Origin of the sequence: Olivibacter jilunii (genome assembly GCF_900607235.1) — a bacterium.
Lineage (GTDB): Bacteria > Bacteroidota > Bacteroidia > Sphingobacteriales > Sphingobacteriaceae > Olivibacter > Olivibacter oleidegradans.
In genome coordinates, this window is the sequence record NZ_LR027863.1 from 1 (window position 1) to 53581 (window position 53581).

The window sequence follows — 53581 nt, forward strand, 5'->3', positions numbered from 1 at the left end:
CCCCAACCCCATCCGCCATACATTGGCGCATAGATAGTTCTACTGGTGTTGTTTACGATCGCTTTATATCTAAAGAGCAAATCAGGATTGCTTTTATCATAAGTCAAACCCCTCGCTTTCAGCGCAGCATCCGCTGCTTCGTAAATATTCTCCTCAGCTATTGAGTTATTGTAGTACGATTTAGAAAGCGAATCTAATCCCGGTAACCAAGCATAGGTTTTATACTGAGAAAAAGCCCCGTTTTTACTCTGTGTTGTATAGTATTTATATGGTGAGCAGGCAGCTATCATCACGACTGCCACAACCAACAGGAACCACTTTGTTTTCATTTTACTTACCTCCCAATTGTGTTATAAAAATAACGAATTTAATGCCAAGTTGCTACAGATTAGAAAAATTTAATGCATTGTAACAATATTTTACATTAAAAAGGATGTTTAGCTACCAAAGGCATCGCCCGACCTACGCCAAATGCTTTTCGTGTAACACGTAAAATGGGAGGCGACTGAAATCGCTTAAATTCTGAACCTACTACTAACTTAATAACACGTTGTACCAAAACTTCATCGAAACCATCAGCTATAATTTCTTTACTGCTCATCTCAAGTTCTACATAACGATGCAGTATCGCGTCGAGCACGTTATACTCAGGCAACGAATCCGAATCCTTTTGATCGGGTCGTAATTCAGCCGACGGTGCTTTAGTAATAGTATTTTCCGGAATAACAATGCCGTTACGGTTAATATAATGGGCAAGCTGATAGACTTTCGTTTTGAGTACATCGCCGATAACACCCAAGGAACCGGCCATATCTCCATAGAGGGTTCCATAACCAACGGCTGCCTCGCTTTTATTAGAAGTGTTCAATAAAATATAGCCATGCTTATTAGACATAGCCATCAAAACGATTGCACGTACACGTGCTTGTATGTTTTCTTCGGTAATATCGTTTTCCTTTCCTTTGAAGGCCTTCGCCATCATATTATCGAAAGCTTCCGTCGCCTCTTTAATCGGAATCACTTCATGTAAACACCCTAGATTCCCTACTAAATCCATGGCATCGTCTACGGAATGCCCGGTTGAATAAATGGAAGGCATCAACACTCCCATAACATTCGTAGATCCCAATGCCTCACAGGCTAAAGCCGCAACCACTGCAGAATCGATGCCTCCAGACAATCCTAATATGGCTTTTTTAAAGCCCGATTTTGCAAAAAAATCTTTGATTCCGAGAACCAAAGCTTCATGAATATTAACAATTGACTCAGGTTCTTTATAAACAGTGGTCAACTGTCGTGCAACAAGCTCTTTCCCGTTGAGTTGGTAATAACGAAGATCCTCGGCGAAAGGATTCAGCACATCTATCAATTTAGCTTTCTCATCAAACACTAACGAACGTCCATCAAAGATAATGTCTGCATGAGCACCTATGGTATTGACATACAGCGCAGGCAATGCATGCCGCTTGCTATGGGCGGTTACAACGGCGCAGCGAGCTTCAAAATGGCTTTCAGAAAATGGAGAAGCGGCGACATTGATCATAATGTTCGGCTGTTGCTTTGCCAGTTCGATCATGGGATCTTGCGGATAGAGGGAAGGGAAATGCTCATTCCATAGATCTTCGCATATAGTAAGTGCAATGCGGTTCCCTTTATAATCGACACACTTAAAGGTATTATTTGGTTCAAAATACCGGTATTCGTCAAATACATCATAATCCGGCAAAAGGGTTTTGTGAACCGTGTCCTTTACCGCTCCGTCTACGATAAAAAGCGCAGCATTATATAGCTGCTTTCCTTTGGTCAGTTTACTCCTTACAGGAGCACCAATAATACAGGCGATCCCAACACAAGATGCCGCAATCTGTTCAATACTTGTCTCGCAGGCATCCAGAAAAGAACGATATCGAAATAAATCTTTAGCTAAATAGCCGCCTATTGTGATTTCCGGAAACACCACCAGATCAGCGCCTTTCCTTTTAGCCTCAGCTATTGTTGCTATAATTTTTTCTGTGTTTCTCTCAAAATTACCAATATGGTAGTTTGTCTGCGCAATCGCTATAATCATATGTTACTGAACCTATCCGTTTATTAAAAAAGTATACCAAGATTAAAGGCAAAATAAGAATTATTAGCCCCTCCGTGTTTAATGACACGTGTAAATCCGTTATTAAAGCTTAGTCCCGTCATAAGCCGCAAATTATGATCTAACAGCCATTCGACCCCTCCTCCTATTTGGAGACCTAATCTGAAAATATCGGCGCCACCTTTCATATTATTGGATTCTTGGACTACGACCCTGTTACTGTTTAATATTTCTTGCTTCGCACTTAATTTAACGCCTAAAGTAAAGCCGAACTGGCCATAATAACTTCTATAATATTTTTGGGTGCTTTTTAGTTTTACGCCTAAGGGAATTTGGGCATATTGTAATCGATAGTTATTGATCACAAAATCGTTCCCTTCAGGTCCATTCTGATAGGTTTCTGATTGAGCGCGCAAGTTATCAATCAACAAACCACTTGAAAAATAATAATTCTCTGAAAACGCAAAATCGGCGACTAAGCCGTAATTGTAACCTATTTTAGCTGTATTTGACTTCACATCAAAGTCGCCGTACCGCAACCAGTTAATGTTGGGCGACAACATAATTCCTAAACTGATACGCTTATTATCATACTTTGATGCATAGTAATCCTGGCTATTAGCACTTGATAACATGAAAAAAAATATGCTTGTAATAAGCGCCAATTTTTTAAATGGTATGTTTATTTTCATTGATCTTTTGTTATTCGTTGAAGTTATTAAAAAACGTTAGTCGTTAAAATGTTGAATGGTCAAGACGTTAAGTGGTTGAGACGTTGAGTGTCGAGTGCTTTGACGTATTACAGTTACTGTACTAAGGCTCTAAGCCATAAGCAGTATGCTTTAAGCCCGCATAAGCCCATTATCACATTGGCTAACCGGCTAATTAACTACTCAACCATTTTATCAGCTCTAAGCCATAAACAATATGCTTTAAGCCTGCATAAGCCCATCATCACATTGGCTAATCGGCTCATTAACTACTCAACTATTCCTCTACTCAACCATTTCCCTATTCCACGTACTTCGAAATAAACTTTCCTTTCCACTTTTTACTTTTTATATTATTAATTTAGCGGCCTATCATCACAAGCATGAAGGCACTTAATTTGAAAGGCGCACAAATCTACCTCTTTTTTTTGACTATTACTTTGATGGCATGTAAGCATAGGCAAGAGCCTGATGTAAGCAACATCCAACTTGACATTAAAATCGAACGTTTCGACCAATCCTTGGATAGCCTTACCGCGTATAACCTATCTGAAAAGCATTCGCAATGGCAAAAAAAATACGATCAATTTTATAGCGACTTTATAACGCATATGCTCCAAGCAGGAAATCTACAAGACACCTCGGAGCTTTTCAACAATTATAGAAAAATATTACAGAGTCGTGATTTTATAGCGCTGAAAAAAAGTATTTCACAAACTTATCCAACTTTAAACGCACAAGAAGAGCAGCTAACGATTGCCTTTAAACATCTAAAGTATTATTTTCCAAACATAGAGATTCCAAAATTCATCGCCTTTTTCTCAGGCTTCACCGTCCAATCCCCCATTAACGAGCATTATATTGGTATTGGACTAGACATGTTCCTAGGTGCCAACTCGCCGTTTTATCCAGCTTTAGTTAAAAGCATCCCACTCTATATATCGCGAAGATTTACGCAGGAGAATATCGTGCCTCGTACGGTTGAAACTTACCTGCGGGAAGAGCTATTTCCGGAACCGGATAAAGGAAATCCAAGTATGCTGGATCTAATGCTGTACAATGGAAAAATCATGTACCTCATGGACAGGTCGATGCCTCTCCTAGCTGATAGTTTAAAAATCGGCTATACCACCGCGCAGATAAATTGGGCTAACACTTACGAAAAAGATATATGGGCCTGGTTTTTAGAGGAAAATTTGCTGTACGAAACTGACTACTATAAAATTCAGAAACACTTTGGCGAAGCTCCTTTTACACCCGAACTCGGCAGTCACAATGAGTCAGCGCCGAAGTTAGGTATTTATTTAGGCTGGCAAATAGTAAAAAAATATATGGAAGCGCATCCTCAAACGTCTTTAATGGACTTACTCCGTATTGAAGATGCTCAACAACTACTGCGAGATGCTCGCTATAAAGGCATTAACTAATCGCTATCCGATTTCAGTTAGAAGCTTTCTACAGTAACTTTACCATCCTTACCCGGGGATCCGGAATAGATTTGTCCTTGAGGCACACCGCCTAACCGGCCGCCGCCAGCCCGAATTCCCATTCCGATCTGTGTGTAAATATTGTATAGATCGGATTGGGGATTTACTCGATAACCACCGGCCCGCGTATCTATTCGTAAGTAAGCAGTTTGCTCTTTATCTTCCTGCTGGGGGTTAATGCCCGACTTATCGTAGCGGAATGTAACATTTCCGCCGTTCCCGTTAGGGTAAGTACGTGTCCCATTGTTGGCATCACGTCCTCCTGCTAATACGTAAAGTGCTCCAAGTTTTGCAAAATGGATTTGAATATCCATATCCGACCCATCGTTCTTACTATCGGTACCAATAATATAAGCTTGCTTTGGAATTTCCGCATAGTGAATTTTTAGCTTCACCTTTTTCTTTCCGAAGAATTCAAGGGAAGATTTGTCTTGCATAATCAATGTATCGATAGTTAGCACCAAAGTAGAATCTTGACGTTTTGTAGTGAAGCTCCTTTTCTTCTTATGCCCAATCTCTAGTTTTTGAATATGTTGCACCGAATCCTGAGAACCGGCAAATCCCCATGTACTACCTACCAAAAGTAATAGGAGTGTCAAAATCATTTTACCCTTCATAACCATATCTAATTTGATATAGATGATAACCTCGTTTTTTGTCAATTGTTCGCCAAAAACGCATAGCTATTTCTATCACTTAACTTGTTCAGCTGCTAATTAGACAGAAAATCCGGTAATAGGTTTAAGCAAAACAGCGACCTTTAATAGCCTTTTATTTTTTTCAATCGAATAGTTGCCTTCTCTGCTTCTGTTAAATTCCCTTTTGGATATAAAGATTGTTCCCAATCCCCATACATGGGGTTTGGAAGCATAATAAACGTGGTTCCGAACTTCCCCGCATGTTGATCCACCACTTTCTTTGTATCCTTATCTTCTTGATAGAAAATGGTAGAAAAATCACTTAAATTGTCACCGACCAACATGACTATATGATGCGTTTTAGCCACTTGGTTTCTTCTTGATTGTTTATTAGAGGTACTATCTCTAAACAATAGGTGGTCCGTATCGACATAAGGAAATCCAAATTGCTTCAAATTCTGCATGGTGGCGGGAATTTCGCTTTGATCCCGATTACTGATATAAAAAACTGCGACTTTTTTTGAAGCGGCATATTGGAGAAATGAGCACGCTCCAGGAACCGTGTCAGCAATGGCCATTCCGGTCCAACGCTTCCATTCAGCCAAATCAAAGGCTTTCTTCGATAGAATAGCCTGACCGCTTTGCGGAGAATTATCCAATAACGTTTCATCGATGTCTACAATAACACATTTAGGTAACTTCGAGTACTTTTTTAAGGCCTTATCAAGGCTACTATGCGCGTAATTATAGGCCTGAAAACATAAAGCCCGATATTCTCCCGATTGTTGTTGCCATAAAACCGCATTGGTATAATCCCGATGGAACTCCTGCCCATGGGCGCTTGCTATAGCAAAGAGAACACTCACTGTAAATAGATATTTGCTAACCATTTGTTTATAAGATTTTTTTGAAATTACCGGCAATAAAAAAGGCGCGAAAAACTTTCACGCCTTCTTATATTTTAAGATTCGGTTGCTTTATTTCATTATTCTGAAAACCGTACGGAAAGCTATAAAACTACCGATAATCAATAGAATATTAGAAATGGAAGTGAACAAAAAAGAATCCTGTATGAAACGGAAAAAGGTACCGGCTAAGCCAAAGGCTATAGCCACAACTAAGGTTACGTAATAATGAGTCTGATTTGCATTATTATCGGTACTGACGTGAGGTCTCTGCTCTGCTGAATTTGCCATAATAATTTCTTTGTATGCAAAAATAAACTTTTTTTGATGGAATAAAAATATTTGGTGCTTTGTTACGTAGTTAAGTAGAAAAATAGCAAGGACGCTTGTTAGCTAGTCAATACGGTGTTATTCATAAACGTTCTCTTTAATAGACTTTCATGGCTTCCTACGGTCGCATAACCATTGTTAACGGATAATAAGACTGGTCTGTCCTTCAAATAAAAAAAGGCCTCCACAGTGTATTGCTGAGGCCTTTTTTAAATAGTCGTAGCTTACTAGCCGTTGGACAAAGCCGCTGCGCCACTGACAATTTCAGTAAGCTCAGTAGTAATAGCCGCCTGACGTGCTTGGTTATAAGAAAGCTTAAGTGATTTAAGCAATTCCCCCGCATTGTCGGTAGCTTTATCCATTGCAGTCATCCGGGCCCCATGCTCAGAAGCATGCGAATCCAGAACCGCCTTATATAACTGTATTTTTATGGACTTTGGTATTAACTCCTGAATAATCTCTTCTTTCGACGGCTCCAAAATATAATCGACTACATTCTGAGAAGTCTTTGCTTCATCCTTTTCAGCAGGAAGCAAAGGTAAAAGTTGCTCGGTCTTTAAGAATTGGACAGCAGCATTTTTAAACTGATTATAGATAAGTTCAACTCGATCGAATTCACCGTTTATAAAACCATCCATGATTTCTTCGGTGATCTTTGAGGTATTCTCAAAATTCAGTTTCGAAAACAGCTCAGTATGGTTACCTAAAACCTCATATTTATTCTTTCGGTAATAATCCTGTCCCTTCTTTCCAATAGCAATAATCTTTACGTTTCCTTTGCGATGTTGCTCTTGATATTTCTCGGTAATCAACAGATTGGTTGCCTTTATCACATTTGCGTTAAAAGCGCCCGCTAAACCACGGTTAGAAGTTACTACAACCAGTAAAATCTTTTTTGGTTTCCGAACAGCCATAAACGGAGAAGAAGTACCTTCCACTGAAGCTGATAAATTAGCTAAAATGTCTTTCAACTTTTCAGCGTAAGGTCGTAATTGTACAATCGCATTGGTAGCGCGCTTTAACTTCGCAGCTGACACCATTTTCATGGCTCTTGTAATCTGCTGTGTAGAGCTTACAGATGCAATTCGATTTCTAACTTCTTTTAAATTAGCCATATTTTATTAGTAGCGAGTATCAGGTAATAAGTATCAAGACTACACCTTCCATCTGCCTGCATTTAGTCTTATGTCCTGATATCTGCGTCTTGATACCAAAAAATTAATAACTAGCAGCTATCTCTTTAGCTACCTTATCTAAAACAGCGGTAATATCATCCGTGAATTTACCAGCCTTCAAGTCCTTAAGCACTTCAGGATGACGTAACTCCAACTGTTGCAGATAGTTAGCCTCAAACTCCTTCACCTTATTTACAGGAACACTACGGAACAAGCCCTTGACACCTGCGTAGATAATAGCAACTTGTTTTTCCACAGGCACCGGTGCAAACTGACCTTGCTTCAAAATCTCAACGTTTCTCACACCTTTGTCAAGCACGCCCTTTGTTGCAGCATCCAGATCCGATCCGAACTTGGCAAAAGCTTCCAATTCGCGATATTGTGCCTGATCTAATTTGAGAGTTCCGGCAACTTTCTTCATCGACTTTATTTGCGCATTACCTCCAACACGAGACACCGAAATACCAACGTTAATAGCAGGTCTTACACCAGCATTGAACAAGTTAGACTCTAGGAATATCTGACCATCAGTAATTGAAATTACATTTGTTGGAATATAAGCAGATACATCGCCTGCCTGTGTTTCTATAATAGGCAACGCTGTCAACGATCCTCCTCCCTTAACAATGCCTTTCAATGATTCCGGAAGGTCGTTCATGTTGCGTGCAATTTCATCAGACGCATTGATCTTTGCAGCGCGCTCTAAAAGGCGGCTGTGAAGGTAAAATACATCCCCAGGATAAGCCTCACGTCCGGGAGGGCGACGAAGTAACAAAGATACTTCGCGATAAGCCACAGCCTGTTTAGACAAGTCATCATATACAATCAGGGCCGGGCGACCTGTATCGCGGAAAAATTCACCAATTGCAGCACCTGCCATGGGCGCATAGAATTGCATAGGTGCCGGTTCGGAAGCAGAAGCTGAAACTACGATCGTATAAGCCAATGCTCCCCTTTCTTCTAAAGTACGAACGATATTGGCAACGGTTGAATTCTTTTGTCCCACAGCCACATAAATACAATATACGGGTTCACCTGCATCGTAAAATTCCTTTTGATTAAGAATGGTATCGATACAAACTGCCGTTTTACCCACCTGACGATCGCCGATCACCAACTCCCGTTGTCCACGACCGATCGGAATCATTGCGTCGATAGCTTTAATTCCCGTTTGAAGCGGTTCATTTACTGGTTGACGATAGATAACGCCTGGAGCTTTTCGCTCAATAGGCATCTCATAAGTTTTACCGGTAATCGGACCTTTTCCGTCTATCGGCTGTCCCAACGTATTTACAACACGTCCAAGCATTCCTTCACCAACGTTGATGGAAGCAATTTTATTGGTCCGTTTAATGGTATCACCTTCCTTGATTTCATCTGAAGGTCCTAGCAACACCACCCCTACATTATCTTCTTCAAGATTAAGTACAATTCCTTGTAATCCGTTTTCAAATTCAACCAATTCACCTGATTGGACTTTGGTTAGGCCGTAAACCCGAGCAATACCATCTCCCACCTGGAGTACGGTACCAACTTCTTCTAGTTCGGCTTCTGATTTAAAGTTCGACAATTGTTCTCTTAAGATTGCCGATACTTCATCTGGTCTTACCTCTACCATTTTATCTTTATTTTATATATTTCTCTTTTAAACCTTTACAATAATTAGGCATGAAAAGCCCTATCTAACTTATTCAGACGACCTGCTAAACTCGCATCAACTTGCCTGTCGCCTACAGTTACCACAAAACCGCCTATTAAATCGGCATCAACCGAGTTCTCAAGGATTACTTCCTTGCCTGTTGAAGAGGCAATAAGCTGCTTCAATTGAGCCACATTCTCAGCTGATAATGGAGCAGCCGAGCTTACCTTGGCGGTAACAATGCCTTTGTATTCATTGTATTCGCGGACAAACTCCTGTGCAGTTGCATACAGAATATCTCCTCGTCCTTTGTTGATCATAATTTTAAAAAATCCGATCACAACCGAGCTAAACTTCGCTCCAAAAAGTGCAGTAAGTATGTTGATTTTCTTATCGTGTTTGATAATCGGATTCTTCAATACCGCCTGCAATTCCACGTGGTCTTTAACTACGGCGATTAGCTGCCCTATTTCCGCTCGTACCTGATCAAGCGCACCTTGCTCGATGGATAAATCCAACAGTGCTTTAGCGTATCTAGATGAAACCTTAAATTCTGACATATCTTTAATAGGATTTAGCTGATTAGTTTAATTTCACCTCTTTCAACAACTCACCGACTAAAGCTTCTTGCTTGTTCTTATCCGCTAACTCTTGTTGTAAAACTTTACGGGCAATTTCCAATGAAAGCTTAGACACTTGGTTTTTAACATCAGCCATTGCGATGGCCTTTTGATTGTTAATTTCAATACGTGCCTTTTCAATCATTCTGTTTCCTTCCAACTGCGCTTGTTCTTTTGCATCTTTCAATAGCTGCTCTTTTATTTCGCGAGCCTCTTTTAAAATAAGATCGCGCTCGGCTCTGGCGTCTTTTAACAATTGTTCATTTTCATTTGTTAAGCGTGCCATTTCCTGTTTCGCTTTTTCCGCTGCATCTAACGCATTTTCAATTGAGCGTTCGCGATCTCCAATCGCTTTCATCACCGGCTTCCATGCAAATTTTGCCAGTAAAAACAACAATAGCAAAAACGAAAGGGTATGCCAAAAAATTAAGCCAATCTCAGGGATGAGTAAATCCATATTGTGTATTAATTAAGTGCTTTTATATATAAACGGTGCTTTAATGTCTGTGAAAAGAGCCTATAAACGGCAATCCCGAGGATAGGCTCCCTTTTTTCATTCGGGGTTTCCTTATTTTGCAATTAAAGAAACAACCACAGCGAATAACGCAACAGCCTCAATGAAGGCAGCAGCGATCAACATCGCAGTTTGAATTTTTGAAGCAGCCTCAGGTTGGCGAGCGATGCTTTCCATTGCAGAACCACCGATTTTACCAATACCTAATCCAGCGCCTATCGCAGCTAGACCTGCTCCAATTGCAGCTAATGTTCCAGTCATTTTGATTTAATTTATATATTTAGTTTAACAATAATGTTTAATAATTTTCTAGTGGTCAGCATGCTCTTCTATAGCCATTCCAATAAAAAGCGCAGATAAAATGGTAAAGATAAAAGCTTGAATAAAGGCTACTAACAATTCAATGGCACCGATAAATACAACAAAAAACACGGATACCGGTGCTACAGCTAGCGATTTAAAAATGAATACCAAACATAGTAGAGACAGCACAAGTATGTGACCTGCGGTGATATTCGCAAACAAACGGATCATCAAAGCAAAAGGCTTTGTAAAGATTCCGAAAATTTCAACAGGGATCATCAACGGTTTCAACCACCATGGAACGGGGGGGTTAAAAATATGGCCCCAATAATACTTATTACCACTGAACAAGATGATAATCAATGTAAATAAAGCCAATATCATAGTAATAGCAATATTCCCGGTAACATTGGCACCTCCCGGGAAGAAAGGTACCAAACCCAGCATATTATTCAACCAAATAAAAAAGAAAACCGTTAAAAGATACGGCATATATCTCTCGTATTTATGTCCTAAATTAGGTTTTGCAATATCGTCCCTAACAAATATAATGATCGGTTCCAATACAGACTGTAACCCCTTCGGAGCCCTACCTTCGCGTTTCCTGTAACCTTTCGCTACCGTTAGAAATACAATAAGCAAAATAGCAACCGATAAGAAAATCGTAAATACGTTCTTGGTGATCGATAAGTCAATCGGACGGGAATTCGTCACCACCTCTTGTCCATCAGTGTTCTGCTCATGATGTACATAACTTCCATGCACTGCCTCCTCTGCGGCGTAATAGATTTTTCCGTGCGAGCGAGCAAAACGCATACCCGCCTTTTCCACTACTACACTGCCATCATCATTCAAATGAAATTCTTTTGCACTAAAAGTAACCAACCCATTATGTGTATAAAGAATAACCGGAAGATACAAACCTGTCCAACTTTCGCCATGTCCCCAAAAGTGAAATTCATGCGAATCACCTATATGATGAAAGATAAAACTCGTAATATCAAACTCTTTTTCTTCATGGTTTTCATGATGGCCTGCTTCCACCTGTTCTACTGCGGTCGAATCTGCATGTTGACCATGATCATGATTTTGGGCATTGGCGTTCAAAAAAGCGAAGAAAACGGCAAAAAACGCTAGTATTCCTGATTTTTTTGAAGTCAAAAAGTGGCTAAATTTCATTTATTCCGTGATTTTTACTTATTATTTTGGTGGCGCAAGTTACGCAACAAAGACATAACTTCAAAGAGTGTAAATAATAAATATAAAGAAAAATAATTCAACGCAAAAACTAGCTGGTTTTCAGCTGTTTTCATCAAGATCACCAAAGCAAAGGATAGGGCAAAGAGTAGCTTCAAAATTATCCCTCCCATTATGGCCAAAACCCCTGTTTGAGGTGTTTTTTGAATCCCGAAGTAAGAAACCAGATAGGCAATGTAGGTAAGAAAAAAAAGAAAAAGAAAAATGAGCCAATAATTGGACGCCAGCAACGCATGCCCTTGAAAAAGCACAGAAAGCAAATAAGATAATAAGGCTAATACCAACCCGAAAATTCCGTAAAAGAGGGTAAATCTTAGTAATGTCATGCGCCTTCTTAATATATGCTATTTTTTATTCAAAACCGATCGAATGGTAGAATATAGGCTTACACAAACGCCTACTAGCGAAAACAGGCCCGTGTAAATACCCACATCCCCCTTTTTTGCCATATCGATCTTATAACCAATAAAAGCAAATACACCAATGGTCGCAATCATTTGAAATCCTAATCCCGTATAATAGACATATGCTTTTCCTTCCTTCTGAAAGTCTGATCGATCTCTTTTAGGTTTCATGTTGTATCCTTGAAGATGCAAACTTAGCTAAAATGCTTATTATTCGAGCAATCCAAAATAAAATAGGCGTCTTTTAACAGTGCTTGCGTCCGGATGATGACTGACAATTAGGCATTGAATATTTTTTAAAAAAGGTCATCTAAAACTACAACGTATCTGGAAGAATCCTTTGTTAGCAATAACAAAAACTGTATCTTTATAATTAGTGTTGAAAGCGGATCAGCGGAGTTATAATAAGATTTTCAGATTAGCAAAAGAGATTTAACTTTGTATATATTTTTAAATTGATGACTCATCGACGCAGAAGCATAAATCCGCATTATATCTTTCCAGAAACCATTTTATCCACCAATTATCCATTGAAAAAGCCTAAAATTACATTCCATATCCTGTTTATCAGCGTACTATTCTTATCGAGCTGCTTCCTTAATAAAAAAGAAAAGGGGGTAAAAACAGACTTGATGCAAAACATTACCACCAAGTTCAATATTCTATATAATTCAAAAAAAATATTGCATGATGCGGAACAAAACCGGATTAGCTTGGCAAAGCCCAATTATCAACATCCATTGCCGGTTTTTATTGAACCGAATGAAGCGAGTATTCCCTCAAATGCCAAACTGATGGACTCTGTTATACAGAAAGCAGTTACTATTATCAATGATAAGAGCGACAGCAAGTATATAGATGATGCTTATTTTATCATGGCAAGAGCTAACTACGAAAAGGGCAACTATTACAACGCCGCCGAATTTTTTTCCTATGTAATCAATACCGTAACTCCAGGTAAAACCGAGCTACTAGAAGCGTCTTTGGCCTGGAAATGTCGGGCACTTCTCCAAATTGGCTATGTAAAGCAAGCCGCAAAAGTACTGGATTCTACTTTTAGTGTCGCCGCCGGAAATAAACACACTTCGGCCTTGGCTTACGCAACAAGAGCTAAATATGACATTGAAACTGGCGACCTTGACCATGCGATACAGTCGCTTAATCTAGCTATTGACGAAAGTAAGGACGCGAAAGAGAAATTACGCTGGCATTACCTGCTAGGTCAATTATTGCAAAAGCAAAAAGACTACGTTGGAGCTTCGGCTCATTTTAAGCGGGTTATCAAAAGCAACGCTTCTTTTGAAATGGCTTTCAACGCACAATTGAATGAGGTCTTTATGCAAAAAAATGAGGGGGACTCCTCGTATGTTAATACCATATCCAAGCTTAAAAGGATGCTCAAAGACGATAAAAACAGGGGGTTCACTGACCAAATCCACTATATCATAGGCGAGACCTATCTGCAGGCAGAAAAGAAAGAAGAAGCCTTGAAAAGTTTCAATTCATCATTAAAAGAGCAGAGTACCAATAATTTTCAGCGAGCCCTCACCTATTTGAAGATGGCCGATCTTTATTTTGAACAGGGTGCCTATGAAAAATCGAAACTTTATTATGACAGTACCTCAACGCTTATAGACACCAATTTTCCGAACTATGAACTGATTCGATCAAAAGTCAGCCACTTAGATGAGCTAGTGCTTCATTTAAATACCATTTCCACACAAGACACCCTTCAAATGCTGGCAAAATTACCGGATGAGGCCAGAGTAAAAAAAATAGACAGTATCTTTGAGCACCGAAAACTTCAAGAAAAATCCGTTGCTCAGACAAATGTATCAGCCAATCAAACGCAAAACCTAAACTTTAACGATGTACCCCTTCGTGATGCAGCGAATAAGGGGGCGACTTCAACAAGCTTCTATTTCAATAATCCGGCAGCCGTAAGCAGTGGGCTCAGTGCCTTTCGAAGACGGTGGGGCAATCGTTCATTGGAAGATAATTGGCGTTTTAAAAATAAGGGTACGGATGCGTCATATGCCAACGAGACAGAGCTCTTGGAGATCAAGAAAGATTCGATGACGAACGAGTTGGCCGCATTAGCGGAAAAGGAAAACTTTATTCAGGCGATTCCCTTGACAGAAGAGTCTTTAAAAGAGTCTAACCGGAAAATAATTTACGCTTATGTTAAGCTGGGCGAAATTTACCGCGATAACCTACAAGATAAAGAAGCTGCCGCCAAAGTTTACACCACGTTATTAGCTCGCTTTCCACAGTTGACAGAAAAAGATCTGATTAACTATAATCTTTACAGGTTGTATAGCGAGCTAGGCGAGCTCGAGAAAAGCTCGCGCTATAAAAACCAGCTCCTGTCTTCTTCTCCACAGTCAATTTATGCCAAAGTTATTCAAGATCCTGATTACCTCAATAAGTTGAATCAGGAATCACAAACATTGAACAACCTTTATGGCGAAGTATATACACTTTATGGGGAAAAACAGTTCGACCAAGTGATTGCATTAACCGATAGCATTAACACCCTTATAGACGGAGATGATAGACCCGCTATTGCAGCTCAATTGGCCTATCTAAAGGCATTGGCAATTGGCAGAACGAGCCCATTAGACACTTTTGAACAAGAATTAAAACAAATTAAATCCGATTATCCTAATAATGAATTGATTACACCTCTAATAGAACAACATCTAAGCTATATTGATTCGAATAGACTATCTTTGCAGGAGAGGAAAGTCGCAATAATGGACATTGAAGCAGGCAGAGAGCAATTTGTAGATGAACCTATTCTCACTAAGTGGCCCGAATTGGCCTTTAATCGGGAAATGGCTGCGCCTACTCCTACTCCTCGTCGAAATTTGGCAGGAAATTTGTCTAAAAATCAACCAGGCATTCAGGTAACTCCTTTCAATAAAAAAGTGAATCTTCAAGGAAGCATTCAAGTGGCGGAATATAAGCCTGGTGAACATGTCAATAGTTATAGGGATTTGGCCCTTTTACCGGATTCGGCAGTGTACTATTTCGTTATCAACGTACAACATCCAAACGTAAATCTAAGTCCCTCTCGATATGGAATTGGTCAATTTAACCGAGGGCAGTATCCTTCAAAAAACCTAATCCATCAACTAAAAAAGATTGATGATGAATTACAGCTGTTGTATATTGGCAAATTTTTCACCTATGACGAGGCAAACGCTTATGCCGAGAAAATGGTAACACAATTAAAAAATATTATGAAAATACCATCAGCGAGTTATAATACGTTCCTTATAACAGAGCAATTTCTGCAAGGACTCGATGATTTCGATAAAGTGAATGATTATTTCATCAAATATCAGGAACAACGCTAAAGGCATATAGAAAAATGCAAAGAAACACAAAAAAGCAAAACAATAAATTAACAAACAACGACATTAGACGCTACACCTTTTCTTTTTGGAAATTGGTTGTAGGACTCATTATATTAGGTTTCTTGTTTCTTACAAGTGTAGGCCTTGGCTTATTTGGTGAGTTACCTTCCTTTAGGGACCTCGAAAACCCTAAAAGCAACTTATCTTCCGAAATTATCTCAGCCGACGGCGTCGTTCTCGGCACTTATTATGTCCAAAATAGATCGAATGTTACTTATAAAGAATTATCACCGGCTCTCATTCAAGCACTGATTGCGACGGAAGATATTCGCTTTAATACTCACTCCGGTATTGATTTCAAGCGTACTTTCACGATACTCTTTTATAACCTTATTGGCAAGAAACAAGGCGCAAGCACCATTACGCAACAATTGGCCTTAAATCTGTTTCAAGAGGAAGGAAGAGCACGTTCCTTTTCCAAACGATTTATTCAAAAACTCCAGGAGTGGATCATAGCAGTACGTTTAGAACGTAATTACACCAAAGAGGAGATATTAACCATGTATTTGAATACGGTCGACTTCGGAGCCTATAACACCTATGGCATTAAATCCGCAGCGCGTACGTATTTCAATACAACTCCTTCGAAGTTGACCGCACCACAAGCGGCCGTTTTAGTCGGAATGTTAAAAGGACCAGGTATTTATTCACCTATCCGCTATCCCAAAAATTCATTGAATAGACGAAATACTGTTTTGGAAAATATGCGAAAAGCAGGTTTTCTTACAGCCGAACAAACTGCAAACTATAAAGAACAACCGCTGGGACTCGCATTCCGACCAAATGTATATGGTGACGGTGTTGCGCCTTATTTAAGGGCTGTATTAAAAAGCGACATAAAGAATATATTTAATAAGCTATCGATCACTAAAGCGGATGGTACCCCATACGACCTGGATCGTGATGGTTTGAAAATTTACACCACCATCGATTCGAGAATGCAAGTCTATGCCGAAGAGGCCCAAAAGGAAATGATGCGCGAGTTGCAAGTAACTTTCAACAACCAATATAAGGGTCGAGACCCATTTAAAGGCCTGGAAACCCTGATCGATAGAGCGGTAAAACAATCGGATCGCTACAGATGGTTAAAACAAGGTGACCTTTCTGAAGATGAAGTTAAGAAGAATTTCAATACACCGGTTAAAATGACCGTGTTCAGTTGGAAGGGCGATTTGGACACCACCATGACGCCGCTTGATTCTATCAAATACAACAAACTGATTTTGCGGAATGCCATGATGTCGATGGAGCCGCAAACCGGGCATGTAAAAGCTTGGGTTGGAGGCATTAACTTCTCGCATTATAAATACGACCAAGTCAAAATGGGAACACGTCAAGTTGGGTCTACGGCAAAACCTTTTACTTATGCAGTTGCTATTGACAATGGCTATTCACCTTGCTTTAAAGTGCCCAATACGCCCATTAATGTCGACGGCTGGGCACCGAAAAGTGAGGGTACAATTGCCGGTCCTATTACCCTTAAAACGGCATTAGCGCATTCGCAAAACTGGGCTACAGCCGATGTTATCCAACGTGTTGGTGCGCAGAATGTAGCTAACTTGATAAAAAATATGGGCATCACTTCGGAGGTACCAGCCTACCCCTCCATCGCCCTGGGAACTTTTGATGCCTCTGTTTATGATATGGTAGGCGCCTATTCTACCTTTGTAAATCACGGGGTTTGGACAGAACCTATCTATCTCTTACGCATCGAGGACAAGAATGGTGCGCTGATTTACGAACACACGAAAAAAGTCAAAGTGGTCATGAACGATCAGTCAGCCTATGTTATGGTTGATATGCTGAAAGGTGTGGTGCAAAGTGGCTCCGGCGGCCGAATTCGATGGAAATACAAATTGCTTAATCCGATCGGCGGAAAAACCGGTACTTCCCAAGCTAACTCCGATGCCTGGTTTATTGGCGTAACACCGCAGTTGGTAAGTGGGGTATGGACAGGAGCCGACGAGCGAAGTATACACTTTAGCAGCACTAGGCTTGGCCAAGGTGCTAATGCCGCATTACCGATGTTTGCCCTCTTCATGCAAAAAGTATACGCCGACAAGAATTTAAAATATAGTCAGGGTGATTTTGAACTGCCGCCAGGTGGCCTGCAACGGGAACTGGACTGTGGCAAATACCAATATGACTACCCTTCAGAAGAGGAAGGTAAGATTGACGATCGGCTGGATTTTTAGTTATGGGCACATTTGACTACAGGGAAGAGTTAAAAAAAATACCCCATAAGCCCGGTGTTTATCAATATTACGATAAGCAAGGTACGCTCATTTACATTGGGAAGGCCAAAGACTTAAAAAATCGAGTAAGCTCTTACTTCGTTAAAGACGAATACCTGCACAATGCGAAAACACGTGTTCTCGTTAGAAAGATCAACAAGATTTCCTTTACTATTGTAGATACGGAGATCGATGCGTGGCTATTGGAAAACAGCCTTATCAAAAAGCATCAACCTCGGTATAATGTTCTCTTAAAAGATGATAAAACTTACCCGTGGATTGTCATTAAAAATGAGCGCTTCCCTCGAATTTTCTGGACACGTAAAATTATTAAAGACGGTTCAAAATACTTTGGGCCCTACGCTTCGGTAGGGATGATGCACGCCATTTTAAGTGTAATCAAAGAAATTTTTCCACTGCGTACCTGTAACCTACCATTAACGGTTAACAATATTGAACAAGGGAAATTTCGGGTTTGTTTGGAATATCAAATCGGCAATTGTAAAGGTCCTTGCCAAGCGTACCAAACAGAAGAAGAATATAATCAGAATATCGAAAGTATAAAAGATATCCTCAATGGGAAAACCGGTGTCGTATTCAAGCAATTAAAAGCCAATTTAGAACATGCCACCAATAATCTCCAGTTCGAGTTAGCACATGTTCTTAAGCAAAAGTTAGAGCTTCTGAGTAATTATCAAAGTAAATCTACGATCGTAAGCAACACCATCAACGATGTAGATGTGTTTAATATTGCCTCTGAAGAAGGATATGCTTTTGTTAATTTCTTAAAGGTAATGAACGGAACGGTTATACAAACGCAAACTCTTGAGCTGAAAAAGAGATTAGATGAAAGTGATCAGGAATTGCTCAGCTTAGCCGTTCAGGAACTTCGCACCCGCTTCAATAGTACATCCAAAGAAATTATCGTTCCTTTTAACCTCGACATTGAAAGCCCCAACTTCAAACAGACCGTTCCTCAGTTAGGCGATAAGAAAAAGTTATTGGACCTTTCTTATAAAAACGTAAGTTTTTTCAAACGGGAACGCTTGGACCAGTATGAAAAGTTAAATCCGGAGCTCAAAACAGAACGGCTGCTTAATAAGATGAAAGAGGATTTACGGCTCAATGTATTACCTAAACACATCGAATGTTTCGATAATTCGAACTTTCAGGGTAAATATCCTGTATCAGCAATTGTCGTATTTAAAGATGCCAAGCCGTCTAAAAAAGATTATAGGCATTTTAATGTTAAAACTGTTGAAGGCCCGAACGACTTTGCTACGATGGAAGAAGCTGTGTTCCGTCGGTATAAACGCATGTTAGATGAAGGTAGTTCATTACCGCAACTAATTATTATTGACGGAGGTAAAGGACAATTATCGGCAGCCTTAAAAAGCCTTAAAACACTAGGTATCGAATCAAAAGTTACGGTTATCGGTATTGCTAAACGTTTAGAAGAGCTTTACTACCCCGGAGATCAGTATCCCTTATATCTTGACAAAAGGTCGGAAACTTTAAAAATCATACAACATTTACGTGATGAAGCCCATCGATTTGGGATCACTTTCCACAGAAACCAGCGCAGCAGAAAAACTTTCCAAACGGAATTAGAGCAAATTCCCGGTATTGGCAGAACGAGTGCAGAGAAGTTGTTAGTAAACTTTAAATCTGTAAAAAAAATCAAGGAAGCATCCAAAGACCAGCTTATGGAAGTGGTCAATACAAAACAAGCCGAAGCGGTACTAGCGTATTTTAACAGCTAACGATTTCCGTTGTTAATACTTAAAAAGGACAACTAACACCTAATAGCTAATCCTAAAAAGTTATATCAATAACTCCACAAATCGTGCTCGTAATCCATCAAGGCTTGCTTGATGCGTTCCGATTCGTATAGCTTATCAATTCCTTCTTTGTAATCCTTAATTCGCAGGTCTTCAGGATTTGATTGTTTAACGATATAGCTAGCGAATATCCTTTTTGTAAACACATCATCATAGCTTAAACCGGTAGCATCGTTGTTTCTGTTTACTACCTCTTTATTTACCAATATGTGTCTAGCTTCTGGAAAGTATACCCAAAATGCTGGCTGTGGGTCTAAATAAACATCAGCAGCCTTCACGGAAACTAAAGGTGCAATCCCAATAATACGGGGTTCAAAAACCGATCGTTGCTTATCAAATATCCAATCTTCCTTGATTCTGAATTTTAACACGCTATCAGTATTGAATTCACCTGATTGAAAACTCCCGCCGATCTGGTTGCCCTCAGCATCAAATTCAGGAACAAATACACTATCAGCCAAGTTGCTCATTAGCTTAGACGGATCTAAAGTTGTTTTAAAGCTGTCGCCGTTTGGATCGTCCTTAGAGGGTGTAGGATCATAGGCTGTCAGCTCACCGGCTTTAATTGCTTCCATCAAAATATCCATGAGCCGCGATTTAGGAGAAGCGAAACTAGCATTTAACCGGTCGCGCAGATCAATTTCACGCCATACTCGTTTACTATACATTACGTCAACACTTCTTATGTGCGAATAAGGAATCACTTTCCTATTCTCGATGTCAGACTTAACATAGTAGCCGTCTACCGGCGGTCCATCCTGTATCGGTGTAACGCTGTTCGATAAATTTTCCTGTTGTCCATATGCCTGACATAGAACCAATAAACCGATGCAAGTAAAAAATAGTCGTTTCATATCTATCGTTCTATAAATCGCGTCCCGCGTATGAAGTTACACATCTAAACCCGATATAAGATTTGGCTGTATCCTGGTACTCATAAGTTCGGGTAGAGTTCTGTAAAAAGTAACCAATGTCCTTCCACGACCCACCTCTAACAACTTTCCGTTTAAGTATTTCAGGATCATTACTTTTCGCCTCATATGAATACGTTGGATTCATATCGTGGATAAACGATGATGACGATTCCTCGAATGAAGAGGCTGTCCATTCTGCCACATTTCCTGCCATATTGTAAAGTCCATAGTCGTTGGGAAAATAAGAGTGTACAGGCACCGTATAAGCACCTCCATCATCCGCATAATTCCCTCTGCCAGGTTTAAAATTTGCCATTAAACACCCTTTTGCATTTCGGATAGTTGGTCCGCCCCACGGATAAGGGGCTCCATTTAGTCCTCCCCTAGCTGCGTATTCCCATTGGTGTTCTGAAGGTAATTCGTACGATAAGCGAGCTAATCGAGAAAGGCCAACCCTTTGGGCGTAATTTTCATATAAACGAGTACGCCATACAGCAAACGCTCTCGCTTGTCGCCAATTGACTCCCACCACAGGATAATCCTGAAAAGCCGGATGCGAAAAATATCCTTCTACCATAGGTTCGTTTTGAGCATAAGAGAAATCGGCTAGCCATACCAAGGTGTCCGGATAAATCCCGATCGTATCGCGAATAATAAAATCCGAGCGTCGCATGTTTTTGTTATTTTTATTAGCGGCGGCCATGCGATGATTATAAATTTCGTAATGATATTTGAGCAAACGTACATCTAACTCGTCTCGACCAAAAATGCGATCATCTCCCTGATAGTACATCTGATTTAAGGCATCTTTATTATCATTCTTCTTTCCCCATAAACCATTGCCGTCCCCTACCTTTTGCCAATCGATAAAACGTTGCCCCGCATTATCACCTTCCTTTCCCTGTATAAAATAAGAAGGATCATTTAAATACTGGGTGATGGCGATGGAATCCCTTACCCAATTGACAAACTGCCTATATTGACTATTTGAAATCTCAGTCTCGTCCATAAAAAAAGCAGATTGTGTAAACTGCCTGTTTTGTGCGATTTGTGCACTGGTGATATCTTCATCAGACTGACCGGCTATAAAGCTTCCAGCAGGAATAAAAACCATTCCTTTTGGGGCCTTACTCGATTTAAGTCCTTTCAGTCTAACACCTGTAAGTTCACCGCCTGCTTTACGATTACCACACGCACAAACAAAAAAGGACAACAACGCAAAACAACAATAGTAAATTTTCCTCATATTGATCATTATAACCACCTCATAATCACTCAATCAGCAAAAGTAAAGCAGCTCTTAGAACGCATTACAGCCTTGTAACAAATATAATTTGACTTATCAGGCTAAACTTTGTTCATTTTGTTCATTATTTGAACCGACAGATTCTTCAGGGATGGACTAACTGAATTACAAATAGAAAAGTAATTCGATGCAAACGAATAAGGTTATCAAATTTCTACTTCAATTTAATAAGCCATAAAAAAAGCAGAACCTAAAAGGTTCTGCTACTATATATTATTTCAGTTTTCTAAAACGATACTACTTATTAACTTTCTTAATGTACTGTTCAACGGCCATGGTCATACTTGGAGCTTCAGGTGTAGGTGCGGCAATATCTAGTATCAAATTTCTATCGGCTATTGCTTGATGGGTGCTGGGTCCGAAAGCAGCAATACGCGTATCATTTTGTTTAAAGTCAGGAAAGTTCTCAAATAGTGATTGAATGCTTGATGGACTGAAAAACACAATAATATCGTAAAACACATTTGCAAGATCAGACAGATCACTTACAACAGTTCTGAATAATACTGCAGGAGTAAAATCATAACCGTTTTCCTGTAACCAATTTTGCGTTTCTTCATTGGCTACATCCGAACAAGGATACAAAAATTTCTCCTTTGCATGCTTTTTGAGTACTTCTTCCAAATCTTGGGCAGTCTGCTTACCGAAGAAAATTTTCCGCTTTCTGTATTGGATGTACTTTTGTAGATAAAGTGCTATTGTTTCCGATAAACAGAAATACTTAAGGTCGGCCGGAACCTCATACCGCATCTCTTCGCAAATCCGGAAAAAATGATCCGCAGCATTTCTACTGGTAAAAATCACTGCCGTGAAATCGGCCAGATTAATCCTTTCCTTCCTAAATTCTCTAGCCGGAACACCCTCAACATGAATAAACGCTCTGAAATCCAGCTTCAAATTATACTTGCTAGCTAAAGCAAAATAAGGCGATTTATCATTCTCAGGTCTCGGTAAGGTTACTAAGATGCTTTTTACTTTTTTTTCTCTATCTTCTGCTGCCACGTGTGTTTATTTTTGTTTCGGTTAAATGCCTAATAACTTGATCAAAATAAGTATTGGACCAACTTCGAGGGTGCAAAGATAAATAAATAAATAAAACTTTGAAAACTGATAGCTTTTTAAAACGGTATTTGAGGCGCGCAAAAACTGCATAGCAAAGACAAAAAGACCTACAGCACAAGAAACTAGTATCCAAACTTTTACATGATTTGTCGGCACTAAACTCAATACCAAAAGTAAAGGAAGAAAAATTATAGCAGCATTAAAATAACTTAAATATAATATAGAAATATAGTCTCTCACAAGTTTTTGAATACCAAATACAAAACCGATTGCTCGGGTTATTAATATTTTAACGACAAATAGCATCAATACAAGCGCAGTAATAGTAAAAAAAAGACCTATTTCCGAATATCCCAGTTGAAGCTGGCCATACGAAACGTACAAATACAAAAAAAGTCCAATGGTGAATCCGAATAATAGATATAGAAACACGAAAGGCCAAGACGTGATTAGATTATCTTCTTTACTAACCTGCAAAAGGACTCTATTACTATAAAAAGACGTAGCTATTGCTTCTAGGTCTTTCATAAAAAACATTCTAATGAGTGCAAAAAACAAGAACAGGGAAAATACAGTATATAAAACCCACCGAGGCCGATGTACCTTTCGTACCCCCAGTTGCTTACTTCCGCTGTAGTTAATATTTTTCCCCCATACAAGTGTATTCCCATCCGTAATAATGTAAACCTTTCTCAAACTATCTAAAAATTGGTTCTTACTTCCGCGAGCAAGGGGTTTTATATAGTGCATACGCATCGAATCACGGACTAGCGCCAGTGAATCTGCAACTCGCTCTAGCGAGTCCTTAACACGCTGCTTTTCAATGGCCCGTGCAAAACGGGCTGAGTCTCTTACTAGGTACTTCAAAGAGAGAGGCACTGGTTTACGTGACGACGTGTCCTGAACGGCAATGGCAGAAAAAAAAGCAAAACTAAACAGTAATAGAAAAACCAGCCGAATTTTTAGCATCTATATTGAATCGGATTTAAGCTGCAAAGTTAGTTGTTTCCAGCTAAAAGAAATAGACAAAACGATACTTTAGCTAGCTTCATCAATGGAATCATTTAATAAACGTATTTAGAAGCCCTCGATCGCCATAATCGGTTCTATAGACAAAAACCAAGAAACGAAATTAGTGTTAACTTTATAACGATTATATTGAGCCGCTGGCTATTTGAGGTGTTAAAACCGCTTTAAAGATTACGAAATGAAAACAAGAAATAAATTGATTAATGGTGCCGCATTTATAAATGGCGAGCCAATAACCGGAAGAAAAACATTTGATGTTATCAATCCTGCAACAGGCGAAGCGATCATTTCCGTAACTGATCTTACAGCTAAAGACATTGAGCAAGCTATAGATTCTGCTGAGGAGGCTTGGATATCGTGGAAAGCGACTTCGATTGCCGAACGCAGTACTGTTTTAAAGAAATGGTATGATTTACTTATCAAGCACACCGAAGAAATAGCGGAAATTATAACGATGGAGTCAGGTAAGCCATTGGAAGAAAGCAGAATTGAGGTAAACTATGGTGCCTCATTCGTTAGTTGGTTTGCAGAAGAAACGTATCGTGCCTACGGTGATCACATCCCATCGCCTACGAATGATAAACAAATTGTGACATTACGACAGCCGGTGGGCGTTAGTGCCGCTATTACTCCCTGGAATTTTCCTTTAGCTATGGTAACTAGGAAGGTGGCACCGGCACTGGCCGCTGGCTGTACGGTTGTATTAAAACCAGCCTCTCAAACACCACTTACAGCCATAGCCGTTGCTCGTCTCGCAGTAGAGGCCGGCTTGCCAAAAGGCGTACTTAATGTTGTAACGGGAAAGGATTCAGCTGGTATCGGTAAGCTTTTATGTACCAGTCCCGCCATAAGAAAAATATCTTTTACCGGCTCAACTGCGGTTGGTAAAACGCTTATGCAACAAGCTGCATCTACTATTAAAAAAATCTCATTAGAGCTTGGAGGAAATGCACCGTTTATTGTGTTTGATGATGCAAACATAGAGTTGGCAGTTCAAGGTGCTATTGCCTCAAAATTCAGAAACTCGGGCCAAACTTGTGTCGCGGTAAACCGATTTTTGGTGCAGGATGCAATTTACGAAAAGTTTGCGCAGCGAATAAGTGAAGCCATTGCGGATTTAAAAGTCGGAAATGGCTTAGAAAAAGGAGTAAAAGTTGGCCCGTTAATCAATCAAAATGGACTAAAAAAGGTTGAAGACCATGTACAAGACGCTGTAAAAAAGGGTGCAATAGTGCTTACAGGTGGAAAACCCATCGCTAATTTATTCTTTGAACCGACTGTGCTAAGTGACGTGCCCTTAAATGCAAAGATTGCACATGAAGAAACTTTTGGTCCGATCGTCTCCCTATTTCGATTTAAAACGGAACAAGAGGCTATAAATCTGGCGAACAATACTGAATTTGGGCTTGCTGCTTACTTTTACAGTGAAAACGTTAAACGTTGTTGGCGTGTAGCAGAAGCATTGGAGGCCGGTATGGTGGGTATAAACGAAGGAGCCATTTCAACAGCGGTTGCACCATTTGGTGGCATAAAGGAATCCGGGCTTGGCCGCGAAGGTTCCAAATACGGACTTGAAGAATATATGGAAATAAAATATTTGTGTTTTGGGGTTTAGGGAGGATGGGAGTTAGGCGTTAGGCGTTAGGATTTGAGGGCTTTCTTAAGTTTTCACCTACCTAACACCTAATACCTCATATCTAAACCTTATACTTTACACCTTAAACTACATCTTCAGCCCAATCTCCCGGAGTCGTTCATCTAAATATTCACCAGCGGTACAATCCGGATAAATCTTAGGATGGCTTGCATCGACACAATTTTCTAAAGCAGCCAGACTCATTTCAGCTTTAGGATGTAAAAAAAATGGCACAGAATAACGTGAGGTTTTCATGAGCTCTTTAGGCGGGTTGACCACGCGATGCGTTGTAGATTTTAACTTATTGTTAGTAAGTCTTTGCAGCATATCCCCAACGTTAACGACAATATCCTCGCCATATGCTTTTACCGGATACCATGTACCGTTTCTTGTTAGTACCTCTAATCCATCTGCACTCGCACCTATCAGTAAGGTAATTAAATTAATATCTTCGTGCGCCCCGGCCCTAACGGCATCGGGCGCTATCTCATCCGGGTTTTCAATAGGAAAATAATGTATCGCGCGCAAGATGGAATTGCCGTTAATGACTTTGTCTTCAAAATAATCCTCTTCCAATTCCAAAAAACCGGCAATTGCTTTTAATAACGCACGTCCGGCAGTTTCCAGACGACGGTAAACTTCCTCTGTTACAGCATTAAAGCGCGGTAGCTCCCGTACTTCTACATTTTCAGGATACGATGCTCTCAACGTTTCATCGCCAATAATCGTTTGGCCGCGCTGCCAAAATTCTTTCAAGTCCGGGGTCTTCGCATCCTTTGCCTTTTCTTTGCCTTTTGCTGTGTAACCACGCTGTCCAGCTAAACCGGGTATCTCATAAGCACGCTTTGCCTCTTCCGGTAAAGCAAAAAACTGTTTAACAACTTCATATAATTCATCGATGAGTTCTTTGTTCATTCCGTGATTGGCAACAGTGACAAACCCGGTATCTGTAAAAGCTTTCCCGATATCATCAGAAAATTGCTTCCGTTGTTCAGCGGTCCCTTCTGTAAAATCTAACAGGTTGAGACGAGGGATATTAATTGTAGTATTCAGCATATTGGTGGCTCTTAATCGAAATTAAAGATACGAAGCTTTTTTAAATATGTGAATGATGAAGAAAATATTCCAACTATCTGATTTATGATCAGCGATTTAATCTCCTATATACATCTATTGAGAAGACGTATCAATACACCTTAAACTTATCACAGCGAATCACGAAAGAATAACAACAAATCGTTATTCAATCTTTCTTTGTGTGTCAAAAACAGACCATGTGGGGCACCTGGATAAAGAATAAATTGGCAATTTGCTATTAATGTACAAGCCACATTAGCACTTATATCTTCCGGAACAATTTTGTCGGCATCGCCATGAACGATGAGCGTGGGAACCGAAATATTAGCTAGGTCATCACGGAAATCGGTTTCCGAAAAAGCTTTTACGCATTGCTTGGTGGCTATGGGAGACGCTGTAAGTGCAATCGACATTTGATATTCCAACATCGCTTTACTTACCGGTTTATTAACCAAATTAACACCAAAAAAATCATTAAAGAAGCTTTCCAAAAAGGCAGGTCGATCGCTCACGAGCCCGTCAATCATTTCATTAAATACCTTTGCCTCCAGACCATCCGGGTTATCAGCAGTTTTAAGCATATAAGGTGTAACAGAGCTAAGTAACACAACCTTATGAATCCGACTGCTACCATAACGAGTAAAGTATCGAGCAACTTCACCTCCACCCATTGAAAATCCGACTAAGATCACCTGGTGTAAATCAAGCTGCACCAATATATCATTCAAATCATCAGCCAGCGTATCATAATCATAACCATGTAATGGACGGGACGACATGCCAAAACCTCTTCTGTCATAGGCGATGGACCTAAAACCTTGCTGAACAAAAAAGTCCACCTGCGGCTCCCACATTAGATGACTGGACGGCCATCCGTGAATAAACACAAGAGGCTGACCCTCTCCTATGTCTTCGTAGCATAAAATAATGCGATCTTGACTTCCCTGATCAAACCTTTCTATGAAATTCATATTTTTTACCTTGAAGGTGAGTTTCTTCCAATAACGCAGAGAAAACTAAAATGTTTGTAAGTCACACCCATACGTGGGGTCCATTCTTTAATTACGATATAGAGAAAGACCTTTAATGTTTCCCGAATGAAACATCCTATTAAAGACCCAATCCGGTTGCCTACGTGACGGTGATCGACGAACGTAATTAATTAAAACTTTGTACTTTTGCTAACTTTACAGTATTAAGCCTTTTTTAAGGAACATTATCACATATATGGCAAAATCAAAAAAGAATACCGATCAGCATCCGGTTGCAATTGTCAATGAAAAAGCTCTGCGCTTTTTCGAGAAGTACATAAACAATCCTTCACCTACAGGCTACGAATGGGAAGGGCAACGTATTTGGTTAGATTATATAAAACCTTATGTAGACGAAACATTTACAGACAGCTATGGCACGGCGGTAGCAGTAATTAATCCAAAGGCTACTTATAAGGTGGTGATAGAGGCTCATTCAGATGAAATTTCGTGGTTTGTTAACTATATTACAAATGACGGTCTCATTTATGTTATCAGGAATGGCGGCTCTGACCATCAAATTGCACCGTCTAAACGCGTGAATATACATGGCGACAAGGGCGTTGTCAAGGCTGTATTTGGTTGGCCTGCCATTCATACCAGAGGCGGGGAAAAAGAAGAAGCGCCTTCTTTAAAAAACATTTTTCTCGATTGTGGCTGTACAAGCAAAGAAGAAGTTGAAGCGCTGGGTATTCATGTGGGATCAGTTATTACCTATGAGGATGAGTTCATGTTATTGAACGACCGTTACTATGTCGGCCGTGCGCTCGACAATCGGGCCGGAGGTCTTATGATTGCAGAAGTTGCCAGATTGCTGAAAGAAAACAAAAAGAAATTACCTTTCTCTTTATATATTGTAAATGCGGTACAAGAAGAGGTTGGTTTACGCGGTGCCGAAATGATCACCCAAACCATTAAACCTAATCTCGCTATTATAACGGATGTGACGCATGACACGCAGACGCCGATGATCAACAAAATCACACAAGGTGATTTGGCATGCGGAAAAGGTCCCGTCATCTCTTATGCGCCGTCAATTCAAATTAACTTAAACAAGCTCCTGATCGATACAGCCATTGAAAAGAAAATTCCTTTCCAACGACAGGCTTCTTCACGAGTAACCGGTACCGACACAGACGCTTTCGCCTATTCTAATGGGGGGGTGCCATCGGCGCTCATATCTCTCCCACTCCGATATATGCATACCACGGTCGAAATGATTCATAAAGAAGATGTTGATAATGTAATTCGATTAATATACGAAGTACTTTTAAATATCAAAGCTGATCAGGACTTCAGAACTTTTGCCAAATAATTTAATTGCACTCGTATGCCTATATCACTTAGGCGTACGAGATGCTTAGCTATATCTTAATGAAGTACCTCACGTTGTTTATGGCCATTTGCTGCGGCTTGGTCGTTGCTAACCTGTATTATTGCCAACCTCTGCTACCTCTTATAGCAGACGATTTTGGTATACGGGAGGCAGAAGCCGGAAGCATTACTTATATTACCCAATTAGGTTATGCAGCAGGTCTGTTACTCTTTGTTCCGCTAGGTGACCTATTGGAAAAGAAACAACAGATTATCGTTACAACCACTTTTTCCGTTATTGTCCTCCTCGGTGCGGCCTTTACAAAATCATTCCTTCTTCTACAGGTACTATGCTTTCTCATCGGATTGTTTTCGATTGTCCCGCAACTGATTATTCCGCTAGCGGCCAGCCTTGCTCCCGAGGAAAAACGAGGCAGTGTGATCGGCCTGGTAATGGGAGGGCTGTTGATAGGCATTGTCTCTTCCAGATCATTAAGTGGCTATATTGGGTACACTTTCGGTTGGCGACAAATGTATTATACAGCCGCCACTATCTGCTTTCTCCTAGTATTAATCATGCAAAGGGTATTTGTGAAAAGCAAGCCTACCTACCACGGTACTTATCAATCGCTTATGTTATCGATTATCTACTATGTAAAAACATTTTCGCAACTACGAATCGCATCGATCAGCAATGCCATATCATTTGCCAGCATGAGTGCCTTTTGGGTTACTATGGTTTTATTTTTATCGGCTAAGCCCTTTGAATACAATACAGTTCAGATCGGTTTATTTGGCATTATTGGGGCCTCCGGTGCATTGGCAGCCCCTTTGGTTGGTAAGCGAAGTAGCGGAAGTATAGCGGTTGTTAAAAAGATATCTTTATTAGGTTTATTAGCACAACTACTTGGATATGTTGCTTTTTATTTTACGGGTAGTAAAATAATCCTGCTCATCATAGGCATCGTTTTAATAGATATAGGTCATCAAGCTTTACAGATTAGCAATCAAACGCTCATCTATTCGTTAAAACCGGACGCTAGAAATCGATTCAACACTGTATTTATGACCTCCACCTTTATAGGAGGTGCCGCGGGATCAGCTATTGGGATTTTTCTGTTTCATATGGGCGGTTGGAATATATTCTGTATAGGCATTAGCATACTAATCTTATGCAATATTCTTATTAATACGAAACGGCAGTAGGTATTAATTTTATACAGAAATAATTACCTGTTAGTTGATAGTTAATGGAAATAGAGATTCAAAATGATCATTCCCGACTCTTCCATCGTTCAAAAACTATTTATTTGGTTCCACTAACCGATAAATACTTCCTTTATCGCCTGCTAACAGAACAAAACGGCCGCTTTCGGAAGATCGGACCACATTATAACCTTTTTCATCCATTAATTTCCATGATTGTCCGCTATCCATGGAAAGATCGGTGCCTGATGTGCCTGTTGCAATAACTAACGTATCATTAATAAATTCAACACAGGATTTAAAGCCAGACAACCTGGTTTTGGGTGCATTCCATGTTATGCCATTGCCTGATAATTGGATTACATTGTTGTTGTTTTTAAAATTCTTATAATCACCTCCAATAGCAACGAGCTGTTTTTGTCCGTTTATCGCTAACGAAAATATACCTTGCGAAGCTTCGCCCTGTTCAATAGGTACTTTATAACTCGTCCAAGATTGTCCGAAGTTATAAGAAAACAACAAACGTGCTTGCGTTCCACCGGTTCCAATCCACACTAAACCATTTCCTACTGTTCGAATGCTGGTACCACTTGCCGCAAAGCCCGCTTCTCCTGCTTTCATTTGGACGTTAGCTTCGTCACTAATATTTAGCCAAGTACGTCCACCATCCTCTGTCGCGACAAGCTGAAGTTTCCCCTCTATAGGGTCGCCAAATACGATTCCCCTTTTCTCATCCCAAAACCCCATGCCGTCGTAAAATATCTCCTTGATATCGTAACTATGCACTTTTTCCCACGACTCTCCTCCATCTTCAGTTAATAGAATGACAGCAGGGCTTCCCGCATTTACCATAACCGCTTTTTTATCTGAAAAAGCCACTACTGACCGAAAATCGAAATCTTCGTAACCCTTGGCAATTAGCCAAGTCCAGTTTTTGCCTCCATCTGTTGTTTTCGCGATGGTTCCTTTCGTTCCGGTAATCCAAGCCACACTGTCATTTGGAATAGACATTCCTCTGAAGCTGACTTCGTTTCCTTCTTGCAGTTTCTCTAGCTTGTATTGCTGACCTTTTGCGGCATCTATAACAATAAAAAAAATAAAAGATAGTATAAATTTATTCATAGTATGAACTCCTTTTAGCTTCACCGGCACGGGTTTTCATGACGAGTTTTCTGACTTCAACCGCTTCTTTAACATCATGTACCCTGATCATTTCAACGCCTTTAAACAGTAAGATTGTATTTAATACACTGGTTCCGTTTAATGCTTCTTGAGGACTGCTATTTAACAGCTTATATATCATTGATTTTCTCGACACGGCACCCAATATGGGAAGCCCCAAGACTCTCAACTCTTCAATCCTACTCAGTAACAGATAGTTCTGTTCTAATGTTTTGGCAAAACCGAAGCCGGGATCAACTATAATATCCTTGACCCCTGCTGAACGCAACGCCTCTATCTTCTTTGTTAGATCACTGGTAATATCGTTTATCAGATCTTGATAAGCGGTTTCATTTTGCATGGTTTCGGGCGTCCCTTTACTGTGCATAAGTACATAGGGAACACCCAGTCTGGCGATAGTAGTAAACATTTTTTCGTCAAGATTTCCTCCTCCAATGTCGTTAATTATATGAGCACCGTATTTAACTGCCTCGATAGCAACATCCGCACGAAAGGTATCAATGGATAAAACAGCGTTTGGGTAAGTTTTTCGAATAGCATCAACTATTGGTAGTAATCGGTCCAACTCCTCTTGGAAATCCACCACGCGTGCACCAGGTCGCGACGAGTAAGCACCAACATCTATTATATCCGCCCCTTCTTCTAACATCGTTCCCACTCTATCCAATGCATTATTAAGGTTGTTATGCTTTCCACCATCAAAAAAAGAATCGGGTGTCATATTGAGTATCCCCATTATCTTGGGTATGTGGAAATCCAACAATTTACCGCCTACATTGCAAAATTTCATATATCTAATTGAGCAGGTATTGAACCCGAGTTAATGCTTAGGATCGACTATCTTTTGCAAACTTAGAGAAAAAGCGATTATCATGCAATAAATTGATTTCTGACAAGGGGCTTTTACATTCCGATGTGTTTTTTTAAATTTCAATTCGATATATTCGAAATAGATTTTTTTTTGTGTTAGGTTTGCAAGACTTAAGAGAATGATAAATACACGTGAACAGGATTTTTTTCAAGCAGAAGACGGCATACGAGATAATAATTAGCAAGTGTAGAGATCTGTTTGTGAAAAAAGCGGCGGACTATGGGACGGCTTGGCGCATTATGCGGCTGCCCTCTGTTACCGATCAGATTTTCATTAAGGCCCAACGGATCCGGACAATTGAAGAAAACAAATTCGCCAAAATTCCCGATGATATTCCGTCTGAGTACATTGGTATTATCAATTACTGTATAATTGCCATGATTCAACTCGAGCTGCCGGCCGATACAGAGGAGAATTTGCCTATTGAAAAAGTGAAAGAATTGTATGACCGATATATTAACGAAACAAAAGAGCTAATGCTTTCAAAAAATCACGATTATGGTGAGGCTTGGAGAGACCTCCGTATCGGCTCACTCACTGACTTGATTTTGATGAAAATATTCAGGGTAAAACAAATTGAGGATAACAGCGGATTAACTCTTGCCTCTGAGGGCGTAAAAGCTAATTATCAGGATATGCTTAACTACTCCGTTTTCGCACTTATAAAATTAAGGCACCTGGAGGAAGAACAAGTTCCAAACATATAAAATGCTATGAACGCTACAACCGTAAAGCAACATAAAAGTTCCTTTCTATTGATATTTTCCCGTTTGTTCGTTGGCTTTTTATTTGTTTTCTCCGGATTAATCAAAGCGAATGATCCGATAGGATTTTCATACAAACTTCAAGAATATTTTGAGGTCTTTCATGTAGCATTCCTTAACAACTATGCCGTTGCTTTTGCCATTGTTTTATGCAGTTTGGAAATAGTGCTCGGAATTTTATTGCTTTTCGGCTTATATAGCAAAAAGGTGGCTCTCGGCCTACTGCTACTTATAGTGTTTTTCACCTTTCTTACTTTTTATTCGGCATTTTTCAATGTAGTAACTTCTTGTGGCTGCTTCGGCGATGCTATAAAACTGACACCGTGGCAGTCTTTTAGCAAGGATTTGATTCTGTCATTTTTCATTCTCATTATTTTTTTGAACAGAAAAAAAATACAGCCTCTGTTTTCCAATGAGATCAGCCAAGCACTTACCCTTTCGGCTGCCATTGTTCTAAGCATAGGAATTGGAGTTTACACTTACAGTTTTTTACCCTTCATCGATTTCCTCCCTTATAAAGAAGGAAATAATCTACCTGCCTTGATGCACGTTCCCAAAGGAGCACCGTTGGATGAATATGAAATCACCTATACACTTCAAAATAAAACGACTCAGGAGACCAAATCGGTGACAGATAAGGTTTATCTTCAGCAGGAGCTTTGGAAAGATGAAAATTGGGAAGTTATAGGCGAACCCACAAGCCGTTTAATAAAAGAGGGATATCAAGCCCCCATTAAAGATTTGAGTATAACCGATGCTCAGGGTGTTGATTATACAAAGGAAATCATTGAAAACCCTTATTACAACCTGATATTTGTTGCCTATAATCTTGATCAGACAAATCCAAAGGCATTGAATAAAGTGAATGATCTTGCGAAACGGGCTTCGGAAGAGTATAATGTTCGAGCGGTGCTACTCACGGCTAGTACAGCACAAGACGTGAGCGAACTTGACCATCAGACTAAACTTTATGCAGAAACCTTTTTTGCCGATGCGGTTCCTCTAAAAAGCATGGTACGGGCGAATCCCGGTATCATTTTACTTAAAGATGGCGTCGTTGTCAAAAAGTGGCACTATCGCACGCTTCCTACTTTTGAAACCTTAGCCAAACGATATTTTGAACATTTAGAATAAGCAGTTATATTTCATGTTAAAAAAACATATCTTCCTAGTGGGCTTTATGGGTGTTGGAAAAACTACGAATGGTAAAAAGCTGGCCCAAGCGTTAAATAGAAAATTCATAGACTTAGATGAAACTTTCGTAGAGCAGGCAGGTATGTCCATTACTGACTATTTTAAGAAGCATGGAGAGGAAGCTTTTCGTGTCAAAGAAAGAGATATCCTACAAAATCTTTCGGCTCCCGAAGCTGCAGTGATAGCGACTGGAGGTGGAGCGCCTTGCTTCTTCGACAATATGGAATGGATGAATAAAAATGGCATCACGATCTATCTGCAAATCCCCACAGCCGCTTTGGCGAAACGATTAGCCGCAAGCAAAAGACATAAACGACCATTGATACAGGATTTGAGTGAAGAACAAATTTTTGAATTCATCAATGAGCGAATGCTCGTTCGGCATCCATATTATGCTCAAGCACATCATCATATCAATGTCATCGATCTCAATATTGATGAGCTTATAAAAAACTTGAACTTATAGAATAACTACATCTTCGATTACTACTCGGCCTACATATTCATTAAGTTTGCCTATAATCTGAGAACGCATCAGGATCAGCTCATTTTTTATAACAGCCGATTCTACTCTTACGAACAGCTTCTTGTCCCGTATAAATAATTGTCTCGTGCGATTGGCGATCGCAGTTCCCATTAAGTCGGGCCATGCAGCCAATATAGAAGTTTCATCAAATTTCCGCCGCAGTTTCAATGCGTCTAGGTATTGACTAATCGCTTCTTTCAATGTCTTATCATTTGTACGGCCCATTTGTAATTTGGATAAAATATTGATGTCAAAATATAGCAAAGCCTGCTCAACGATGGCTTTTTATTTGACCAAAAGATTAAGCCAACCTATTCTTTTTATTTCCGCTTGTCATTCGTATCAAAAACTATTATTGGCTCACGTATTGACGTCAAAGTTACAAATAGACTAGTCATTTTAAGCAAAAGTTTTCAACATTAACCGAAACGCTAACTGACATATTAGCTAGTTTGCATTATTGGCCTCCGTTATCGTATTTTTCCGTTGGAAACCTCAAAAATACGAACGTCAACATCAATTCCATGAAAGGTATTTCGAACACGTTCAGCACTGGTATCAGTAATAAAAATCTGCCCAAAATCATCGTGGGAAACCATTTCCATTAACTTTCTGGTACGCTTGTCATCTAATTTATCAAAAATATCGTCTAACAGTAACAAAGGCTTAAATCCTTTTCTTTCGCGCAAAAAGCTATATTGTGCCAGCTTCAATGCAATTAAAAACGACTTTTGCTGCCCCTGTGAACCGAACTTCTTCAATGGCATCCCATGAATAGTAAATAACAAATCATCCTTATGGATACCTGTCGTAGTTCGTTCCAAGGCACGGTCCTTTGATAACGTGTTGTTCAGCAAATCGACAAACCTGTTCTCAAACAACTGCGATTCGTAAACCAGCTCAACTGGTTCGGTATCATTGGTAAGGTATTGATAGTGTTTGTTAAAAATTTCTATGAAGGGATTAATAAAAAGTTTACGTTTCTCAAAAATCTGCTCACCTACCAAAACTAGTTGTTCATTATATACTGCTAATAAATCATCATCGTAGTTTTTGCTCAACGCTTGTTGCTTCAATAAGCTATTTCTACTTTGAAGATACTTATTATATAAGATCAAATCGTCCAGATATCGATTATCCGTTTGTGAGATGACATTATCTATAAACTTACGCCTCTCCTCGCTTCCTTCTGAAATAATAAAAGAATCATTAGGAGAAATCATTACCAAGGGATATACGCCTATATGATCGGCTAAGCGCTGGTAATCCTTTTTATTTTTCTTAAATTGTTTTTTTTGGTTTCGTTTTAAGCTACAAGCTAAAACGTCTTCCTGATCGCCCTTTTCAAACACACCCTGTACCATAAAAAAGTCAGCTTGTTGTTTGATTTGCTGCGAATCTATTGGGTTAAAGTAACTCTTACACAAGGAAAGGTAATGCAATGCATCTAAAATATTCGTTTTCCCTGCACCATTATCACCGGTGAAAGCATTTACGCCAGGTGCAAATGTCAACGACGCCTCTTCATAATTTTTAAAATTGATTACCGTTAATTCTTTAACCCACATAGGTACAAACATAGATAAATAAGCAGCAAGACACAAATTAGGTTGGAAGGCGAGGTTATAAGCTGGATGGGATACGGGCTTATACCTCTGCTAAAAATCTTTTACCTTAGGTTCTTGTATCTAAGGTTTAAAAATGTATTTTTGCAATCTTAAAAAACTGAACTCAAATTAACCAAAAAATAACGTGAGCGTTAATAATACAAAAAACGGCGGAACAGGAAGTTTTATCCGCGATAATCAAAAGAGTCTAGCATTTATTGCCATTGGAATTGTTGTTTTAATTTTACTTTATATCGGTTATCAACGTTTCTATCTGGCACCAAGGGCAGAAAGAGCTACCAATGAAATGTTTAAGGCAGAAGAGTACGCTATGGTAGATTCTTTACAGAATAGAGCGATTGACGGAGATGGTTCTTACCCTGGCTTTAAAGAAATTGCAGAAGAATATTCGAACACAAAATCGGCTAATGTGGCGAATGCGTACTTAGGTGGTTTGTATTTGCGTCAAGGTAAATACCAGGAAGCTGTCAATGCCTTATCAAAATATTCAGATACCGGAAGCCCAATTATAGACCCGCTGGTAACAGGTCTATTGGGTGACGCCTACACTGAATTAAAAGACTATAAAAAGGCGGCCGATCAATACAAAAAAGCGGCAAGTAAGAGCGACAACTCTTTTACGGCTCCTTTATTTCTAAAAAAATTGGGCTTGGTGTACGAAGCACAAAACGATTATAAATCGGCATTAGAGAATTACCAAAAAATTAAAAAAGACTACCCACAGAGCTATGAAGCTTCTATCATTGATGGTTATATTGCTCGATGTGAAGCCCGTTAATCTTGTGCGATTATACGACTGAGACTATTTAAATGGCAACGAACTTAAAAAATTTGTCTGACTTCTCCCATATTGAAGTGGGCTCTGCATCCGATTTGGAGATTGCTATTGTTGTTGCACAATGGAATGCACAAGTGACCTCTCCCCTTTTAGAAGGCGCATACAATCTGCTTTTGAAACAAGGCGCCGCTGATCATAAAATTCACATCTTGAACGTACCTGGGAGCTATGAATTAAGCGCCGGCGCCGATATTATTCTGCGTAAAAAGCAAATTGATGCAGTAATATGCATAGGCTGTGTTATCCAGGGTGATACTCCGCATTTTACTTTCATATGCGATGCCGTAGCAAATGGTATTACAAATGTATCCCTGAAACACAATAAACCGGTCATCTTCGGCGTACTCACTACCAACACATTGGAACAAGCGTTGGAACGAGCGGGAGGTAAACATGGCAATAAGGGCGAAGAGGCAGCGGTTACTGCCATTCAAATGGCCAACTTGAGCAAATCAATACAAGCTTAGCTATAAAATATTTGTAAATTACCTATATTTAGGCTATGTTTACGTGTTTTATATAATAAATGGATCATGAGAAATTTACTGATTTATATGTTAGTGCTCGCTTTAGGTATGCTTTTATCCCAGGGCTGCGCTCGTAAAACATGTCCGGCTTACAACTCCTATCCGAAGGCAAAAAGGCTACGATAAGCGGTAGTTTTTAATCTTAAATACCCTCGCTTGAAACAATTTAACGCATAACTTGTTCCCGAATAATGTGCCAAGTTTTTTCAGTTAGTTCACCTATGATTTATAGCGAACCTGGAAATTTAGCATATAAATTAACAAACAAAGGAAAATGTGTATTCTAAAGATTAAACATGCTTTTTTTTTAATGCTGTTTTTACTTTCCTTCTTTTCCGAAAAACAAACTTCTGCCCAAACCAAGGATCAAATAGTTGATCTAATATGGCAGGGGCTGGGTGGCAAACAAGGTTGGAATGAAGCTCGTTACTTTATGTTTAGCTGTAAATCGAACCTAAACAAAACACTCTCCCGGGAACATGCATATATATGGGATCGAAACACCGGCAACTGTCGTTTTGAGGGAACAAATGAGCAAGAGCAGAAAATTATTGCATTATTTAATACGGAAAATAATAAAGGCAGAGCCTTTGTAGATAATAAAACAATAAACAATAGTGATTCGGCGGCTCTTCTAATTTCTTCCATAATCAATGCCTTTAATACAGAAACATTTTGGTTATTTCCGCCCAGGAATCTGACAGAATCGTCCCTACTCACCGTAAAAGAAGCCGAGCTAATAGGAAGCGTTCGATACAACGTAATTGAAATTCGACAGTCACCTACAGATAGCGCAGAATTCCGTACAAAAATATACATCGATACCAATACGGGTCGGATCTTTCAATGGCAAACACTGGACGAGGGTGGCTATATTAAATACAATTTTGTGACATCTGATTTCAAAGATGTAGGAGGCGGACTCACCCTTGCTACTACCTTTACAGATACAAACGATGGCTTTTTTATAAAATTCCCCATTGTTTCCGCCCTTATTAACGTAGAATCTGATAAATTTTCAAAACCATAGCTGATACATATGAAGTGGATTGAACTGAACACACAAGATACGCTTGAAACGATAGCGGCATCAAACTCGTATGCCATTATTTTCAAACATAGTACGCGCTGTCCTGTGAGCAGTATGGCAAAAAGAACGTTCGAATTTGAGTCGTCCCTGATACCAGAAGAAACCCCAGTGTACTTGGTCGATTTGATTAAATATCGTGAGATATCTAATCAAATCGCTGATAAATGGAAAGTACGGCACGAATCTCCCCAGGTACTGTTAATTAAGGGCGATGATTGTGTATATAACGAATCGCACAATGAAATAGAAGTCGCCAAGATTGTTGTTAAGATGGCCAATTAAAAGTTAGGGTTTTCTTAATATCAGGATGTAAGCTTAAGTAAACCGGACAGGTTTCCGCTGCCTTTTGCAAAATGCTTTGGTCATGATCCGAATAGTTTACATTATCAGCGAAATTCAGTACAACTTGTATTTCTGCAATTTTTCGTGGGTTTGACTGCATAATCTTCGTGGTGGCTGCTTCTATTTTTCCAAGTGAGATCTCGTGAGCTTGCGCAGCAATGCCCATGATAGTTAGCATGCAGCTGGTAAGCGAAGCAGCCAAGAGATCGGTCGGCGAAAAAGCCTCTCCTTTACCTTGATTGTCAACCGGCGCATCGGTTATTATTTTCGATTGCGATTGCAGGTGTATTGCTTCGGTACGCAAATCGCCTAAATAGGTTGTTCGAACAGTAGTCATTGTAAATATAATTAGAATGTAATAAGCTATTGTCTGTGTGTGCAACTGTCCAAGTTGACACAAAATACGCCGCTAATTTAGAAAATTATTAATTACTTTTGTGTTATGATTGAACTACCCGTTATCCCTGCCAATCAATTGCAGCGCAAGCCAGATTGGTTACGTGTTAAGCTTCCTGTAGGTAAAGAATATAAACATGTAAGAGGTTTAGTAGACGAACATAAACTCCATACCATCTGCGAAAGTGGTAATTGTCCTAATATGGGTGAGTGTTGGGGTGCAGGTACAGCGACATTTATGATTCTCGGGAATATCTGTACCCGGTCGTGCTCGTTTTGTGCAGTAGCGACTGGCCGGCCAAAAGCGGTTGAATTAGATGAACCCATGCGTGTAGCCACCTCTGTTAAGCTCATGCAGGTAAAGCATTGCGTAATTACTTCGGTAGATCGAGATGATTTGAAAGATGGTGGATCGACTATTTGGGCCGAAACAGTAAATGCCATTCGAAGGGAAAGTCCCGGAACAACTCTAGAGACACTCATACCGGATTTTAAAGGCATTTGGGAGAATTTAGATCGGGTATTAGCGGTACGTCCTGAAGTCGTATCTCATAATTTAGAGACTGTTCGACGTCTCACAAGAGAAGTACGTATACAAGCCAAATATGACAGAAGCCTTGAATGTTTAAGAAGAATATCTGCTGCAGGCTTACGCACGAAGTCTGGTATAATGCTTGGTTTCGGTGAGACGGAAGCTGATGTGATTGAGGCGATGCAGGATTTATATGATGCCGGTGTGCATATTCTCACGTTGGGACAATATTTACAACCGACGAAAGCTCATCACCCCGTAATTGAATGGATTACGCCCGAGCAATTTAAACATTATCAGGATATTGGCTTAAAGATGGGCTTTAAATATGTAGAAAGTGGACCTTTGGTACGTTCTTCTTACCATGCAGAAAAGCATTTATTCGATATGCAATAATTGATTTATGTCTATATCGACGACGAAAAATCCTCAATAACATTGGGGATTTTTTTTATCAAACAGCTTGCGGGTATTACACCCATGCCCTCTGCAGCTAATAGGTCTCCTGCTTTTCCATGTATAAAAACACCTAATATTGCAGCATCTGCTGCTTTATAACCCTGCGCCAATAAGGCTACTAAAATGCCCGTCAATACATCGCCCATACCGCCACTCGCCATAGCGGGATTTCCCGTAAAGTTAACCCATATCTTGCCATCAGGCAGAGCCACAAAGGTATATCGATTTTTTAGTACAATGATTAGTTTCCTCCTTGAAGCTTCTGTTCTTGCTTTTATGACACGATCCCACCAGTGATCACTATGTCCAAAAAGGCGGTCAAATTCTTTCATATGAGGTGTAAGGATTGTTTCCGCTTTTAATAGCGTCAGCAAGTTTTTATTTGCTGCCACTACATTTAACGCATCTGCATCCAACACGAGGGGGGGGAGATCATCTGCTAACAATTCGCTTAAACATCCCCTTATTTCCTCTCCCGTTCCTAAACCCGGGCCTATGCCTAATGACTTATACTTCCCTGTTCCTAATTCTGATAGTTTTGATCGGTCAAGTGCCATTACCTCGGGCAATCGAGTATTCAGGGCGCTTAATCCGCTTGACGGGATACAAACAGTAGTCAGCCCCGCTCCTGTATATAAACAAGCTTCAGCAGACAGCAATGCAGCTCCCATTGTATGCTCATTGCCAGCCAATATGCAGGCATGTCCATAGGTACCCTTATGACTAAAATTCTCTCGCACCTTTAAGCGAGAACGGATATCGTCATTCATAATCGAACAAAATTCAGTATCCAAGGAGGCCATAAAACCTTGGTGCAAACCGATATCCACCACATGGAAGCGTTTCAAAAACTTTCCGCTTTCGGGAAATAAGAAACTTATCTTAGGTGCTTGAAAAGTAATCACATCCTGCGCGATAATAACATTTTCGAAAGTCTCCATATTGCCTTCTGCAGGCATTCCGGTTGGAATATCGACCGAAACTACCACCTTTGCCTCTTTATTAATGTATCTAACAAGGGAACGCCAAGGATCAATTAGTGGCTTATTCAATCCTGAACCGAAAAGTGCATCAATCACAACGTCAGCTGTTATCGAAGGGAGCTGCTCAGCGGGAAATAATTCTTGAACTTGAATAGAATAGGTCAATAATCGTTTATAGTTGACCTCAAAGTCATCAGTTTTTTTATTATTATACCTAACTATCCATACCACAATATTGGTATAACCTCTTTCGAAAAGTAAACGAGCTATGGCTAGACCGTCTCCACCATTATTTCCCGTGCCACAGCAAATTATTACAGATGGGCGGTCTGTATATAAACTAACAAACTTATTCACAAAAGCCTCGGCTGCTCGTTCCATTAAATCAATGGACGAAACTGGTTCATTTATTATCGTATAAGCATCCACCTCCCGAATTTGAGAAGCTGTCAATAAATTTTGCATAGCGTAAGTTAACCAAAAAAAGTGGCATATTAAACATAGATAAATCCCTTATTATAGGAAACGTAATACGTTATCTATTAATAAGGGACTCATCAATATCCGTCGCTATTGAGGCTTATTTAGAAGAAAACAAGCTGCACAGCTCAAACTGAAAAAAGCCTATTCATTATTAAACGACTTCTATGACACCTCTGAGTGTTTTTGCAGCGTCCACCATTGCTTCCAGCGCTGCTTTTGTTTCCGGCCAAGCTCTTGTTTTTAGTCCACAGTCCGGATTTACCCATAATTGTTTAGGATTTATTACAGCCGATGCTTTGTCCATTAGCGAGATCATCTCCTCCTTACTTGGAATTCTCGGGGAATGGATGTCATAAACTCCCGGACCGATGTCATTTGGATAGTTAAAGTTAGCAAAAGCGTCCAGTAATTCCATTTGTGAACGAGACGTTTCGATAGTAATAACATCAGCATCCATAGCAGCGATGTCTGAAATAATGTCATTAAATTCAGAGTAGCACATATGAGTATGGATCTGGGTATCATCCTCGACACCAGCAGCAGTTAATCTAAAAGCTTTTACTGCCCAGTTTAAATAATCTCGTTGGTCTTTTTGACGCAAGGGCAGTCCTTCCCGAATAGCTGGCTCATCTATCTGTATTATCTTAATACCTGCGTGCTCCAATGCCAGTACTTCATCTCTTATGGCTAGTGCGATTTGAAAAGCAGTTTGCCAGCGAGGTTGATCATCTCTTACAAATGACCATTGTAGAATGGTGACCGGCCCCGTTAACATCCCTTTTACAGGCAGTCGAGTAATTGACTGGGCATAAGACGTCCAATATACCGTCATGTCTTTTGGTCGGCTAACATCACCAAATAAAACGGGCGGTTTTACGCAACGTGATCCGTAACTTTGCACCCATCCGTTCTTTGTGAAGGCATAGCCCTGTAATTGCTCGCCAAAATATTCAACCATATCATTCCTTTCGAACTCCCCATGTACCAAGACATCCAAACCGACCTGCTCTTGCCAGGCAATCGCCTCTTTTGTTTCTGCTCTAATTAGATTTTCGTATTCATCAATGGTGATTTCTCCTTTTTTAAATTTCGCCCGCCAGCCCCTCACTTCTTTTGTCTGCGGAAATGAACCGATGGTAGTGGTTGGATATAAGGGCAGGTTTAACGTTTCGAGCTGCTTTGCTTTTCGCTCCGCAAAAACGCTACGCCTGTTTGTATCTTTATCTGAAATTGCATTAACACGGTCTTTTACCTCTTGATGATGAATTAAGGCAGAAGTCTTACGCCGATTTTGCGAAACTTTGTTATCCTTAAATCGCTGAAGAACAGCTGTATCTTCATACTCGCTTCGTAACAAGGCCAGATCTTTTACTTCTTCCAATTTTTGTTTAGCAAAAGCAAGCCAGTCCTTCACTTCCAGTGGTAATGTCTCTTCATTATCCTCATAAGCCAAGTCACATGGAACATGTAACAGCGAACATGAAGGGGCAATCCATATCCGCTCCTTACCGATTTTCCGGATTGCTTTGTCAATCAGTGTGAGAGAGCGTTCATAATCATTTTTCCAAATATTTCGACCATCCACGACTCCTAAAGACAAAATAAGCTCGTTCGGTATGTTATCCAGCACTGCTTCGAGTTGATTTGCTGCCCTGACAAGATCTAAATGTAACGCATTAATAGGAAGTGACAAAGCGACCTCTAAATTATCATTTACTCCCTCGAAATAGGTTGCAATTAAAAGTTTAGTATCCCCGGCACTTTTAGCTAAACGCTTATAGACCTGCTGATATAACTTGCGAGCTTTATCAGGTAAATCCAATGCCAAAAAAGGTTCATCGAATTGAATCCATTTCACCCCATACTTTCGCAATCTCCCAATCACCTCTTCATAAACAGGCAGTAATGCCTCGATTAAATCTAAGCGATCGAAACCCGCTTCCTTTTCTTTACCCAATAGAAGATAAGTTATTGGCCCGATCAATACCGGTTTGGTATCGACACCCAATTGTTTCGCCTCGTAATATTCGTTGATAATTTTTTCCGAAAAAAGACTGAACTGCTGATTCTTTGTAAATTCCGGCACTAGGTAATGGTAATTGGTGTCAAACCATTTAGTCATTTCCATTGCAGTGACATCGATACCCTCATGTTGGAAACCTCTTGCCATAGCAAAATAGAGATCTAGTTCATGTTCCGAACTCTTATTTGCTGCAAGTCCGTGATACCGCGCAGGGATAGCCCCTACCATCAGTGTTGTGTCCAATACTTGATCATAGAAAGAGAAATCATTCGAAGGGATAAGATCTATTCCTATTTCCTTTTGAATTTTCCAATTAGTAGCGCGGATTTTAAGTCCTGCATCCAATAGCTCTTTTCTCGTAATCTTACCGCTCCAAAAGGCCTCACTTGCCTTTTTTAATTCCCGTTGGGCACCAATGCGCGGGTACCCTAAATTGTTTGTAAACAACATAGTTAAATAATTTAATGAATAACACTTGTTCTTTTTCAAAAACCCGCGGCTTGTAAAGAAGGAAGTTTAAGGCATAGTACGACAGGCTCCGATAAAGGAGTAGTATACTAAATGGGCCTCAACACAGCTTCTTCTCGCGAAAGCCTGTTGAAAATTCAATGGCAAGTCTCCTGGCTTGCATTCGTCCGTTTTACGTCTTCCCATTCTGGATTTTCCTGAACAGTGACTGTGGTATGTAAAACCTATCCCAAGAGGGAGAATGCTTACAGTTGCGCGACAGCCCATGATTTGCACATGGTTCCTTATTAATTCCCGTTAAGGGAAACCATTAAACGCTCAATCTGAGTATTACTTGATTAACAAGTCTCCAAACCTAAGATATTTTTAGTAACTTTGCAATTTGTTTACAAAGTATTCGACATAATAGGTAGACTACTACAATAATAAAATTTCCGCCAAACAGATAGTACAGGGTTGGCAATGGCGCCCAACTCATATATTGTTAACTAAATTAAGGATCAAAATGTCTATAGTTAGGGAAAGTGACTTACCTGGTATAGGTAAGAAATACCAAATTGAAACCGGAGCCGGTGATAACATGGTAGTGGTTATCCACGATGATGGTAATCGCGAGTTGTATCGTTTAGATGAGGAAGAGAATGAATCTAAATGTGTAATGACACTAAATGATGAGGAGTCTCGTCAAGTAGCAGGTATTATAGGTGGTTTATCTTACAAACCCAAGGCTCTTGAGACGATGGAGTTAGCAGTTAATGATCTTGTTATTGAATGGTATAAAATCGAAGAAAAGGCAGTCATTAATCAACAAACTATCGGACAATTAGGCGTTAGGCAAAAAACCGGGGCTTCTATTATTGCAGCGATTAAAAATGAAGACAGCGTAATAAACCCAGGTCCTGACTATTTAATAACACCCGGTACTACGTTAGTGGTTGCTGGAAAGCGGAGTAATATAAAAGCGTTAAAAGAATTATTAAAAAGCTATCAAGTTGTATAGTTAACCTTATAGGAAAACCCATGTGAAAGTATGCATACAGAAACCCTGATCTTAGAAATTGGAATAGCCGTTGGACTTGTTGCTTTAGTAGGTCTATTAGCCAATAAACTGCGTTTTTCAGTTATACCTTTCTTTATTTTGATTGGCATGGCCTTGGGAGAACACGCACCAACAATCGGTTTAATCGATTTGCAATTCACTGAAAGCAAACCCTTTATCGATTTCATGGGCAGATTAGGTGTTTTGTTTTTACTTTTCTATCTAGGTCTTGAGTTTTCAGTTGGACGGCTCATAAAATCGGGAAAAGCAATTGTATCCGGCGGATCAATCTATGTGTTTCTAAATTTTGTTTCCGGTTTATTAGTGGGGTGGATGATGAATTTACCTTTTGCGGAAATGATGATTCTATGCGGCATCATGACCAGCTCGTCCACAGCAATTGTTGCAAAAGTGTTGACAGACTTAAAGCGAACCGCAAACCCGGAAACGGAGGTTATTATGGGTATGATCATGTTTGACGACTTGTTTATAGCCATGCATATCTCTTTTCTTTCCGGTTTGGTTCTAACCGGTGGTGGCTCATTTTGGACCGTAGCCAGCACCTCCTTACTAGCACTTGCCTTCATTCTGCTTTTTTTGGTTCTCGGAAGGAAGGTGATCCCTTATATCGATAAGGTACTAAATGTTAAATCGGGCGAACTATTTATACTGATAATTTTCTCACTTCTATTCTTAGTTGCTGGCTTTTCGGAAACAATTCACGTTGCTGAAGCGATTGGGGCGCTGATGGCAGGCCTCGTTCTTGCTGATTCTCAATATATTAAACGAATAGAACAAATCGTATTGCCATATAAAGACTATTTTGGTGCGATGTTCTTCTTTAGCTTCGGTTTATCCATTGATCCTTTTTCCCTTGGAGGCGCCGTCATGTGGGGAGCTATAGCTGCATTGATAACTATCTTCGGAAATCTCGCCTCTGGTTATTTTGCTTCACATTTTGCTGGGTTGAAAAAGAAAACTTCTTTTGATATTGGCTTTACCTTATCTGCTAGAGGAGAGTTTTCCATTATCATGGCTAACATAGGCAAAGCGGGAGGGCTTAATCCGATTATCCAGTCTTTTGTGGTCGTATACGTGCTAATTCTAGCTATCGTTGCTCCAATATTAACCAAAGAATCCAGAAATATCTGGCATGGAATATTTGGAGGAGGATTATATGCGAAGGATAAGCAACCAGCGAAAACGCTTGAGGCATTAGAAGCGAAGAGTGCGGAGCAAGTACAGGTAGAAGATAAATAACCTACAAATATTATTATTATTTTCTCCAAGCAATCTCTTTGATGGAACTATGATGTTGAATTTTGTCTATGGCAGCCAAGATCTCTTTGTCTTTCTGCCCCTGAAACCCAATTTCAATAGTGATCTCATTATTAGCCTTATCAAAAAACAAATTGGCCAGCTTTAATTGCTCCGTATCTAACCATTCGTCAACGAATCTCATCGGATTGGTATCGTTGGTAAGCGTTAAACGTAGGATACGAGGTGCATAACGTTGTACAAGTCGCTTTTCTAGCGGTTGCAAAACCCACAATATAATAAGAACAAAGATTGTTGCAATTAGCGCGGCAAAATACATGCCACCACCGCAGGCCAAACCAATTCCGGCAACGGTCTATAATCCTGAGGCTGTCGTAAGCCCCTTCACAATGCCCTGTTTTAGAAACATAATGGTGCCTGCACCTAAGAAACCTATACCGCTCACTACCTGAGCCGCGACACGAGAAGGATCTAAAGTTACATGCCCTGTTTTGAGAATATCCGAAAAACCGAAAGACGACACCATCATCATCAAAGAAGCGCCAAGACAGACCATCATATGGGTGCGCATACCCGCAGCCCAATTCTTACGCTCGCGCTCTAATCCCACAGCAGCGCCAAATGCAGCTGCCAGCACAAGACGTATAACGGTTTCCTGATAGGATAACATAAAACATTTTTACATAAATCCCAACTCCAATCGAGCTTCCTCACTCATCATACTTTTATCCCATTTAGGCTCGAACGTAAGCTCCACAAGAGCATTCTTTACTCCCTCCACCTTCGCTACCTTTCGTTGCACTTCATCCAACAACTCACCTGCAACCGGACAGGCTGGTGCTGTAAGCGTCATAACTATTTTAGCCGTCCCATCCTCTTTGGTAATAATCTCGTAGACAAGTCCTAGCTCACATATATTAACAGGAATCTCAGGATCGAAAACTGTTTCTAACTCTGACTTGATTTTATCCGCTATTCCAAGTTTATCTAAAACTATCATGTTATATCGAATTATTTAGCAATACTCTCTTTGACGCTTTCCAGAAGCTCTGTTTTAAGAAAACGAGCCGTCTCACTCTTCTTATTTTTCACCATCTCCTCAGGCGTTCCGCTAAAAAGAATTTTTCCCCCACCCGCTCCACCTTCAGGGCCTAAATCTATAATCCAGTCCGAAACCTTAATAACGTCTAAATTATGCTCTATAACCAGAACGGTATTACCCCGATCTACTAATCGATTTAAAACACCCAACAGAACGTTAACGTCTTCGAAGTGTAGTCCTGTTGTGGGTTCATCAAGTATATAGAATGTATTCCCGGTATCTTTCTTTGATAATTCAGTTGCTAATTTTACCCGTTGTGCCTCACCTCCGGATAAAGTTACGGAAGATTGTCCTAAAGTGAGATATCCCAGGCCAACATCTTGCAATGTTTTGATTTTCCGATAAATTGCAGGAATTGACTCAAAAAACGGAACAGCTTCGTCAATACTCATATCTAGCACATCGCTGATAGATTTTCCTTTATATCTTACTTCGAGCGTTTCCCTATTATAACGTTTTCCATTACATCCTTCACATGGTACTTGTACATCCGGCAAAAAATTCATTTCAATCACCTTCATTCCGGCTCCCTGACAAACTTCGCAACGTCCACCTTTAACATTGAATGAAAATCTACCTGGCTTATATCCACGAATTTTAGCTTCAGGAAGCTGAACAAATAGACTTCGAATGTCTGAAAATACGCCAGTATACGTTGATGGATTTGACCGAGGTGTCCGGCCTATTGGAGTCTGATCTATTTCGATTACTTTATCAATATGCTCTAAGCCCTCAATCTTCGCATAAGGCATCGGAGTCTTTTTTGCCCTAAAAAAATGGTGGTTAAGAATTGGATAAAGAGTTTCCGTAATTAAAGTTGATTTACCACTTCCTGACACACCAGTAACCGAAATCAACGTTCCCAATGGAAAATCTACTGAAACATTTTTTAAATTGTTGCCCGTAGCCCCTCTTAAGCGTAAATGAAAGCCATTGCCTGTTCTTCTATTTTTCGGTACACGGATTTGCTTTGTGCCATTTAAATATGCGGCGGTTAACGTATCAGCTTCTTTAATCTGCGTAGGCTTCCCTTGTGCAACGACCACCCCGCCATTGAGGCCGGCCGCGGGGCCCATATCGATAACATAATCAGCTTCTAATATCATATCCTTATCGTGCTCCACAACAAGCACTGAATTACCGATGTCGCGAAGATCTTTTAATGCATTAATTAGACGCGCATTATCTCGTTGGTGCAAACCAATGCTCGGCTCGTCCAGAATATATAGTACATTAACTAACTGTGATCCTATTTGAGTAGCCAAACGTATCCTCTGTGCCTCCCCACCAGATAGCGTTTTTGCAGTACGATCCAACGTAAGATAACCTAAACCAACGTTTAACAGAAAATTCAAACGATTAATGATTTCTTTTAAAATTTCCTCGGCTATCACGATCTGACGTTCATTTAGTTTCTCTTTTAAAGAAGAAAACCAAGAGCTAAGCGCTACAACATCCATATTTGCCAGTTCGGATATGTTCTTATTAGCAAGCTTGAAATGAAGAGATTCTTTTTTTAGTCGTGCACCACTGCAAGCTGGACATTTCTTCATCACCCTGAAAAGTTCAATGTCTTCCGTTTTCCGTTCAGATTGTTCTTCCAGTAGTTTAAATATTCCGTCAAAGGTTATCTTGTATTCTTTAACATTCCACTTGTTATAGGCAACGGGCACTGTTATTAAATCAGGCGAACCATTTAACAATATGTCCAACTGTTCTTCTGTAAGCTTATTTAGAGGCTCAGACAATGAAAACTCATATTTCTTGGCAACAGCCTTTAACTGCTGAAAGGTCCAATTGTCTTTATACTCTCCCAGCGGAGCTATTCCTCCTTTAAGAATGCTTAATTTTGGGTTAGGTATAACGGACTCCTTGTCGATTTCAAACACATAACCTAGACCGTCGCATTGGTCACAGGCACCATACGGCGAATTAAAAGAAAAAGTGTTGGGCTGTGGCTCATCATAAGAAATGCCACTTTCCGGATCCATTAAGTAACGACTAAAGAAATATTCATTATTATCTTGGTCACTCAGCTTTATGATTCCTTTGGCTGCTTTCATAGCCTGTTGAATAGATGCTTGAAGCCGCTTTCTCTCTTGCTCACTAATCGTCAACCGATCGATAACCATTTCGATATCATGAATCTTGTATCGATCAACCTGCATTTTAGGTACTAAATCCATCATCTCACCGTCAACTCTCACTTTAACAAAGCCTTGTTTGCGAATCTGCTCAAACAGTTCTCTATAATGCCCTTTTCGGCCTTTTACTAAAGGGGCCAAAATATTCACGGCTTGCCCATCAAATTGTGTTAATATTCTTGTAATAATCTGATCTTCGGACATCCGTTCCATTTTACGGCCCGTAACATATGAATATGCTTCGCCAATACGGGCATACAGTAATCGCATAAAATCATATATTTCAGTAATAGTGCCAACTGTAGACCGCGGATTTTTACTGGTTGTTTTCTGCTCGATTGCAATTACAGGACTTAGACCAGCAATTTTGTCTACATCAGGGCGTTCCATGCCCCCCATAAATTGCCTACTGTAAGCACTAAAAGTCTCCATATAACGCCGCTGTCCCTCGGCGTAAATTGTATCAAATGCAAGTGACGATTTACCACTTCCGCTTAAACCTGTTATTACTACCAGCTCGTTCCGTGGTATCACAACGTCTATATTCTTTAGATTGTGAACACGCGCGCCAAAAACTTCAAGTTCACTTTGCTCTCCTAAATCAGGTGTATTCCGATTACTCATGTATAAAAAAGGATATAAATTGTGAATCTGTCAAGGGATAATCGCTGATGCTTTTATTTAGTATTTTTAACCTCTCCTCAACAGCCAAAGCATAGTACAAACTTAGGTAAATTACTTCGATATACAATCAAAGCTACGTCAATACTAATCATTTTTGCTAAAAAAATTAACAAAAAAAGTCACAGCATAAGCTGCGACTTTTTTTATATCAGCGTAATAAGCTACAGCCGATCGGAATGTCCCTCGCTTTCATGGTTGGCATCAAGCGCAAGTTTTGAGTTTGGGCTGCTGACACCCTTATATCCGTAGCTTGTTGGGTTTTCAATAACCTCTTTCGTAGAAATTAGTTTATAAACGTAATTAGCTGTCTCTTTATTCAGCTTCAGTTTATAGTAATCTTCCTCGTTCTGTCGACGGATAGTCTTTCTAAGGCTCCCTCCTCCTACATTATAAGCCGCAGCTACGAGTGTCCAGTTTCCAAAATCTTTATATAAGACTTTCAAATACTTGCATGCTGCCTCAGTAGACTTTTCTACGTCAAGGCGCTCATCGAAGGACGGTCCAACTTTTAATCCGAAAGCCTTCGCGGTAGCTGGCATAAATTGCCATAGACCTGCCGCTCCTTTGTGTGAGGTGCCTTCGATCAACCCACTTTCGACAAGTGGCAAATACTTGAAGTCTTCTGGGATTCCGTATGCGCGAAGAATAGGTTCAATTTTTGGGAACCATGCTTTCGCATTCTTGTGAAGTTTGTGAGTCTTAAGTCGCTCAAAGGAGTGTGCTTTTAAAGAACGCTTAATCTTTCGTTCAACATTTTCATCTCCTACTGGAAGATATTCATCTGCAAAATTTAAGCTCGCAAATAAAGATCTCTTACTTTTTGACCCACTTTTTGTACTTGCTGGTATGGCGTTATAAGTTCGATGCTCAACTACAGGCCGGCTGTAAATAAACATTTTTGAAAGAACTAAAACAACTAAAACCACCACGCTTGTACATAGGTGTTTTTTTATCATTTTTTACCTTTCTGTTTTGGTTATGCAAAAAAGCGCAGCAAATATAAAAATTATTTCCTTACAATACAAACACTTACAAAACACACCTTGATTATGTGAAATTTTATACGTATAATATAAGTCTAATATTTTGGTAAAATTCACATTCAAAGTACTTTAATACTCATTATTTTGAGTACCTTTGCGAGATAATTTTACGGATAAAATAATTATGCCATTCAGCAACAAAAGGAACAGTCGAGATGACAAATCCGCTTATTCAAGACGTTCTTCTTCAAGGAACGACACCAGGAACAGTCGAGATGACAAGTCCCCCTATGTAAAACGTTCTTCTTCGAGGGATGAAGACAGGAATCAACGAAGCGATAAACCTTATTCTACGCGTTCGTTCTCACAAAGCGATAACAACAAAGAATTTAGAGACAAAGAGGAAAAATCGGCCTTTTCAAAAAAATCGAATTACGGAAGTCAAAAACACAAAAGGGACGACCGATCTTCCAGTACAAATCAAACGAACAAAACAGATAGATATAATAAACAAGAAAGGTCCTATTCGGGAACTAGAAGAAACACAAGAGACGAACGGCCTTACTCGTCGGACAGGAAAAATCAAAATACGAGGTTTAAGTCTGACAACAATTTTGCTGAGGGATCAAGGTATCGTTCCGATGAAAAAATGGGTAACCGATCTTATGGCAACACAAAGCGTGATAAATTTAAATCCAACGAACAGCGCTTTTCAAAAGAAAGAGAAGAAAATGGTTTAATCAGGCTTAACCGCTATATTGCGAATTCAGGTGTTTGTTCACGCCGAAAGGCGGACGAACTCATACAGGCAGGAGTTGTGACAGTGAACGGTGTGGTTGTTACGGAATTAGGCACAAAGGTCGATGCTGCGAAAGATGAAATAAGATATAATGGTGAGAAGTTGAAAAGGGAAAAAATGGTGTATGTGCTTCTGAACAAGCCTAAAGACTATATTACCACAACTGATGATCCACAAGAAAGAAAAACGGTGATGCATTTGGTTGAAAAGGCCTCAAGAGAGCGGATTTATCCTGTAGGTCGATTAGACAGAAATACGACAGGCCTTCTGCTTTTGACAAACGATGGTAATCTGGCAGAGAAGCTCTCTCATCCGAGAAACAACATCATGAAAATATATCATGTGGAGCTAAATAAGAGCTTAACCCAGGGAGATTTCAACAAAATAGGCTATGGGGTTGAACTAGAAGATGGCTTCATTAAACCCGATGAAGTAAGTTATATTCAAGGAGCAAGTAAACGGGAAATTGGGATACAGATTCATAGTGGTAGAAATAGAATCGTGCGGCGCATATTTGAATCTTTAGGCTATGATGTTATAAAACTAGATCGTGTAATATATGCGAACCTAACTAAAAAAGATTTACCAAGAGGCCGTTGGAGGTATCTAGAAGAAAAAGAAATTATCCAGCTAAAGCATTTTATTAAATAATTCAATTTTGCGCATAAAAAGAAAGGGCGCTTATCATACTAATAAGCGCCTTTTTATATTTAAAAAAATCTCATTCCTTCCCGTTACGATTTCTTTAGTTAACACTGATTCCTTTTTTACAAGGAAATTCCTTAGAAAAGCAATTATTACAGCATTGGCATCAATTCCGTGCCGATCCTTTTTTCCTTTATAATCAACTGGGAAAGGATTTTCAGGTTAATAAATTCAAGTCCTGCCACATGGGAAGTTTCTCCGCAGCCGACGGTAACTTTGACGGCTTACGATAAGCTGCTCCGACATGATTACAAACCGATGGACATCAAAACAGGAAAGGCCGCCGTGCAATGCACGGCGGCCTTCTGTAAAGATCGGCACCGACCTACTCTCCCACATGTTACTGCAGTACCATCGGCTCTGGCGGGCTTAACTTCTCTGTTCGGGATGGGAAGAGGTGG

The 53581-nt window shown here is 39.9% G+C and carries 50 protein-coding genes, 1 rRNA gene and 1 riboswitch; of the genes, 18 read left to right on the forward strand and 33 right to left on the reverse strand.

The window, feature by feature from the left end:
* From E0E36_RS27305 to E0E36_RS27315, 3 genes are all read right to left on the reverse strand, one after another.
* Positions 1–329: DUF4136 domain-containing protein (locus tag E0E36_RS27305; RefSeq protein WP_130858564.1), on the reverse strand; the 329-nt coding region annotated here is incomplete at its 3' end.
* A 95-nt stretch (positions 330–424) separates the two neighbouring features.
* Positions 425–2068 carry an NAD+ synthase gene (locus tag E0E36_RS27310; protein WP_130858565.1) on the reverse strand — a complete coding sequence of 548 codons (1644 nt, stop codon included), beginning with the start codon at positions 2066–2068 and terminating at the stop codon, positions 425–427.
* A gap of 23 nt (positions 2069–2091) precedes the next feature.
* Positions 2092–2778, reverse strand: a complete 687-nt coding sequence (locus E0E36_RS27315) for an outer membrane beta-barrel protein (protein ID WP_130858566.1) — start codon at positions 2776–2778, stop codon at positions 2092–2094.
* A 401-nt stretch (positions 2779–3179) separates the two neighbouring features.
* On the opposite strand from E0E36_RS27315, the gene gldB reads away from it, so the two are divergent.
* Positions 3180–4223: a gliding motility lipoprotein GldB gene (gldB, locus tag E0E36_RS27320; protein ID WP_130858567.1), complete on the forward strand. Its 1044-nt coding sequence runs from the start codon at positions 3180–3182 to the stop codon at positions 4221–4223.
* A 17-nt stretch (positions 4224–4240) separates the two neighbouring features.
* Here gldB and E0E36_RS27325 read toward each other — a convergent pair whose 3' ends face one another.
* The 11 genes from E0E36_RS27325 to E0E36_RS27375 all read right to left on the reverse strand — a co-directional run bounded on the left by E0E36_RS27325 (position 4241) and on the right by E0E36_RS27375 (position 12239).
* Positions 4241–4900 (reverse strand): hypothetical protein, encoded by a 660-nt coding sequence (locus E0E36_RS27325; protein ID WP_130858568.1) that lies wholly within the window; start codon positions 4898–4900, stop codon positions 4241–4243.
* Between the two features lie 143 nt (positions 4901–5043).
* Positions 5044–5811, reverse strand: a complete 768-nt coding sequence (locus E0E36_RS27330) for a 5'-nucleotidase, lipoprotein e(P4) family (RefSeq protein WP_130858569.1) — start codon at positions 5809–5811, stop codon at positions 5044–5046.
* 87 nt (positions 5812–5898) lie between these two features.
* Positions 5899–6117, reverse strand: a complete 219-nt coding sequence (locus E0E36_RS27335) for a hypothetical protein (protein ID WP_013668416.1) — start codon at positions 6115–6117, stop codon at positions 5899–5901.
* Between the two features lie 266 nt (positions 6118–6383).
* Entirely contained in the window at positions 6384–7271 is an 888-nt protein-coding gene (gene atpG, locus E0E36_RS27340) for an ATP synthase F1 subunit gamma (protein ID WP_013668417.1), read from the reverse strand.
* A 103-nt stretch (positions 7272–7374) separates the two neighbouring features.
* Positions 7375–8949, reverse strand: a complete 1575-nt coding sequence (atpA, locus tag E0E36_RS27345) for a F0F1 ATP synthase subunit alpha (RefSeq protein ID WP_130858570.1) — start codon at positions 8947–8949, stop codon at positions 7375–7377.
* A 44-nt stretch (positions 8950–8993) separates the two neighbouring features.
* Positions 8994–9530 carry an ATP synthase F1 subunit delta gene (gene atpH, locus E0E36_RS27350; protein WP_013668419.1) on the reverse strand — a complete coding sequence of 179 codons (537 nt, stop codon included), beginning with the start codon at positions 9528–9530 and terminating at the stop codon, positions 8994–8996.
* Between the two features lie 22 nt (positions 9531–9552).
* A complete protein-coding gene (locus E0E36_RS27355; protein WP_013668420.1) occupies positions 9553–10047 on the reverse strand; it encodes a F0F1 ATP synthase subunit B in 495 nt (164 codons plus the stop codon).
* A gap of 111 nt (positions 10048–10158) precedes the next feature.
* A complete protein-coding gene (atpE, locus tag E0E36_RS27360) occupies positions 10159–10365 on the reverse strand; it encodes an ATP synthase F0 subunit C (protein ID WP_010601523.1) in 207 nt (68 codons plus the stop codon).
* Positions 10366–10413: 48 nt separating this feature from the next.
* Positions 10414–11586, reverse strand: coding sequence for a F0F1 ATP synthase subunit A (atpB, locus tag E0E36_RS27365; RefSeq protein ID WP_013668421.1), 1173 nt, complete (start codon positions 11584–11586; stop codon positions 10414–10416).
* Between the two features lie 14 nt (positions 11587–11600).
* Positions 11601–11990, reverse strand: coding sequence for a hypothetical protein (locus E0E36_RS27370; protein WP_130858571.1), 390 nt, complete (start codon positions 11988–11990; stop codon positions 11601–11603).
* An 18-nt stretch (positions 11991–12008) separates the two neighbouring features.
* The gene (locus tag E0E36_RS27375; RefSeq protein ID WP_013668423.1) at positions 12009–12239 is read right to left on the reverse strand and encodes an AtpZ/AtpI family protein; all 231 of its coding nucleotides are present in this window, start codon (positions 12237–12239) and stop codon (positions 12009–12011) included.
* Positions 12240–12526: 287 nt separating this feature from the next.
* Here E0E36_RS27375 and porW point away from each other — a divergent pair, with 287 nt between their 5' ends.
* From porW to uvrC, 3 genes are read left to right on the forward strand one after another with little or no spacing between them, the layout of a single operon-like run.
* Positions 12527–15430 carry a type IX secretion system periplasmic lipoprotein PorW/SprE gene (gene porW / locus E0E36_RS27380; protein ID WP_130858572.1) on the forward strand — a complete coding sequence of 968 codons (2904 nt, stop codon included), beginning with the start codon at positions 12527–12529 and terminating at the stop codon, positions 15428–15430.
* Positions 15431–15444: 14 nt separating this feature from the next.
* Complete coding sequence (locus tag E0E36_RS27385) at positions 15445–17685, forward strand: transglycosylase domain-containing protein (protein WP_130858573.1); 2241 nt, start codon at positions 15445–15447, stop codon at positions 17683–17685.
* A gap of 2 nt (positions 17686–17687) precedes the next feature.
* Positions 17688–19487, forward strand: a complete 1800-nt coding sequence (gene uvrC / locus E0E36_RS27390) for an excinuclease ABC subunit UvrC (protein ID WP_130858574.1) — start codon at positions 17688–17690, stop codon at positions 19485–19487.
* A gap of 65 nt (positions 19488–19552) precedes the next feature.
* On the opposite strand, the gene porN is transcribed toward uvrC, so the two are convergent.
* The 4 genes from porN to E0E36_RS28130 all read right to left on the reverse strand — a co-directional run bounded on the left by porN (position 19553) and on the right by E0E36_RS28130 (position 23816).
* Entirely contained in the window at positions 19553–20419 is an 867-nt protein-coding gene (gene porN, locus E0E36_RS27395) for a type IX secretion system ring subunit PorN/GldN (protein WP_130858575.1), read from the reverse strand.
* A 10-nt stretch (positions 20420–20429) separates the two neighbouring features.
* Entirely contained in the window at positions 20430–21725 is a 1296-nt protein-coding gene (gene porK / locus E0E36_RS27400; protein ID WP_013668428.1) for a T9SS ring complex lipoprotein PorK/GldK, read from the reverse strand.
* A gap of 297 nt (positions 21726–22022) precedes the next feature.
* A complete protein-coding gene (locus tag E0E36_RS27405) occupies positions 22023–22787 on the reverse strand; it encodes a uroporphyrinogen-III synthase (protein WP_013668429.1) in 765 nt (254 codons plus the stop codon).
* 21 nt (positions 22788–22808) lie between these two features.
* The gene (locus E0E36_RS28130) at positions 22809–23816 is read right to left on the reverse strand and encodes a DUF4271 domain-containing protein (RefSeq protein ID WP_130858576.1); all 1008 of its coding nucleotides are present in this window, start codon (positions 23814–23816) and stop codon (positions 22809–22811) included.
* Positions 23817–24054: 238 nt separating this feature from the next.
* Here E0E36_RS28130 and E0E36_RS27415 point away from each other — a divergent pair, with 238 nt between their 5' ends.
* A complete protein-coding gene (locus E0E36_RS27415) occupies positions 24055–25491 on the forward strand; it encodes an NAD-dependent succinate-semialdehyde dehydrogenase (RefSeq protein WP_130858577.1) in 1437 nt (478 codons plus the stop codon).
* A gap of 108 nt (positions 25492–25599) precedes the next feature.
* Here E0E36_RS27415 and E0E36_RS27420 read toward each other — a convergent pair whose 3' ends face one another.
* Both E0E36_RS27420 and E0E36_RS27425 read right to left on the reverse strand, forming a co-directional pair.
* Entirely contained in the window at positions 25600–26568 is a 969-nt protein-coding gene (locus tag E0E36_RS27420; protein WP_013668432.1) for an isopenicillin N synthase family dioxygenase, read from the reverse strand.
* A gap of 149 nt (positions 26569–26717) precedes the next feature.
* The gene (locus E0E36_RS27425) at positions 26718–27560 is read right to left on the reverse strand and encodes an alpha/beta fold hydrolase (protein ID WP_130858578.1); all 843 of its coding nucleotides are present in this window, start codon (positions 27558–27560) and stop codon (positions 26718–26720) included.
* A 256-nt stretch (positions 27561–27816) separates the two neighbouring features.
* On the opposite strand from E0E36_RS27425, the gene E0E36_RS27430 reads away from it, so the two are divergent.
* Together E0E36_RS27430 and E0E36_RS27435 are read left to right on the forward strand one after the other, a co-directional pair.
* Entirely contained in the window at positions 27817–28935 is a 1119-nt protein-coding gene (locus E0E36_RS27430; RefSeq protein ID WP_013668434.1) for a M42 family metallopeptidase, read from the forward strand.
* A gap of 59 nt (positions 28936–28994) precedes the next feature.
* Positions 28995–30140, forward strand: a complete 1146-nt coding sequence (locus E0E36_RS27435) for an MFS transporter (protein WP_130858579.1) — start codon at positions 28995–28997, stop codon at positions 30138–30140.
* A 96-nt stretch (positions 30141–30236) separates the two neighbouring features.
* Here the strand turns inward: E0E36_RS27435 and E0E36_RS27440 are convergent, their stop codons facing one another.
* Complete coding sequence (locus E0E36_RS27440) at positions 30237–31262, reverse strand: WD40/YVTN/BNR-like repeat-containing protein (protein ID WP_130858580.1); 1026 nt, start codon at positions 31260–31262, stop codon at positions 30237–30239.
* Complete coding sequence (gene folP, locus E0E36_RS27445) at positions 31255–32112, reverse strand: dihydropteroate synthase (RefSeq protein WP_013668437.1); 858 nt, start codon at positions 32110–32112, stop codon at positions 31255–31257. The genes E0E36_RS27440 and folP overlap by 8 nt, the downstream gene beginning before the upstream one ends.
* A 281-nt stretch (positions 32113–32393) precedes the next feature.
* Between folP and E0E36_RS27450 the strand changes: the two genes are divergently transcribed.
* From E0E36_RS27450 to E0E36_RS27460, 3 genes are read left to right on the forward strand one after another with little or no spacing between them, the layout of a single operon-like run.
* Entirely contained in the window at positions 32394–32900 is a 507-nt protein-coding gene (locus E0E36_RS27450) for a DUF1599 domain-containing protein (RefSeq protein ID WP_242627412.1), read from the forward strand.
* A 6-nt stretch (positions 32901–32906) separates the two neighbouring features.
* The gene (locus tag E0E36_RS27455) at positions 32907–34091 is read left to right on the forward strand and encodes a BT_3928 family protein (protein WP_130858581.1); all 1185 of its coding nucleotides are present in this window, start codon (positions 32907–32909) and stop codon (positions 34089–34091) included.
* Between the two features lie 13 nt (positions 34092–34104).
* Positions 34105–34617 carry a shikimate kinase gene (locus E0E36_RS27460; protein WP_130858582.1) on the forward strand — a complete coding sequence of 171 codons (513 nt, stop codon included), beginning with the start codon at positions 34105–34107 and terminating at the stop codon, positions 34615–34617.
* On the opposite strand, the gene E0E36_RS27465 is transcribed toward E0E36_RS27460, so the two are convergent.
* A complete protein-coding gene (locus tag E0E36_RS27465; RefSeq protein ID WP_013668441.1) occupies positions 34612–34902 on the reverse strand; it encodes a DciA family protein in 291 nt (96 codons plus the stop codon). The genes E0E36_RS27460 and E0E36_RS27465 overlap by 6 nt on opposite strands.
* 245 nt (positions 34903–35147) lie before the next feature.
* Positions 35148–36245, reverse strand: coding sequence for a DNA replication/repair protein RecF (recF, locus tag E0E36_RS27470; protein ID WP_130858583.1), 1098 nt, complete (start codon positions 36243–36245; stop codon positions 35148–35150).
* Positions 36246–36429: 184 nt separating this feature from the next.
* Between recF and E0E36_RS27475 the strand changes: the two genes are divergently transcribed.
* From E0E36_RS27475 to ytxJ, 4 genes are all read left to right on the forward strand, one after another.
* Positions 36430–37083, forward strand: a complete 654-nt coding sequence (locus tag E0E36_RS27475; RefSeq protein WP_013668443.1) for a tetratricopeptide repeat protein — start codon at positions 36430–36432, stop codon at positions 37081–37083.
* Positions 37084–37115: 32 nt separating this feature from the next.
* Positions 37116–37610, forward strand: a complete 495-nt coding sequence (ribH, locus tag E0E36_RS27480) for a 6,7-dimethyl-8-ribityllumazine synthase (protein ID WP_013668444.1) — start codon at positions 37116–37118, stop codon at positions 37608–37610.
* A gap of 370 nt (positions 37611–37980) precedes the next feature.
* Positions 37981–38700, forward strand: a complete 720-nt coding sequence (locus tag E0E36_RS27485) for a hypothetical protein (protein ID WP_130858584.1) — start codon at positions 37981–37983, stop codon at positions 38698–38700.
* A gap of 9 nt (positions 38701–38709) precedes the next feature.
* On the forward strand, positions 38710–39042 hold the full coding sequence (gene ytxJ / locus E0E36_RS27490; RefSeq protein ID WP_013668446.1) for a bacillithiol system redox-active protein YtxJ: 333 nt from the start codon (positions 38710–38712) through the stop codon (positions 39040–39042).
* Here the strand turns inward: ytxJ and E0E36_RS27495 are convergent.
* Entirely contained in the window at positions 39026–39439 is a 414-nt protein-coding gene (locus E0E36_RS27495) for an OsmC family protein (RefSeq protein WP_130858585.1), read from the reverse strand. The genes ytxJ and E0E36_RS27495 overlap by 17 nt on opposite strands.
* A 105-nt stretch (positions 39440–39544) precedes the next feature.
* Between E0E36_RS27495 and lipA the strand changes: the two genes are divergently transcribed.
* Positions 39545–40426 (forward strand): lipoyl synthase, encoded by an 882-nt coding sequence (gene lipA, locus E0E36_RS27500; RefSeq protein ID WP_130858586.1) that lies wholly within the window; start codon positions 39545–39547, stop codon positions 40424–40426.
* An 11-nt stretch (positions 40427–40437) separates the two neighbouring features.
* Here lipA and E0E36_RS27505 read toward each other — a convergent pair whose 3' ends face one another.
* Both E0E36_RS27505 and metE read right to left on the reverse strand, forming a co-directional pair.
* Entirely contained in the window at positions 40438–41937 is a 1500-nt protein-coding gene (locus E0E36_RS27505) for an NAD(P)H-hydrate dehydratase (RefSeq protein ID WP_130858587.1), read from the reverse strand.
* 169 nt (positions 41938–42106) lie between these two features.
* Positions 42107–44428, reverse strand: coding sequence for a 5-methyltetrahydropteroyltriglutamate--homocysteine S-methyltransferase (metE, locus tag E0E36_RS27510; protein WP_130858588.1), 2322 nt, complete (start codon positions 44426–44428; stop codon positions 42107–42109).
* A 143-nt stretch (positions 44429–44571) separates the two neighbouring features.
* Positions 44572–44773, reverse strand: a riboswitch (cobalamin riboswitch).
* Positions 44774–44951: 178 nt separating this feature from the next.
* Between metE and E0E36_RS27515 the strand changes: the two genes are divergently transcribed.
* Together E0E36_RS27515 and E0E36_RS27520 are read left to right on the forward strand one after the other, a co-directional pair.
* Positions 44952–45446: a cation:proton antiporter regulatory subunit gene (locus tag E0E36_RS27515; protein WP_013668451.1), complete on the forward strand. Its 495-nt coding sequence runs from the start codon at positions 44952–44954 to the stop codon at positions 45444–45446.
* A gap of 30 nt (positions 45447–45476) precedes the next feature.
* A complete protein-coding gene (locus E0E36_RS27520) occupies positions 45477–46745 on the forward strand; it encodes a cation:proton antiporter (RefSeq protein WP_130858589.1) in 1269 nt (422 codons plus the stop codon).
* Positions 46746–46761: 16 nt separating this feature from the next.
* Here the strand turns inward: E0E36_RS27520 and E0E36_RS28135 are convergent, their stop codons facing one another.
* From E0E36_RS28135 to E0E36_RS27540, 5 genes are all read right to left on the reverse strand, one after another.
* Entirely contained in the window at positions 46762–47028 is a 267-nt protein-coding gene (locus E0E36_RS28135) for a hypothetical protein (protein WP_242627413.1), read from the reverse strand.
* A gap of 90 nt (positions 47029–47118) precedes the next feature.
* Positions 47119–47433 (reverse strand): MgtC/SapB family protein, encoded by a 315-nt coding sequence (locus E0E36_RS28140; protein ID WP_242627414.1) that lies wholly within the window; start codon positions 47431–47433, stop codon positions 47119–47121.
* A 9-nt stretch (positions 47434–47442) separates the two neighbouring features.
* Entirely contained in the window at positions 47443–47763 is a 321-nt protein-coding gene (locus E0E36_RS27530; protein WP_013668454.1) for an iron-sulfur cluster assembly protein, read from the reverse strand.
* Between the two features lie 11 nt (positions 47764–47774).
* Positions 47775–50633, reverse strand: coding sequence for an excinuclease ABC subunit UvrA (gene uvrA / locus E0E36_RS27535; RefSeq protein ID WP_130858590.1), 2859 nt, complete (start codon positions 50631–50633; stop codon positions 47775–47777).
* Between the two features lie 221 nt (positions 50634–50854).
* Complete coding sequence (locus E0E36_RS27540; RefSeq protein WP_013668456.1) at positions 50855–51649, reverse strand: lytic transglycosylase domain-containing protein; 795 nt, start codon at positions 51647–51649, stop codon at positions 50855–50857.
* A gap of 211 nt (positions 51650–51860) precedes the next feature.
* Here E0E36_RS27540 and E0E36_RS27545 point away from each other — a divergent pair, with 211 nt between their 5' ends.
* A complete protein-coding gene (locus tag E0E36_RS27545) occupies positions 51861–53126 on the forward strand; it encodes a pseudouridine synthase (RefSeq protein WP_130858591.1) in 1266 nt (421 codons plus the stop codon).
* Between the two features lie 366 nt (positions 53127–53492).
* On the opposite strand, the gene rrf is transcribed toward E0E36_RS27545, so the two are convergent.
* Positions 53493–53581, reverse strand: a 5S ribosomal RNA gene (rrf, locus tag E0E36_RS27550); the annotation flags it as partial.

Coding starts and splice junctions, on each gene's coding strand:
- E0E36_RS27310 (WP_130858565.1), bottom strand. CDS start 2,068: ATGATTATAGCGATTGCGCAGACAAACTACCATATTGGTAATTTTGAG.
- E0E36_RS27315 (WP_130858566.1), bottom strand. CDS start 2,778: ATGAAAATAAACATACCATTTAAAAAATTGGCGCTTATTACAAGCATA.
- gldB (WP_130858567.1), top strand. CDS start 3,180: ATGAAGGCACTTAATTTGAAAGGCGCACAAATCTACCTCTTTTTTTTG.
- E0E36_RS27325 (WP_130858568.1), bottom strand. CDS start 4,900: ATGAAGGGTAAAATGATTTTGACACTCCTATTACTTTTGGTAGGTAGT.
- E0E36_RS27330 (WP_130858569.1), bottom strand. CDS start 5,811: ATGGTTAGCAAATATCTATTTACAGTGAGTGTTCTCTTTGCTATAGCA.
- E0E36_RS27335 (WP_013668416.1), bottom strand. CDS start 6,117: ATGGCAAATTCAGCAGAGCAGAGACCTCACGTCAGTACCGATAATAAT.
- atpG (WP_013668417.1), bottom strand. CDS start 7,271: ATGGCTAATTTAAAAGAAGTTAGAAATCGAATTGCATCTGTAAGCTCT.
- atpA (WP_130858570.1), bottom strand. CDS start 8,949: ATGGTAGAGGTAAGACCAGATGAAGTATCGGCAATCTTAAGAGAACAA.
- atpH (WP_013668419.1), bottom strand. CDS start 9,530: ATGTCAGAATTTAAGGTTTCATCTAGATACGCTAAAGCACTGTTGGAT.
- E0E36_RS27355 (WP_013668420.1), bottom strand. CDS start 10,047: ATGGATTTACTCATCCCTGAGATTGGCTTAATTTTTTGGCATACCCTT.
- atpE (WP_010601523.1), bottom strand. CDS start 10,365: ATGACTGGAACATTAGCTGCAATTGGAGCAGGTCTAGCTGCGATAGGC.
- atpB (WP_013668421.1), bottom strand. CDS start 11,586: ATGAAATTTAGCCACTTTTTGACTTCAAAAAAATCAGGAATACTAGCG.
- E0E36_RS27370 (WP_130858571.1), bottom strand. CDS start 11,990: ATGACATTACTAAGATTTACCCTCTTTTACGGAATTTTCGGGTTGGTA.
- E0E36_RS27375 (WP_013668423.1), bottom strand. CDS start 12,239: ATGAAACCTAAAAGAGATCGATCAGACTTTCAGAAGGAAGGAAAAGCA.
- porW (WP_130858572.1), top strand. CDS start 12,527: ATGACTCATCGACGCAGAAGCATAAATCCGCATTATATCTTTCCAGAA.
- E0E36_RS27385 (WP_130858573.1), top strand. CDS start 15,445: ATGCAAAGAAACACAAAAAAGCAAAACAATAAATTAACAAACAACGAC.
- uvrC (WP_130858574.1), top strand. CDS start 17,688: ATGGGCACATTTGACTACAGGGAAGAGTTAAAAAAAATACCCCATAAG.
- porN (WP_130858575.1), bottom strand. CDS start 20,419: ATGAAACGACTATTTTTTACTTGCATCGGTTTATTGGTTCTATGTCAG.
- porK (WP_013668428.1), bottom strand. CDS start 21,725: ATGAGGAAAATTTACTATTGTTGTTTTGCGTTGTTGTCCTTTTTTGTT.
- E0E36_RS28130 (WP_130858576.1), bottom strand. CDS start 23,816: ATGCTAAAAATTCGGCTGGTTTTTCTATTACTGTTTAGTTTTGCTTTT.
- E0E36_RS27415 (WP_130858577.1), top strand. CDS start 24,055: ATGAAAACAAGAAATAAATTGATTAATGGTGCCGCATTTATAAATGGC.
- E0E36_RS27420 (WP_013668432.1), bottom strand. CDS start 26,568: ATGCTGAATACTACAATTAATATCCCTCGTCTCAACCTGTTAGATTTT.
- E0E36_RS27425 (WP_130858578.1), bottom strand. CDS start 27,560: ATGAATTTCATAGAAAGGTTTGATCAGGGAAGTCAAGATCGCATTATT.
- E0E36_RS27430 (WP_013668434.1), top strand. CDS start 27,817: ATGGCAAAATCAAAAAAGAATACCGATCAGCATCCGGTTGCAATTGTC.
- E0E36_RS27435 (WP_130858579.1), top strand. CDS start 28,995: ATGAAGTACCTCACGTTGTTTATGGCCATTTGCTGCGGCTTGGTCGTT.
- E0E36_RS27440 (WP_130858580.1), bottom strand. CDS start 31,262: ATGAATAAATTTATACTATCTTTTATTTTTTTTATTGTTATAGATGCC.
- folP (WP_013668437.1), bottom strand. CDS start 32,112: ATGAAATTTTGCAATGTAGGCGGTAAATTGTTGGATTTCCACATACCC.
- E0E36_RS27455 (WP_130858581.1), top strand. CDS start 32,907: ATGAACGCTACAACCGTAAAGCAACATAAAAGTTCCTTTCTATTGATA.
- E0E36_RS27460 (WP_130858582.1), top strand. CDS start 34,105: ATGTTAAAAAAACATATCTTCCTAGTGGGCTTTATGGGTGTTGGAAAA.
- E0E36_RS27465 (WP_013668441.1), bottom strand. CDS start 34,902: ATGGGCCGTACAAATGATAAGACATTGAAAGAAGCGATTAGTCAATAC.
- recF (WP_130858583.1), bottom strand. CDS start 36,245: ATGTGGGTTAAAGAATTAACGGTAATCAATTTTAAAAATTATGAAGAG.
- ribH (WP_013668444.1), top strand. CDS start 37,116: ATGGCAACGAACTTAAAAAATTTGTCTGACTTCTCCCATATTGAAGTG.
- E0E36_RS27485 (WP_130858584.1), top strand. CDS start 37,981: ATGCTGTTTTTACTTTCCTTCTTTTCCGAAAAACAAACTTCTGCCCAA.
- ytxJ (WP_013668446.1), top strand. CDS start 38,710: ATGAAGTGGATTGAACTGAACACACAAGATACGCTTGAAACGATAGCG.
- E0E36_RS27495 (WP_130858585.1), bottom strand. CDS start 39,439: ATGACTACTGTTCGAACAACCTATTTAGGCGATTTGCGTACCGAAGCA.
- lipA (WP_130858586.1), top strand. CDS start 39,545: ATGATTGAACTACCCGTTATCCCTGCCAATCAATTGCAGCGCAAGCCA.
- E0E36_RS27505 (WP_130858587.1), bottom strand. CDS start 41,937: ATGCAAAATTTATTGACAGCTTCTCAAATTCGGGAGGTGGATGCTTAT.
- metE (WP_130858588.1), bottom strand. CDS start 44,428: ATGTTGTTTACAAACAATTTAGGGTACCCGCGCATTGGTGCCCAACGG.
- E0E36_RS27515 (WP_013668451.1), top strand. CDS start 44,952: ATGTCTATAGTTAGGGAAAGTGACTTACCTGGTATAGGTAAGAAATAC.
- E0E36_RS27520 (WP_130858589.1), top strand. CDS start 45,477: ATGCATACAGAAACCCTGATCTTAGAAATTGGAATAGCCGTTGGACTT.
- E0E36_RS28140 (WP_242627414.1), bottom strand. CDS start 47,433: ATGTTATCCTATCAGGAAACCGTTATACGTCTTGTGCTGGCAGCTGCA.
- E0E36_RS27530 (WP_013668454.1), bottom strand. CDS start 47,763: ATGATAGTTTTAGATAAACTTGGAATAGCGGATAAAATCAAGTCAGAG.
- uvrA (WP_130858590.1), bottom strand. CDS start 50,633: ATGAGTAATCGGAATACACCTGATTTAGGAGAGCAAAGTGAACTTGAA.
- E0E36_RS27540 (WP_013668456.1), bottom strand. CDS start 51,649: ATGATAAAAAAACACCTATGTACAAGCGTGGTGGTTTTAGTTGTTTTA.
- E0E36_RS27545 (WP_130858591.1), top strand. CDS start 51,861: ATGCCATTCAGCAACAAAAGGAACAGTCGAGATGACAAATCCGCTTAT.